The 56,195-nt window shown below is 70.1% G+C and carries 52 protein-coding genes, 1 tRNA gene and 1 pseudogene (2 of these 54 running past the window's edge); 18 read left to right on the plus strand and 36 right to left on the minus strand.

Annotated elements, in window-relative coordinates; genetic code table 11:
* The 4 genes in view from NAG42_RS07825 to NAG42_RS07840 are tightly spaced (at most 20 nt apart) and all read left to right on the plus strand, a layout consistent with a single transcriptional unit that may run on beyond the window.
* A protein-coding gene (locus NAG42_RS07825; RefSeq protein WP_250029125.1) for a HAMP domain-containing protein crosses the window boundary here: on the plus strand, positions 1 to 1,973 show its 3' portion. Its footprint begins 214 nt before the window's first position; the window shows 1,973 of its 2,187 coding nt (coding positions 215-2,187); the start codon falls outside the window, past its left edge; it ends in the stop codon at positions 1,971 to 1,973.
* A gap of 18 nt (positions 1,974 to 1,991) precedes the next feature.
* Positions 1,992 to 3,236, plus strand: coding sequence for a poly-gamma-glutamate synthase PgsB (gene pgsB, locus NAG42_RS07830; RefSeq protein ID WP_250029127.1), 1,245 nt, complete (start codon positions 1,992 to 1,994; stop codon positions 3,234 to 3,236).
* The gene (locus tag NAG42_RS07835; protein WP_250029129.1) at positions 3,233 to 3,718 is read left to right on the plus strand and encodes a poly-gamma-glutamate biosynthesis protein PgsC/CapC; all 486 of its coding nucleotides are present in this window, start codon (positions 3,233 to 3,235) and stop codon (positions 3,716 to 3,718) included. Before pgsB ends, NAG42_RS07835 begins: the two co-directional genes overlap by 4 nt.
* A 20-nt stretch (positions 3,719 to 3,738) precedes the next feature.
* Positions 3,739 to 4,779 (plus strand): NlpC/P60 family protein, encoded by a 1,041-nt coding sequence (locus tag NAG42_RS07840; RefSeq protein WP_250029130.1) that lies wholly within the window; start codon positions 3,739 to 3,741, stop codon positions 4,777 to 4,779.
* Here the strand turns inward: NAG42_RS07840 and NAG42_RS07845 are convergent.
* From NAG42_RS07845 to ligD (NAG42_RS07865), 5 genes are read right to left on the minus strand one after another with little or no spacing between them, the layout of a single operon-like run.
* Complete coding sequence (locus NAG42_RS07845) at positions 4,776 to 5,660, minus strand: hypothetical protein (RefSeq protein WP_250029132.1); 885 nt, start codon at positions 5,658 to 5,660, stop codon at positions 4,776 to 4,778. The two genes, NAG42_RS07840 and NAG42_RS07845, sit on opposite strands and share 4 nt — an antisense overlap.
* A 34-nt stretch (positions 5,661 to 5,694) precedes the next feature.
* Positions 5,695 to 6,099 carry an HAAS signaling domain-containing protein gene (locus tag NAG42_RS07850; protein ID WP_250029134.1) on the minus strand — a complete coding sequence of 135 codons (405 nt, stop codon included), beginning with the start codon at positions 6,097 to 6,099 and terminating at the stop codon, positions 5,695 to 5,697.
* Entirely contained in the window at positions 6,096 to 6,440 is a 345-nt protein-coding gene (locus NAG42_RS07855; protein ID WP_250029136.1) for a PadR family transcriptional regulator, read from the minus strand. The genes NAG42_RS07850 and NAG42_RS07855 overlap by 4 nt, the downstream gene beginning before the upstream one ends.
* A gap of 33 nt (positions 6,441 to 6,473) precedes the next feature.
* Entirely contained in the window at positions 6,474 to 7,382 is a 909-nt protein-coding gene (ligD, locus tag NAG42_RS07860; protein ID WP_250029137.1) for a non-homologous end-joining DNA ligase, read from the minus strand.
* The gene (gene ligD / locus NAG42_RS07865; RefSeq protein WP_250029139.1) at positions 7,372 to 8,322 is read right to left on the minus strand and encodes a non-homologous end-joining DNA ligase; all 951 of its coding nucleotides are present in this window, start codon (positions 8,320 to 8,322) and stop codon (positions 7,372 to 7,374) included. The genes ligD (NAG42_RS07860) and ligD (NAG42_RS07865) overlap by 11 nt, the downstream gene beginning before the upstream one ends.
* Positions 8,323 to 8,414: 92 nt before the next feature.
* Between ligD (NAG42_RS07865) and ku the strand changes: the two genes are divergently transcribed.
* Genes ku through NAG42_RS07880 form a run of 3 tightly spaced genes read left to right on the plus strand, consistent with a single transcriptional unit; the run spans position 8,415 to position 11,162 of the window.
* Entirely contained in the window at positions 8,415 to 9,344 is a 930-nt protein-coding gene (gene ku, locus NAG42_RS07870; RefSeq protein WP_250029141.1) for a non-homologous end joining protein Ku, read from the plus strand.
* Positions 9,345 to 9,357: 13 nt separating this feature from the next.
* Positions 9,358 to 9,846, plus strand: coding sequence for an NUDIX domain-containing protein (locus tag NAG42_RS07875; protein WP_250029142.1), 489 nt, complete (start codon positions 9,358 to 9,360; stop codon positions 9,844 to 9,846).
* A gap of 41 nt (positions 9,847 to 9,887) precedes the next feature.
* Positions 9,888 to 11,162 (plus strand): MFS transporter, encoded by a 1,275-nt coding sequence (locus NAG42_RS07880; protein ID WP_250029143.1) that lies wholly within the window; start codon positions 9,888 to 9,890, stop codon positions 11,160 to 11,162.
* Here the strand turns inward: NAG42_RS07880 and NAG42_RS07885 are convergent.
* From NAG42_RS07885 to NAG42_RS07900, 4 genes are all read right to left on the minus strand, one after another.
* Positions 11,149 to 11,382 (minus strand): hypothetical protein, encoded by a 234-nt coding sequence (locus tag NAG42_RS07885; protein WP_250029144.1) that lies wholly within the window; start codon positions 11,380 to 11,382, stop codon positions 11,149 to 11,151. The two genes, NAG42_RS07880 and NAG42_RS07885, sit on opposite strands and share 14 nt — an antisense overlap.
* A 111-nt stretch (positions 11,383 to 11,493) precedes the next feature.
* The gene (locus NAG42_RS07890) at positions 11,494 to 12,075 is read right to left on the minus strand and encodes a hypothetical protein (protein ID WP_250029145.1); all 582 of its coding nucleotides are present in this window, start codon (positions 12,073 to 12,075) and stop codon (positions 11,494 to 11,496) included.
* 17 nt (positions 12,076 to 12,092) lie between these two features.
* On the minus strand, positions 12,093 to 13,346 hold the full coding sequence (locus NAG42_RS07895; RefSeq protein ID WP_250029146.1) for an MFS transporter: 1,254 nt from the start codon (positions 13,344 to 13,346) through the stop codon (positions 12,093 to 12,095).
* On the minus strand, positions 13,343 to 13,927 hold the full coding sequence (locus NAG42_RS07900) for a TetR/AcrR family transcriptional regulator (protein WP_250029147.1): 585 nt from the start codon (positions 13,925 to 13,927) through the stop codon (positions 13,343 to 13,345). The genes NAG42_RS07895 and NAG42_RS07900 overlap by 4 nt, the downstream gene beginning before the upstream one ends.
* A gap of 43 nt (positions 13,928 to 13,970) precedes the next feature.
* Between NAG42_RS07900 and NAG42_RS07905 the strand changes: the two genes are divergently transcribed.
* On the plus strand, positions 13,971 to 15,083 hold the full coding sequence (locus NAG42_RS07905; protein WP_250029148.1) for a geranylgeranyl reductase family protein: 1,113 nt from the start codon (positions 13,971 to 13,973) through the stop codon (positions 15,081 to 15,083).
* A 129-nt stretch (positions 15,084 to 15,212) separates the two neighbouring features.
* Here the strand turns inward: NAG42_RS07905 and NAG42_RS07910 are convergent, their stop codons facing one another.
* The 5 genes from NAG42_RS07910 to NAG42_RS07930 all read right to left on the minus strand — a co-directional run bounded on the left by NAG42_RS07910 (position 15,213) and on the right by NAG42_RS07930 (position 17,989).
* A complete protein-coding gene (locus NAG42_RS07910; RefSeq protein WP_250029149.1) occupies positions 15,213 to 15,737 on the minus strand; it encodes a DUF6226 family protein in 525 nt (174 codons plus the stop codon).
* A 60-nt stretch (positions 15,738 to 15,797) separates the two neighbouring features.
* Positions 15,798 to 15,995 carry a DUF397 domain-containing protein gene (locus NAG42_RS07915; protein WP_250029150.1) on the minus strand — a complete coding sequence of 66 codons (198 nt, stop codon included), beginning with the start codon at positions 15,993 to 15,995 and terminating at the stop codon, positions 15,798 to 15,800.
* Positions 15,996 to 16,232: 237 nt separating this feature from the next.
* Positions 16,233 to 16,427 carry a DUF397 domain-containing protein gene (locus tag NAG42_RS07920; RefSeq protein ID WP_250029151.1) on the minus strand — a complete coding sequence of 65 codons (195 nt, stop codon included), beginning with the start codon at positions 16,425 to 16,427 and terminating at the stop codon, positions 16,233 to 16,235.
* A gap of 46 nt (positions 16,428 to 16,473) precedes the next feature.
* Entirely contained in the window at positions 16,474 to 17,391 is a 918-nt protein-coding gene (locus NAG42_RS07925; RefSeq protein WP_250029152.1) for a helix-turn-helix domain-containing protein, read from the minus strand.
* 148 nt (positions 17,392 to 17,539) lie between these two features.
* Complete coding sequence (locus NAG42_RS07930; protein ID WP_250029153.1) at positions 17,540 to 17,989, minus strand: DUF6232 family protein; 450 nt, start codon at positions 17,987 to 17,989, stop codon at positions 17,540 to 17,542.
* A 394-nt stretch (positions 17,990 to 18,383) separates the two neighbouring features.
* Here NAG42_RS07930 and NAG42_RS07935 point away from each other — a divergent pair, with 394 nt between their 5' ends.
* The gene (locus NAG42_RS07935; RefSeq protein WP_250029154.1) at positions 18,384 to 18,842 is read left to right on the plus strand and encodes a DUF2231 domain-containing protein; all 459 of its coding nucleotides are present in this window, start codon (positions 18,384 to 18,386) and stop codon (positions 18,840 to 18,842) included.
* Between the two features lie 24 nt (positions 18,843 to 18,866).
* On the opposite strand, the gene NAG42_RS07940 is transcribed toward NAG42_RS07935, so the two are convergent.
* The 7 genes from NAG42_RS07940 to NAG42_RS07970 all read right to left on the minus strand — a co-directional run bounded on the left by NAG42_RS07940 (position 18,867) and on the right by NAG42_RS07970 (position 25,603).
* Positions 18,867 to 19,697: a M55 family metallopeptidase gene (locus NAG42_RS07940; protein WP_250029155.1), complete on the minus strand. Its 831-nt coding sequence runs from the start codon at positions 19,695 to 19,697 to the stop codon at positions 18,867 to 18,869.
* A 72-nt stretch (positions 19,698 to 19,769) separates the two neighbouring features.
* Entirely contained in the window at positions 19,770 to 20,672 is a 903-nt protein-coding gene (locus NAG42_RS07945; RefSeq protein ID WP_250029342.1) for an isoaspartyl peptidase/L-asparaginase, read from the minus strand.
* Positions 20,673 to 20,705: 33 nt separating this feature from the next.
* Positions 20,706 to 21,698: an ABC transporter ATP-binding protein gene (locus NAG42_RS07950; RefSeq protein WP_250029156.1), complete on the minus strand. Its 993-nt coding sequence runs from the start codon at positions 21,696 to 21,698 to the stop codon at positions 20,706 to 20,708.
* Positions 21,695 to 22,741: an ABC transporter ATP-binding protein gene (locus NAG42_RS07955; protein WP_250029157.1), complete on the minus strand. Its 1,047-nt coding sequence runs from the start codon at positions 22,739 to 22,741 to the stop codon at positions 21,695 to 21,697. The genes NAG42_RS07950 and NAG42_RS07955 overlap by 4 nt, the downstream gene beginning before the upstream one ends.
* Positions 22,741 to 23,751 carry an ABC transporter permease gene (locus tag NAG42_RS07960; RefSeq protein WP_250029158.1) on the minus strand — a complete coding sequence of 337 codons (1,011 nt, stop codon included), beginning with the start codon at positions 23,749 to 23,751 and terminating at the stop codon, positions 22,741 to 22,743. The genes NAG42_RS07955 and NAG42_RS07960 overlap by 1 nt, the downstream gene beginning before the upstream one ends.
* A 9-nt stretch (positions 23,752 to 23,760) precedes the next feature.
* The gene (locus NAG42_RS07965; RefSeq protein WP_250029159.1) at positions 23,761 to 24,771 is read right to left on the minus strand and encodes an ABC transporter permease; all 1,011 of its coding nucleotides are present in this window, start codon (positions 24,769 to 24,771) and stop codon (positions 23,761 to 23,763) included.
* Between the two features lies 1 nt (position 24,772).
* Positions 24,773 to 25,603, minus strand: a complete 831-nt coding sequence (locus NAG42_RS07970) for a M55 family metallopeptidase (protein WP_250029160.1) — start codon at positions 25,601 to 25,603, stop codon at positions 24,773 to 24,775.
* Positions 25,604 to 25,825: 222 nt separating this feature from the next.
* On the opposite strand from NAG42_RS07970, the gene NAG42_RS07975 reads away from it, so the two are divergent.
* The 3 genes from NAG42_RS07975 to cuyB all read left to right on the plus strand — a co-directional run bounded on the left by NAG42_RS07975 (position 25,826) and on the right by cuyB (position 29,524).
* The gene (locus NAG42_RS07975; RefSeq protein WP_250029161.1) at positions 25,826 to 27,538 is read left to right on the plus strand and encodes an ABC transporter substrate-binding protein; all 1,713 of its coding nucleotides are present in this window, start codon (positions 25,826 to 25,828) and stop codon (positions 27,536 to 27,538) included.
* Positions 27,539 to 27,719: 181 nt separating this feature from the next.
* Positions 27,720 to 28,748 (plus strand): P1 family peptidase, encoded by a 1,029-nt coding sequence (locus NAG42_RS07980; protein ID WP_284045092.1) that lies wholly within the window; start codon positions 27,720 to 27,722, stop codon positions 28,746 to 28,748.
* The gene (gene cuyB / locus NAG42_RS07985; RefSeq protein ID WP_250029163.1) at positions 28,748 to 29,524 is read left to right on the plus strand and encodes a cysteate racemase; all 777 of its coding nucleotides are present in this window, start codon (positions 28,748 to 28,750) and stop codon (positions 29,522 to 29,524) included. Before NAG42_RS07980 ends, cuyB begins: the two co-directional genes overlap by 1 nt.
* On the opposite strand, the gene NAG42_RS07990 is transcribed toward cuyB, so the two are convergent.
* Together NAG42_RS07990 and NAG42_RS07995 are read right to left on the minus strand one after the other, a co-directional pair.
* Positions 29,492 to 31,039: a PucR family transcriptional regulator gene (locus tag NAG42_RS07990; protein ID WP_250029164.1), complete on the minus strand. Its 1,548-nt coding sequence runs from the start codon at positions 31,037 to 31,039 to the stop codon at positions 29,492 to 29,494. The genes cuyB and NAG42_RS07990 overlap by 33 nt on opposite strands.
* Positions 31,040 to 31,255: 216 nt before the next feature.
* Positions 31,256 to 31,329: transfer RNA gene (locus NAG42_RS07995), tRNA-Thr, on the minus strand.
* 110 nt (positions 31,330 to 31,439) lie between these two features.
* Between NAG42_RS07995 and NAG42_RS08000 the strand changes: the two genes are divergently transcribed.
* Positions 31,440 to 33,164, plus strand: a complete 1,725-nt coding sequence (locus tag NAG42_RS08000; RefSeq protein WP_438872374.1) for a metallophosphoesterase — start codon at positions 31,440 to 31,442, stop codon at positions 33,162 to 33,164.
* Positions 33,165 to 33,348: 184 nt separating this feature from the next.
* Here NAG42_RS08000 and NAG42_RS08005 read toward each other — a convergent pair whose 3' ends face one another.
* Positions 33,349 to 34,185, minus strand: coding sequence for a PSP1 domain-containing protein (locus NAG42_RS08005; protein ID WP_250029165.1), 837 nt, complete (start codon positions 34,183 to 34,185; stop codon positions 33,349 to 33,351).
* A gap of 159 nt (positions 34,186 to 34,344) precedes the next feature.
* Here NAG42_RS08005 and NAG42_RS08010 point away from each other — a divergent pair, with 159 nt between their 5' ends.
* Positions 34,345 to 36,081 (plus strand): LPXTG cell wall anchor domain-containing protein, encoded by a 1,737-nt coding sequence (locus NAG42_RS08010; protein ID WP_250029166.1) that lies wholly within the window; start codon positions 34,345 to 34,347, stop codon positions 36,079 to 36,081.
* 389 nt (positions 36,082 to 36,470) lie between these two features.
* Here NAG42_RS08010 and NAG42_RS08015 read toward each other — a convergent pair whose 3' ends face one another.
* From NAG42_RS08015 to NAG42_RS08025, 3 genes are read right to left on the minus strand one after another with little or no spacing between them, the layout of a single operon-like run.
* The gene (locus tag NAG42_RS08015; protein ID WP_250029167.1) at positions 36,471 to 37,082 is read right to left on the minus strand and encodes a hypothetical protein; all 612 of its coding nucleotides are present in this window, start codon (positions 37,080 to 37,082) and stop codon (positions 36,471 to 36,473) included.
* Positions 37,082 to 37,636, minus strand: a complete 555-nt coding sequence (locus NAG42_RS08020) for a hypothetical protein (protein ID WP_250029168.1) — start codon at positions 37,634 to 37,636, stop codon at positions 37,082 to 37,084. Before NAG42_RS08020 ends, NAG42_RS08015 begins: the two co-directional genes overlap by 1 nt.
* Position 37,637: 1 nt before the next feature.
* Entirely contained in the window at positions 37,638 to 37,964 is a 327-nt protein-coding gene (locus NAG42_RS08025) for a YbaB/EbfC family nucleoid-associated protein (RefSeq protein WP_250029169.1), read from the minus strand.
* Between the two features lie 163 nt (positions 37,965 to 38,127).
* Here NAG42_RS08025 and NAG42_RS08030 point away from each other — a divergent pair, with 163 nt between their 5' ends.
* Positions 38,128 to 39,321 (plus strand): DNA polymerase III subunit delta', encoded by a 1,194-nt coding sequence (locus NAG42_RS08030; RefSeq protein ID WP_250029170.1) that lies wholly within the window; start codon positions 38,128 to 38,130, stop codon positions 39,319 to 39,321.
* Between the two features lie 294 nt (positions 39,322 to 39,615).
* On the opposite strand, the pseudogene tmk reads toward NAG42_RS08030, so the two are convergent.
* Positions 39,616 to 41,802 (minus strand): annotated as a pseudogene (gene tmk / locus NAG42_RS08035) (dTMP kinase); the annotation flags it as partial.
* 200 nt (positions 41,803 to 42,002) lie between these two features.
* Between tmk and NAG42_RS08040 the strand changes: the two are divergent.
* On the plus strand, positions 42,003 to 43,208 hold the full coding sequence (locus NAG42_RS08040; RefSeq protein WP_250029172.1) for an amino acid deaminase/aldolase: 1,206 nt from the start codon (positions 42,003 to 42,005) through the stop codon (positions 43,206 to 43,208).
* A 4-nt stretch (positions 43,209 to 43,212) separates the two neighbouring features.
* On the opposite strand, the gene NAG42_RS08045 is transcribed toward NAG42_RS08040, so the two are convergent.
* Positions 43,213 to 43,842 carry a TetR/AcrR family transcriptional regulator gene (locus NAG42_RS08045; RefSeq protein WP_250029173.1) on the minus strand — a complete coding sequence of 210 codons (630 nt, stop codon included), beginning with the start codon at positions 43,840 to 43,842 and terminating at the stop codon, positions 43,213 to 43,215.
* 138 nt (positions 43,843 to 43,980) lie between these two features.
* Here NAG42_RS08045 and NAG42_RS08050 point away from each other — a divergent pair, with 138 nt between their 5' ends.
* Positions 43,981 to 45,282 (plus strand): D-arabinono-1,4-lactone oxidase, encoded by a 1,302-nt coding sequence (locus tag NAG42_RS08050; RefSeq protein ID WP_250029174.1) that lies wholly within the window; start codon positions 43,981 to 43,983, stop codon positions 45,280 to 45,282.
* Position 45,283: 1 nt separating this feature from the next.
* Here NAG42_RS08050 and topA read toward each other — a convergent pair whose 3' ends face one another.
* The 6 genes from topA to NAG42_RS08080 form a co-directional block, all read right to left on the minus strand.
* Positions 45,284 to 48,091, minus strand: coding sequence for a type I DNA topoisomerase (gene topA / locus NAG42_RS08055; protein WP_250029175.1), 2,808 nt, complete (start codon positions 48,089 to 48,091; stop codon positions 45,284 to 45,286).
* A 200-nt stretch (positions 48,092 to 48,291) separates the two neighbouring features.
* On the minus strand, positions 48,292 to 49,407 hold the full coding sequence (locus tag NAG42_RS45460) for an ICP22 family protein (protein WP_438872375.1): 1,116 nt from the start codon (positions 49,405 to 49,407) through the stop codon (positions 48,292 to 48,294).
* Between the two features lies 1 nt (position 49,408).
* The gene (locus tag NAG42_RS08065) at positions 49,409 to 49,939 is read right to left on the minus strand and encodes a hypothetical protein (protein ID WP_250029176.1); all 531 of its coding nucleotides are present in this window, start codon (positions 49,937 to 49,939) and stop codon (positions 49,409 to 49,411) included.
* 92 nt (positions 49,940 to 50,031) lie between these two features.
* The gene (locus NAG42_RS08070) at positions 50,032 to 52,365 is read right to left on the minus strand and encodes a sodium-translocating pyrophosphatase (protein ID WP_250029177.1); all 2,334 of its coding nucleotides are present in this window, start codon (positions 52,363 to 52,365) and stop codon (positions 50,032 to 50,034) included.
* Positions 52,366 to 52,629: 264 nt separating this feature from the next.
* Positions 52,630 to 53,070 carry an ATP-binding protein gene (locus tag NAG42_RS08075; protein WP_250029178.1) on the minus strand — a complete coding sequence of 147 codons (441 nt, stop codon included), beginning with the start codon at positions 53,068 to 53,070 and terminating at the stop codon, positions 52,630 to 52,632.
* Complete coding sequence (locus tag NAG42_RS08080) at positions 53,067 to 53,423, minus strand: STAS domain-containing protein (protein ID WP_250002241.1); 357 nt, start codon at positions 53,421 to 53,423, stop codon at positions 53,067 to 53,069. Before NAG42_RS08080 ends, NAG42_RS08075 begins: the two co-directional genes overlap by 4 nt.
* A 141-nt stretch (positions 53,424 to 53,564) precedes the next feature.
* Between NAG42_RS08080 and NAG42_RS08085 the strand changes: the two genes are divergently transcribed.
* On the plus strand, positions 53,565 to 55,907 hold the full coding sequence (locus NAG42_RS08085; RefSeq protein WP_250029179.1) for a DEAD/DEAH box helicase: 2,343 nt from the start codon (positions 53,565 to 53,567) through the stop codon (positions 55,905 to 55,907).
* 22 nt (positions 55,908 to 55,929) lie between these two features.
* Here NAG42_RS08085 and NAG42_RS08090 read toward each other — a convergent pair whose 3' ends face one another.
* Positions 55,930 to 56,195: the 3' portion of an Rv3654c family TadE-like protein gene (locus NAG42_RS08090; RefSeq protein WP_250029180.1), read on the minus strand. The gene runs 88 nt beyond the window's last position; 266 of the gene's 354 nt are visible here — the last part of the coding sequence; the start codon falls outside the window, past its right edge; it ends in the stop codon at positions 55,930 to 55,932.

The following is a 56,195-nucleotide window of genomic DNA, read 5'->3' on the forward strand; positions in this document are numbered from 1 at the left end:
TCGCCGTGTTCGACCGCGACGACGTGCCGGCCGCGGTCCGTGAGTCGCAGCAGGATCTGATGCGCAAGGTGGCCCACAGCCTCTCGCTGAGCCTGACCGCGGCCGACGACAGCTTCGACCAGACCGCGAACGCGCTGCGCGCGGGCGCCCCGCCCGCTGCGGCGTCCATCGCCGGGCTCACCGGCGAGCAGGCGTCCTGGGCCGGCGTCGCGATCCTGCAGCCCAGCAACCGCAAGACCATCGCGGCCAGCGCCGAGGCGGTGCCGCTGACCCTGATCCCGAACGGCGCACTGCCCGAGGGTGACACCCCGGTGATGACCGTCGAGGGCCCCGCCGTCATCCGCGTCACGACCCTCGGACCGGACCGGATGCTCGTCGGCGTCCAGCGGTTGCTGATGCGCAGCCTGCGTCTCAACGCCGACGCCCAGCAGGGCATCTACGTGCTCACCCCGGACGGCAAGGACTACCTGGCCCAGGGGGTCGACGCGATCCCGGCCGACCATCGGCCCGAGGTCCTGCGCGGCCTGCCAGGCCTGTCCTCGAGCCGCAGCGAGACGATCCGGGTCAAGGAGTGGACGGACCGCGCGCTGGTCGTGTCGGCCGCTCCGATCGCCGAGACGGGTTTTGTGGTCGCCTCGACGGTCGTGGCCGAGGTGGCCGACGGCACGTCGCTCTTCCACGGCCTGGTGCTCGGCATCGCGGTGGCGCTGACCGCCTTCCTGGCCTACGCCCTGATGCGCGCCTTCCTGGTCAACCCGCTGCAGCACCTGCTGCACCAGGCCAAGCTGGACGCCTGCGGCACGCTGACCCGCACCCGGCGGATCCTGCGGACCCACGAGGCATACCGGGTCGCCCAGGCCCTCGCGGTCGTGTCAGGCAACCGCATCCACGGGCGCCGCTGGCGTCCGACCGTCGTGCAGGGCCTCGCCGTGGCCGCCCTCATCGCGCTGGCCGGGCCCGCGCTCGCCGTCGTGATCGCCGTCATCCAGCCCGCCACCGCCCTGCCGGCGCAGCTCAACCGGGACGAGGAGAGCCGGGTCGAGGCGATCAGCAACACCCTCGGCAACGCGCTCGACAGCGGCCTGCGCACCGTCACCAGGCTGGCCCCGGGCACCGACACGGGCAAGGGCCCGCTCGAGGAGGCGCTGGCGGCCAACCACCGGCTCCGCGGCGTCTATCTGGTCGAGCCGGGCGGCGAGGTCACGGCCACCGCCGGGCGCGCGTCGCTGCGCTCGCGTCAGCCGCTGCCCGGCCGGGGCGGCGTGCTGCTCGACCCGGTCGTCCAGCGCCTGCCGGTCGTCTACGCCTATCAGGTACGCCCCGATGGGCGCGCGGTCGTCGCCGAGTACGACATCGACTACCTGCTCGGGCTGGTCCGCAGCGCCGACGGGCGGGCCGTGGTGGCCGACCCCGACCTGCGCACGATCCTCGACTCCGAGGGTTACCGGGCGTTCCAGCCGCTGCGCGACGTCACCATGCGCACCGTGGCCGCGACCGCGCTGCCGGGCGAGACCGCCTCCCGCTCGACCGGCCTGGACAACCGGCCCGCGCTGGTCGCCGGGGCCGCGGTCAACCACCCGACGGCCGCCCACCTCGAGTGGGTGGTGGTCACCGACCGCAACGCCGACACGCTCCCGCTGCCCAGCCTGATCGAGCGCCGCTGGGCCGTGCTGATGGCCGCCGCGGTCACCGCGGTGCTGGTCGTGACGCTGGTCTGGCAGTACTTCATCTTCGTCCGCCCGCTGCGCCGCCTGGCCTCGGCCGCCGACCGCATCGGTGCCGGTGACTTCGACGAGCCGATCATCCCGCAGCGGCACGACGACGTCGGCGCCATCGCCATGTGCCTGGAGATCTGCCGCCAGGTCCGGCACACCGGGTCGGCACGCTTCGGGGGCGCCGTGCGCCTCCGCGGGTCCGCCACCAATTTCACCGCTGTGCTGCCCCGGCCGCGCCGGGTGCCGCGCGAGCGCTGACGGGGAGGACCGCCGACCATGTTGTATCTGTACGCCGTCTTCTCGCTGTGCTTCCTCGGCCTGCTCGTGGCGGGCGTGATCGAGCAGCGCAACCACGAGAAGAACCTGGCCACGATCCCGCACCGGGTGCTGGTCAACGGCATCCGGGGCAAGAGCTCGATCACCCGGCTCTGCGCCGGGGCGCTGCGCGGCGGCCACCTGCAGGTGATCGCCAAGACGACCGGCACAGCGGCGCGCTTCATCTTCCCGGACGCGACCGAGGAGCCCGTGCACCGCAAGTTCGGCATCGCCAATGTGGTGGAGCAGATCGGCATCGTGCGCCGGGCCGCCGTCTATCACCCGGACGCCCTGGTCATCGAGTGCATGGCGGTCATGCCCGCCCTCCAGGAGATCAACCAGAGCAAGCTCATCAAGTCGGACATCGGGGTGCTCTGCAACGTCCGGGAAGACCACCTGGCCGAGATGGGACCGACCCTCGACGACGTGGCCCGCTCGCTGAGCAAGTCGATGCCGGTCGGTGGCGTGTGCGTCACGGCCGAACGCGACCGGCTGCACATCCTGCGCGAGGAGGCCGACAAGCGCCGCTGCCGCCTGATCGCGGTGGATCCGGAGTCGGTCACCGATCACGAGATGAGCCGGTTCGGCTGGATCACCTTCAAGGAGAACGTGGCCATCGCCCTCGCCGTCGCCGAACTGCTGGGGGTCGACCGGCAGAGCGCGCTGCAGGGCATGTGGGACGCGCCGCCCGACCCCGGGGTGCTCTCGGTCTCCCGGGTGCGCGAGGGGAGCAAGCGGATCGCGTTCGCCAACGTGTTCGCGGCCAACGACCCCGAATCCACGCTGATGAACATCCGCCAGCTGGAGTCGCAGAGCCTGATCGCGCGCCCGCTGGCCATGCTGATCAACTGCCGTCCCGACCGGGTCGAGCGCAACGGTCAGATGGGCACGCTCACCGGCCAGGTCGAGCCGGACCGGATCATCCTGATCGGCGAGCCGACCCGCAGCGCCGCGTCCCAGGTTCCCGATCAGCTCAAGTCCCGGGTGGTCGACCTCGGCGGCAAGATGCCGCCCGAGCGCCTGCTCGAGGAGGTCTTCGCGGCGGTGCCCGACCTGGGTTCCGTCGTGGCCGTCGGCAACATCCACGGTCAGGGTGAGGTGCTCCTGCACGAGCTCTCGGTGCTGCCCGGGTGGACGTCGGGCGAGACCCACGACGCCCATCCGGCCGGATTCCCCGGCCCTCGACAGACAGGTGCTCCACGATGACCCTGGACGGCGAGCTCAGCGCTCAGCTCTCCACCGCGTGCCTCGGCATCGGGTTGATCTTCGCGCTGCTGTGTTACCTGACCACGAACCTGTCACCGGGCGGCATGATCACGCCGGGCTGGATCGCGCTCGCCCTGATCGAGGACCCGCCGCAGGCCGGCGTCATGTTCGTGATGACCATCGTGACGTATGTGCTGACCCGGGTCATGCAACGGTTCGTCATCCTCTACGGCAAGCGGCTGTTCGCCTCGATCGTGCTGCTGAGCGTGTTCCTTCAGCTCACGCTCTTCGTCATCGTGCAACGCGACCTGCCGTTGCTCTTCGCCCACCAGACCCTCGGATTCGTGGCGCCCGGCCTGATCGCCTACCAGCTGGTGCGCCAGCCGCCCCGGGCCACGATCCTGGCCACCACCATGGTGACCGGTCTGACCTATGCCATCGCCGTCACCGGCATCGTCGCGGGCTTCGTCCCGGCGACCTGACGTTCACTCGGAGCCCGCTCGTGCCCAAGGTCAACCGCAACTCCACGTTCCTCGCCGCGGCCGGCGTGGCCCTGCTGATCGGGGCCGGCGTCGTCGTCTTCGGCGGCTCCCGGCTGGCCTCGGCCCAGCAGCGGGAGATCAGCATCGGCGGTACGGCTCAGGCCGCCGCCGCCCCGGCCCTGGCGCAGTACGTCGTCCGCCGCCGCCCCGCGCCCAACCGCACCGAGATCCTCACGAGGCAGGGCCGGCTGGTGGCGGTCATGACCGACGGCACGCGCACCGCCCACCTGCAGGGCCCGAAGCGTACGTTCGCCGAGCCCCGGTTCACGTCGGCCAAGATCGTCAACACCGAGTACGTCCGGCTGGCCCCGAAACAGTGGTACGCCGCCGCGGCCAACGAGACGTGGTTCGCCACCTGGCTGGGCAAGGCGCTCACCGACAAGTCGCCGGACATCCTGGCCATCGCGTTCGAATACACGTACGGCGCCACGCCCAAGAAGGACAAGACCGGCCGCCAGGTCTCCGGGGACGCCTCGTTCGGCCCGCTGTCGGACATCGACCCCGACGGCCGCGCCGAGAACTCGGACTTCTACGACTACCTCGGCACCAAGTGGGAGTTCGCCGACGGCGTCCGGGAGAAGCCCTCGGCCACCCACATGCTCAGCCTCGACTGCTCCGGCTTCCTGCGCATGGTCTACGGCTACCGCAGCGGATATCCGCTGCTCGGCGGCAACGACAAGGGCCCGGGCCTGCCCCGGCGGGCGATCGGTATCGCCGCCAACGGCCCCGGGGTGCAGCTCATGCCCAACACGGGCAAGCGGGCGACCGACGTCGACCGGCTGATGCCCGGCGACCTGCTGCTCTTCAACGCCGGTCCGGTGCAGAACACGCACATCGAGCACTCCGGCATGTATCTGGGCGTCGACGACCAGGGCCACCGCCGGTTCATCTCGAGCCGCAGCCAGGCCAACGGCCCGACGATGGGCGACCTGCACGGCGAGTCCATCCTGGACGGCTCGGGCTACTGGGCGACCCGCCTGCGCACGGCCCGGCGGATCTAGGCCCAGGCGGCCACGACGGCGTCGCGTACCCGATCGCGGTCGCTCAGGTCGCGGCGCAGCGACCAGCCGAGCTCCAGATGGATGAACTCGGCGTCGCCGGCCGCCGCGCCCTGCACGTTGGTGCGGCCCTCCAGCCCGGTGCAGCGCGACACCCAGGCTCGGCAGACCTGGCGGTCGTCCGCCTCGAGCTCGCGGGCGATCCGCACCGCGAGGTCGTTGTGCGCGGCCGAACCGGTCGACACCACCGCGTCGGCCCCGGGCAGGCTCCGGTCGGCGAACCCGTGCAGCTGCAGCTGGGGCAGGCCGTGCCCGGCCGCCGCGACCGCGAACACCTGGAACATCGACCGGTCGTTGTGCGCGACGTCGGCCTCGCCCCCGGCCGCCTGCCGCTGGGCGCCGGCCATCAGCATCAGGCTGCCCGGCAACGCGCGGTAGAGGCTCAGCCCGAGCTTCTCGGTGTTGAGGTCGTAGGCCGGGTGCGGCACCTCGACGACCGACCGAGCGGGGGCCGAGGGATCGACCAGCAAGCCACCCCAGCCGGTTTCGGGGTCGGCCCAATAGATCCGGACCGCCCGGCCGGTCCGGAGATCGGTGCCCTGGGTGATCCGGAAGCCGAGGTCGCCGAACAGCTTCTCGGCCACGGCGAGATCACCTCGCACCACGGCGTCGAACGCCTTGCGCCCACTTTCCCGTTCGGACCGGTCGGGGTCGCGGTAGGGGCCGGTGGCCGACATCGACGCCACCTGCTTCGCGATCCACTCGTGCAGGTCGATCGGCCCGCTCACAACCTCCGCCCTCCCCGGCGCACGGGTGCAGGCCAGGGTGAGCGCGGCGAGCACGGCGGTCATCAGCACGGCGCCGGTACGCAGCGACGTGGTCACGGCCGCAGCGTATCCGACCCGGCCGGCGACGCGGTTACGACGGCTGGACGCTCGGCGGCGGGGCGATGACCGGCCCCTCCACGCTGCTGCCACTGTCGCGGCTGAGGAACAGGGCGCTGGAGCAGAAAACGAGCACGAGCAGCACGCCGACGGCCAGCGCGACCCACGGCCAGACGCTCCGGCGCGACGCCGTGGGCGGCTCCGGGCGGGTGCCCGCCTCCTCGTGCGCGGCCGCGGCCACCACGTCAGGGCTGCCCAGGCGCTCCAGCACCTCGATGACCTCGCCCTCGCTGCTGAGGTTGCGCTCGGCCTGCTCGGCGGCGATGTGCGCAGCCAGATCGGCCAGCAGCTCGCGGCGCTGCAACACCGGGATGCCGGCCAGCCGCTGGTCGACCTCGTGCAGGTATGCGGTGACGACGTCGTTCTGTCGAGTTTTCATCCAGCCTCACCGGTTCCCACAAGTCGGTCGACGGTCTGTCGAAACGAAACCCATTCCGTACGGAAGTGGTCGAGCGCGGCCCGGCCGGACCCGGTCAGGCCGTAGTAGCGCCGCGGCGGGCCGCTGGGCGACTCGACCCACTTGCTCTCCAGCCACCCCGACCGCCGCATGCGGGAGAGCAGCGGATAGATCGTGCCCTCGCCGGCGGCCAGGCCGGGCTCCTCGCCCAGCCGTCGGACGATCTCGTTGCCATACCCGTCCTCGGTCTCCACCATGGCCAGGACACAGAACTCGAGCGTGCCGCGCCGCAGACTCGTCGCCAACTGCGAGCTATCTGCCATGCGGCACACAGTACCTTGCGCCGCAAGGTAGGTCTAGACCGGCAGCACCGGCCCCGGGTCGAGCAGCCCCTTCATCAGGTCGCCGTGCTGGTCGACCCGCTCGAGCACCTCGGCCGCGCGGTAGTGCCGCGGTTCCTGGGCGCCGGTCGCCACCGCCTCCACCTCGTCCCAGGTCAGCGGGGTCGAGGCGGTCGGCGCCTCCTGGGCCCGCAACGAGTAGGGCGTCACCGTCGTCTTCGCGGCGTTGTTCTGGCTCCAGTCGATGAAGATCTTGCCGGGCCGGATGGCCTTGGCCATCTTGGCCGTGATCGAGCCGGGGACCATCGCCGCCAGCTCCTCGGCGACCTTCTTGGCGTACGCCGAAACGAGATCCGCTTCCTGCGTGCCGGAGATCGGGCAGCACAGCTGCATGCCCTTCTTGCCCGACGTCTTCGGGTACGCCGCGACCCCGTCCGCCTCCAGCCGGTCCCGCATCAGCATCGCCACCGCGCTGCACTCCTGGAGTCCGGCCGGCGCCCCCGGGTCGAGGTCGACGACGAGCAGGTCGGGATCCGCACCGATGCGCCACTGCGGCGTGTGCAGCTCGAGCGCGGCCAGGTTGGCCAGCCAGACCAGGGTCGCCAGCTCGTCCACGACCACGAAGTCGATCGTCTCGCGGCTCTTGGTCGACCCGGGCACCGGCAGCGTCTCCAGGCGCACCCATCCCGGCGTACCCCCGGGCTTGTTCTTCTCGAAGAAGTGGGCCCCGTCGACGCCGTTCGGGTAGCGGATGCGGGTGACCGCGCGGTCGGCCAGGTGCGGGAGCATGACCGGGGCGATCCGCGTGTAGTAGTCGATGACCTCGCCCTTGGTGAACCCGGCGGCCGGATACATCAGCTTGTCCAGGTTCGAGAGCTCGAGGTCGTGGCCGTCGATCGAGATCGGGAAGCGGTCACCGGCCATCGTCGTCCTCCTCCGCGCACTCCTCGGCCGTCTTGTCGTCGCGCAGCCGCAGATATCGGGGAAAGCGCAGCCGGCCGTCCGGCGTCCGGTTGCCGTATCGCACCTCGACGACCATTTCGGGACGTACCCAATGGGCTCCGCGGGAATCCTCCCGGGGCACCGCCCCGGCCGCGAAGGGCGACTCGCGCTGAGCCAGCGGCTCGAGCGCGGCCAGCAGCTCCTTCTCGGCGACCGCGCCGATACCCCCGCCGACCCGGCCCCGGAAGGCCAGCCCGTCCGCCGTCGGCACCCCGACCAGCAGGCCGCCGAGCTTGCGGACGCCGGCCCGCCAGCCACCGATCACGTAGTCACCGGTCCGGTCGAACTTGACCTTGACCCAGTCCGGCGAGCGGCTCCCAGGCAGATAGACCGAGGTGTCGCGCTTGGCGACCACGCCCTCGAGGTGGTTCTCACGAGCCGCGTCGGCGGTGGCCGGCCCGTCGCCGAACGACGGCGGCACCATCCAGCTCGGCCCGGCCAGCCCCAGCTCCTCGAGCCTCTCGCGCCGGGCCCGATAGGGCAGGCCGGTGCAGTCCTCGCCGTCGAGGAAGAGCAGATCAAAGATCATGTACGTCACCGGGAGGGTCACCGCCAGGCGGGCCGCCCGATGTCGCTCCCGCACGTGCATGCGCTCGGCCAGCGCGGTGAACGACGGCCGGCCGGCCGCGTCGAGCACGACCATCTCGCCGTCGACGAGCGTGCCCTCGGGCAGTCGCAGGTCGGCGATCTCCGGGTACGCCGCGGTGACGACCGCTCCGGAGCGCGCGAACAGGTCGGGTGGAGCACCGGTGAAGAGCGCGAGAACCCGCACCCCGTCCCACTTGAACTCGTAGCTCCACCCCGGCCCGGCCGGTAGCGCACCAGCGGTCGCCAGCATGGGAGACAACGGCGCACCAGGCACCCGATCACCATAGGCAGTATCGAACACCTTACGCAGGGGTCTCAGTGATGCGATCCTGATCAGGACGTCACACCCTGGGTACAGGAGTCTTCATGCGAGCGATCTGGAAGGGCGCGGTCTCCTTCGGCCTGGTGTCCATCGCCGTCAAGCTCTATTCGGCGACCGAGGAGAAGGACATCCGGTTCCACCAGGTGCACCGCACCGACGGCGGCCGCATCAAATACCAGCGCACCTGCTCGGTCGACGGCGAGGTGGTCAGCTACGACGACATCGCCAAGGGCTACGACATCGGTGGCGGGGAGATGGTCATCCTCACCGACGAGGATTTCGCCGACCTGCCGCTGACCACGTCACGCGCGATCGACGTGCTCGAGTTCGTGCCGGCCGAGCAGATCGACCCCATCCTGTTCGCCAAGGCCTATTACCTCGAGCCCGAGGGTCAGGCGGCCAAGCCGTACGTGTTGCTGCGGGACGCCCTGCAGGACGCCGACCGGGTCGCCATCGTCAAGATCGCGATCCGCCAGCGCGAGCAGCTGGCCACCCTGCGCGTCCACGAGGACGTGCTGGTGCTCAACACCATGCTATGGCCGGACGAGGTGCGGACCCCCGATTTCGGCTTCCTCGACGAGGACATCGAGACCCGGCCGGCCGAGCTGGCCATGGCCAGCTCGCTGATCGACTCGATGGCCGGCAGTTTCAAGGCCGACGAGTTCACCGACAACTACCGGGCCGCGCTCCAGGAGGTCATCGACGCCAAGGTCGAGGGCCGCGAGATCGTGCAGCCGGAGGAGGCCGAGGAGGCCCCGGCGGCCGCGGTCGACCTGATGGCGGCGCTCAAGGCGTCGGTCGAGCGGGCCAAGGCCGCCCGCGGCGAGTCGGCGCCGGCCCCGGCGGCCAAGAAGACCGCGTCCGCTCCGGCCGCGCCGCCGAAGAAGGCCGCGGCCAAAAAGGCGCCGGCCAAGAAGGCCGCCACCAAGGCCACGCCCGCCCCGGCGAAGAAAGCGGCCAAGAAGTCGGCGTGACTAGAGTTGGCCCGTGGCATTGACGTGGGCTGAGTCTTATCTGGGCAAGGTACGGGTGAGCGTCGGGGACACCGACACCATCCTCTTCGTCGGGGCGCGAGGTGTGATCCTCGACGAGCAGAACAGACTGCTGCTGATCCAGCGCTCCGACAACCATCGCTGGGCCATCCCGGCCGGGGCGATGGAGCTCGGCGAGAGCATGGAGGACTGTGCGATCCGCGAGACGTGGGAGGAGACCGGGCTGAAGGCCACGTCGCTCACGCCGTTCGCGTTCTACAGCGCCTACACCTACACGAACGACTACGGCCACACCTACCAGCAGATCCTGATGTCGTTCCGGATCCACACCTGGGAGGGTGAGCTGCTGCGCCAGACCGAGGAATCGGTGGACGCCGGGTTCTTCCCGCTCGACGCTCTTCCCGGGCCCAAGTCGTTCGTGATCGACGAGACCCTGGCCGACCTGGCCCAGTTCGAGTCCACCGGCCGCCTGGTGATGAAATAACCGGTCGCCCGCCCGGTGCGGCCTGAGGCACGATCCCCGGCGTGGACCTGACCCCGCTACGCACCTCCCGCGACTACCGGCTCGTCTTCATCGGCGGCTCGATCAGCGGCTTCGGGTCCTTCATCACCTACGTCACCATCCCGTTCCAGGTGGCCGCGATCACCGACGACCCGCTGATGGTCGGGCTGCTCGGGGTCTGCGAGCTCGTACCCCTGTTGGTCATGGCCTTCGTCGGGGGTGCGCTGGCCGACTATCTCGACCGCCGCCGGCTGGTCCGGGGTGGCGAGTTCGCCCTGGCCGCGCTCACCGGCGTACTTCTCGTCAACGCTCTTTCCGACAAGCCGCATCTGTGGTTGTTGTACGTGGTGGCCGCGCTGACCGCGTCGGTCGACGGTCTGCAGCGGCCCGCGCTCGAGGCGATGGTGCCCCGGCTGGTCCGCCCCGAGGAACTGCCCGCCACGATGTCGCTGCAGGCCTTCAGCGCGCAGATCGCGCAGGTCGGCGGGCCGGCGATCGCCGGTCTGCTGATCTCGGCGGTCGATCTGGCCTGGGTGTACGCGTTCGACCTGCTCACCTTCACCGCGTCGCTGCTCTGCCTGACGCTGGTGCGGGCCGTCCCGCCCCCGCCGGACGCCGACCGGCCGTCGATCCGGGCGGTGGTCACCGGTCTGCGCTACGCGAGGTCCCGCCCCGAGTTGCTCGGCACCTATCTGGTCGACATCAACGCCATGTTCTTCGGCATGCCCCAGGCGCTCTATCCGTTCCTGGCCACCCAGCTGGGCGGTCCGCGGGTGCTGGGCCTGCTCTATGCGGCCCCGGCCGTCGGCTCGATGCTGGCCACGCTGAGCAGCCGCTGGACCGCGCGCGTGCACCGGCACGGCCTGATGGTGGTGATCGCGGCCGCGTTGTGGGGCGTCGGGATCGTCGGCGTCGGACTCTCGCACTGGCTCTGGCTGACGCTGCTGTGCCTGGCCTTCGCCGGTGCGGCCGACATGATCTCCGGCATCTTCCGCTCCATCATCTGGAGCCAGACGATTCCCGACCACCTGCGCGGTCGCCTGGCCGGCATCGAGATGCTCTCCTACACCACCGGCCCGCTGCTGGGGCAGCTCCGTTCCGGTCTGATGGCGCGGACCCGCCTCGGGGTCGGCGGCTCGATCTGGGTCGGCGGCGTTCTCTGTGTCGTCGGCACCGCGGCACTGGCCGTGGCCCTTCCCCGCTTCCTGCGCTACGACGGCCAGAACGGCATGGCTGTGAAGAAGGCCGCCGACGAGGCCTGGGTCGCGGCGGCTCGCCCGGCTCCTAGCGCGTCCTGACCTTGCGGGTGAAGTCGTGACCGCACGGCAGCACCACGAAGACGACGGACTCGACCAGCAGCGAGCCGTCGTCGAGTTCCTGGTAGTCGAGCGGCTCGGCGTTGACGTCGGTGACCACCTTGGCGCAGGTCGGGCAGCGGCCGCCCGGGGTCACCACGCCGAACATCTGGGCCGGCACGGCGTCGGGCGCCTCCGAAGGCTCGGGTTGAGCGTTTGTCATGGGCGGACGCAGCTGTGGCTTGGCCATGGTCATCTCCGGTGCGGTCGTCGCCGGGACGTGCTCCCTCACCGTACGGGCTGAGTGGCGCGGCCCCGGACACCGGTGCCCGCGTCACCCGAGCAGATCGGACTCCCCGATCTCGGCGAAGGTCATCGTCAGCGGGCGGGGATCGACGTTCAGCGCGTGCAGGATGGCGTGGTGCTGCTCGACGGCTCCGTCTTCCGTCCGGGTGAGCGCCGCGCCCAAGGCGGTCTGGTCGACCGGCGCCACGCCGAGCCCCAGGAAAGCCGCCGGATCGGCCCCGAACGGCCCCGAGGGCGGCGTCGCACCCGGCAGGTAGGGCCGGGCGAGCAGGTCGAACAGGATCTCGTTGTCGTCGTCGTCCCAGCCCTCGACCAGGTAGGCCTGATCCGACAGGTACTCGTGGACCGCGCCGCCGTCGCGGAACAGCATGGCCACCAGCACGTCGGAACCGAAGACGCTGAACGACGCGGCCACCCCACCCGGGACCAGGCTCAACTGCTGGGCCAGGCCTTCGGTCTCGGCGTAGACACCGTCCTCCTGCACCGGGACCACCGCCCAGCGGCTCTCGGCGACCGGCACGATCGCCGCGTCCTGGTGCCAGGCCGCCACGGCCGCCTCGATGTCGGCGCGGCCGCCCGCGGCCAGGATCGTCTGATAGCTGCTGCCCACAGGCCGAGATCGTACGGTCAGGCCGCGGGCTCGGGGACGTCCGCCTCGGGCAGCGGCTTGACCGCACCCGCGATGGTGATCGAGACGACCAGCAGGACCGCCACCGCCACCAGCGCGTTCTTGACCGTGACGTGGTCGCCGAGGAAGCCGATCAACGGCGGCCCGCCCAGGAAGGCGCAGTAGCCGATGGAGGCGACGACGCTGACCCGGGACGCGGCGTGGGCCGGGTCGTCGGCGGCGGCGCTCATGCCGACCGGGAAGCCGAGCGAGGCACCCAACCCCCAGAAGAGCGCTCCGGCGAAGGCCAGTGGGGTGGCCGGGCCGAGGATGTAGAGCGCCAGGCCGGCCAGGCTGACCGCGGCCAGCACCCGGACCACGGCGACCCGGCCGTAGCGGTCGAGCAGCGCCGGCCCGAACCAGCGACCCACGGTCATGGCGGCCAGGAAGAGAGCGAAAGCCAGGGTGCCGACCGCGGCCGACGTGCCGTAGCTGTCGATCATCGAGACGCTGATCCAGTCGATGCCGGCACCCTCGGTGAAGGCGAAGGCCAGCACAAAGACGCCGACCACCAGCGTGCGCGGCTCACGCCAGGTAGCTAAGGCATCGCGCAGGCCGTTGCGCTTGGTGACCGGAGCCGTCGAGCCGACCATCGTGGGGTCGGACGGAGTCACCACCGGCGCCGGGCCGGCGTCGTCGGGGACGAAGGCCCGCACCGAGACGATCACGATGGCGGCGATCAGCACCGCGGTGACGGCCAGATGCACCGTCACCGAGATGCCGAGGGCGACCGCTCCCGCGCCGGCCAGGGCCCCCGCCACCGTGCCGACGCTGAAGCCGGCGTGGAAGCGCGGCATGATGGCCTTGCCCAGGCGGCGCTCGACGATCGCGCCCTGCACGTTCATGGCCACGTCCCAGGAGCCGTTCGCGAGGCCGAAGACGAACAGCCCGAGCACAACCGGCACCACCCCGAACTGGTAGCCGATCGCGATGCCGGTCAGGGCGACGCCGAGCAGCCCGCCCATCGTGGCAACCGTGCGGCTCGAGCCGAACCGGGCGACGATCTGACCCGCCAGCAGCAGCGACACGATCGAACCGGCGGCCAGCGCCAGCAGCACCAGCCCGATCCCGGACGGGGTGAGGCCGAGCTGGTCCCGCACCTGCGGGATGCGGGAGGCCCAGCTGGCCGCGGCGACACCGGCCATGATGAAGGCCGCGTAGACGGCGCGGGTCGCCGCTCGCACCTCCGGAGCGGTCTGCGCGACGGACGTCATTGCGGCACCCCGAGGAAACGGCCGACGATCGTCCGGGTCTCGGCCCGGTCGAACGTGGCGGTGGACAGGATCAGGTGCATGACCAGCCCCTCGATGACCGCGTCGATCCCGCGGGCGGTGACCGGGTCGATGAACCGCTCGAGCACGGTCCGGGACCGGCGCATCCAGGCGTCGGTCACGCCGCGCAGAGCGGGGTTGCGCAGGGCCGCGAGATAGAGCTCGTACGAGACGGCCCAGTCCCGCGAGTCACCGCCGGCGTCCCCGTTGATCAGGTCGGTGACCGCGTCGGCGAAGCCGGTCAGGTCGGTGACCTGGTCGAAATGCGCCTCGTAACGCGGCGACATCAGCTCGGCGTGCCGCCGGAAGGCCTGCTCGAGCAGGTCCTCGAGGTTGTCGAAGTGATAGGTGATCGAGCCCAGCGGCACGTCGGCCGCGGCCGCGATGCGCCGGCTGGTGGTGCCGGCGACGCCGTGGTCGGCGATCACCTCGATGGCCGCGTCGACGATGCGGCTCTTGCGGCCGGGATCGTAGCGGCGTGGTGAGCGGGCCACGGGCGCGGTTGTCACGGGTCCCCCTGTCATGCGTACGAGCGTACATAAGGTTCCATGATTAGACTTCCGCCCCGTGATCGCGGAGCCGGCGTGGGATGTGGCAGTTGTGGGTGGCGGACCCGCCGGGTTGTCCGCGGCGCGCGCGGCCGCGGCGGCCGGAGCGCGCACCATCGTGCTGGAACGGGCCGAGCACCCGCGCTACAAGACCTGCGGCGGCGGCCTCATCGGGACCTCCCTGGCGCACGCCGCCGAGCACATCGACGTGCCCGCCCGCGACCGGATCACCGCCCTGACCTTCACCCGTGACGGACGACACACCTTTACCCGACGGGCCGCCGAGCCGTCACCGTTCCTGACCCTCGTCCGCCGCGACGACTTCGACCACGCTTGGTATTCGGCGGCCGTCACAGCTGGTGCCGTGGTGCGTCAGAATTGTCAGGTGCGCTCGGTGGATCAGGGCGTGGTCACCCTCACCGACGGTGAGCAGATCACGGCTCGGGTCATCATCGGGGCCGACGGCTCGGCCGGGATCACCTCGCGCTACGTCGGGGTCACCTTCGCCCAGCAGGACCTCGGACTCGAGGTGGAGCTGGCCGCGACCCCGGCCGACCGCACGACCTGGAACGGCCGGGTCCTGCTCGACTGGGGCTCGTTCCCGGGCTCGTACGGCTGGGTCTTCCCCAAGGAGGACGAGCTCACCGTCGGTGTGATCATGGCCAAGGGGAACGGCGCCGCGACGAAGCAGTACCTGGCCGACTTCGTGAAACACCTCGGCCTCGCCGATCGCGAAGTGGTGCGCGACTCCGGGCACCTGACACGCTGCCGCCGGGCCGACTCCCCCCTCCGGCGCGGCCAGGTCGTGGTCGTGGGCGACGCCGCGGGCCTGCTCGAGCCGTGGACCCGCGAGGGCATCAGCTACGCCCTGCGTTCCGGCGACTGGGCCGGCGCCAACTGGAAAACCCTTCCCGCGTACGAGCATCGCGTGACCGCCGAGCTCGCCCCGGAGATGTCCGCGGGCAGCCGCATGCTCGCGGCCTTCTCCCGCTATCCGCGCATCGTCCACGCGGCGATGGCCACTCCCCTGGGCTGGCGCGCCTTCGAGTCCTTCTGCCGCGGCAACCTGTCGATGGCCAGCGTCATCGAGCGCCCCAGCATCCGCGCCCTGCTGACCCTCTTCCGCGCCTAGCTCTCCCAGCCCTCCGCCGCCCCTTGCGCGCCTGGCTCTCCCGCCTTCCGCCGCCCTCTTCCGCGCTCCATGTCGAGGCCGGGTCGCCGCCTTTCGCGGTCGGGTCCGGGCCGTTGCGGCGTTCCGCGCTCAGGGCTCCGGGTGCGGCCGCAGCGGCCAGGGCGCCCACTGCACGGCCGCGGCGAACCCGTTGCGCCGCGCCTCCCGGGCATCCACCCTGGTCAGCGGCCCTTCCCGGCGCGCGTTGAACCCCACGCCGATGAGCCGGCTCTCGTACCACGAGCCGCCCACCCCACGCCGGACGCGCTCCCACAAGCCACCCTCCACCAGGGCGAACGCCTGCAGGCGGAGCAGCTCGGCCAGCTGAGCCGGATCCTCGTCGCAGACCTCACACGGACAGCCCGGCAAGGTCTCGACCCACCATCGCCCGAGACGCAGGGCCACCCCTGGCGTCTCGGTGAACGCGATGGCGAGCGGTGCGGCCGCCGGTGTGCGTGGCATCAGTCTTTCCATCCGCACCAGCGCGTCGGCCGGCCCGAGGAGCTCCTTGCTCTCCCGCCGGTCGACCACGTAGCGCTCCGCCAGCTCGTCCAGCAACGCCTCGGCCACGTCCTGCAGGACGGCGAAGCGGGCGGTGTGCGGGTCAGCCCTCACCAGCGCAGTATGCCGCCCCGGTCCGGCGACCCACCAGCGCTTCGGCCGGACTTCCCCTCATCAGGAAGAGAAGTCCCCTTCCTTGACGCCGCGGAGGAAGGTCTCCCACTCCTCCGTGGTGAAGGACAGCACCGCGTCCGGGTTGGTCGAGTTACGGACCAGAACGACATCTTCTTCGGCCCGCATCACCTCGACGCAGTTGCCACCCGTACACCGCCGGGCCCTCTGCCATCGCCGTTCTTCGTTCGGATTGATCATCTTGCACCTCCGTGCCGGTTCCCGAACCCCACGTTAAGTGACGGCTGCGAGACTCAGCAGGAGTGAATGATTCAGGCATGCGAAAAAAAGCAGCATATCCATCGATATGTGCCAAAGAATTGCCCGCCCTGCAGAGGATAAGTCTGTTTTGCGGCGGCTCAACCGAGTGGGATAGGGGCCCGCCCACCCTTGTTGCGCGTTGCGCCAGGGCGGGCGGTCCCGTTCCGACCGCTATTGCTAGAAAACGAATTCGTCCGCTTTGACGCCCGCGACGAACGCCGCCCATTCGTCCCCCGTGAACGAATGCGGCGGCAGGTCGGGGTTCTTGCTGTCCCGGATCAGGTAGTGCCCATCGACCACAGCCACCTCGATGCACGTGCTACCGCTGCAGCGGCTGCTCTTGCGCCATTGCACCGTCTCGATCTTATTCATGACTCTCCTGTAATTTTCAACAAAGGGCGTGCAGCGGATCATCGGGTCAACCTTGGCGGCCTGGAAGTTCTGCCTCGAGAGCCGTTATTCGAGCCTTGATGAACTCGATCGTGTCATTTTCATCGTCAGCGCGCTGCCATAGTTGATCAAAACGTTTGCGGTGCCGAGCAGTCTCCACGCGGACCTCGACCATCTCGTCCTTCATGCCGTTCTCCCGATACAGCAGTTCACTGTCGGATCGGTCGGAGCCGAGCATGATGAGGTCGAAGCTGCCGTTGTTGGCGATGGGCATGCTCAGGTTGTACGGCAACATGCGGACAAAGGTCAGTCCGCGCGCGGAGAGGTCGAGGAGCTGGCGGAGCTGCGCGATCAGGACGGCTCGCCCGCCGATCTCGCGCCAGAACACCGACTCGTCGAGAAGGCAGAAGACTTTCACCGAGCCGACCCTCTGGAGCATCGCGTCGAGCCGGTGCTGACGCGCTTCGACCAGAACATCGATCTTGGAGTCACTCATCTCCCCGTCTTCGGAGAACATCCCGGTCAACGCATTCGAGTACTCCCGCGTCTGCAACGGACCAGGGACATAGAAGATCGAGAAGTACCGGATTTCCGAAGCCTCGACCTCGTACTCGATGTAACGACGCAGATCCTCGGTAAGATGCTCCCGAAAATTCGGCTCACGCCACCACGCCGCCTTTACGCGCGACCTGGTGCGAGCGATTCGGGCATCCGCGAGCAACGCATTGACGCGGTCCTTGTCGCGTATGCCGAGGAGACCGAGCACTCCGCGAAGGTCGGCGATGGAGATGGACACATCACCGCTCTCGATGCGGATGACCTTGCTGAGGGACCACTCCATCTCCTCGGCGACCTGTGCCTGGGTGAGCGGAATCGCCTCACGAGCCTCGCGTATCGCGATGCGTACGCGCCGGCGCGCGATCGTAGGCGAGTCACCCTCGGCCATGAGTCCTTCACCGTTGAAGATAGGTCGGGTGCAACAGCTTGATCTGCCACCTCGCTGACTGCCGAGTGGCACTCAGCGAGATTGCTGGCAGATGCTATTACCGTCCTACCAGACCGGGGACACCGGGGTCGTGTTTCGCTCAACAAGATCATGCCGCGGCGAGATCAAGGCCCCTCCCGTGCGGCCGGGCGTTCTCGATGGACCGGCGCAGAGCCCGCTTGACCTGCCCGAACTGACGCTCGTCAGCGCACGCGTAGAGCACCACGACCGAGCCCCGATAGGTGGCGTGAAGCTCCCAGCCACGGACCCGGTGGACCATCGAGGGCACCGTGAAGGCCAGGGGAACCAGCACGGCGATGAGCCCGATCGCGTACGCGGTGGGTGGCGACACCAGCGTCCACACGGCGCCGATGGCGGCCACCGTGCCGGCCGCGACAGCCAGGACCACCCTCGGGGAAGCCGGCTGCGCGGCAACCCGGGCCTCACCGACGTGGTGCAGGTCGTGGACGGCAAAGCTTTTCACCGGCACCCCGAGCCAAATGAACAGCTCATCGGTAACCACAGCGTCGGGACCGCGGTAATAGGTACGTTTGCTCATGGCGCACTCCTCACCCCAACTCCTTGCGAGGAACGGGGCGGCCGAGCCACGATGGCGCTGGAGAGACGCAGCTCCCCGCCCGCTCGTTCGAAGTCAACAGAGAACGTCTGCAGAGGCGAAAACGGCACCCGGTTGCCGCCGGGTGCCGTTGTTTTGAACCGTCTCCCCTCGAACTCCGCCCTCGTTGCTCTATAAGTAGTAGAGCATGACGTACGGCTGTCCGCTACAACTCAATCTGCCATGTTGCAGATTGCGTACAAGCCGAGTACGCGGTGAGGGGACCGTCACTCTGACCGGCTTGTGGCGTTTCCTTGAAGAACCGACCGGGTAGGCCAACCGTCGGATGCCACTGTCGAACCTGTGCTCGCGCAGGTGGAAGGGCGATGACCCAACCATGGAGAGCCGACTGAAGATCGCGGGCCAGGCAGTGCAACCCATCCTGGTGCTGTTCCCCCTGGGCCTGTTCGCGATGGCCATCATTTTCGACCTCGCCAACCTGCTCGGCGCGCCGGCCATCGTCGGATCGCTGGCCTACTGGAACCTCGTCGCCGGGCTGGTGTGTGGCGTGGCCGCGGCCGTCGCCGGAGCGATCGACCTGGCCTTTGTGCACCGGGCCGAGGCCAAGCGCATCGGCGTGCTGCGGGTCCTGCTCAACATGGGTGTGCTGTTCCTGTTCGCGGTGATCGTGATGGTGCGCGTCGGTGACCCGGACCGCGCGGCCGGCGTCGGGCTCTTCCTGCTCGAACTGCTCGCGCTGTCCATCTCCGGTTTCGGCGCCTGGTTCGCCGGCGAGCTGGCCAACGGGCGTACGCCGGCTTTTGCCCGGGCGGCTGTGGGGAACCGCGGCTACTGAGCCGCGAGACGCACGAGCCCGCCGTCAGACGTCGGCCGAGATCCCGCGGGTCAGCAGAACGCTCGTGATGAACGTCCGGAACAACTCCAGGCGATCGGACTCCGTGGTCCGGGTGACCCGGGCCGACACCCGCTCCGTACCGCGAATCCAGGTCGACATCTCCGCCATGTCCGCGGTCCGCCAGCTCACCTCGAGCGTCGACGGGCTCGGCAGGTCGGGGGCCTTGATGCCGGCAAGGCTCTTCAGCGCCTCGGTCGCGGTGGCCCGGATGAGCTCGCGGGCGGCGTGCGGGTGCATGCTGCTCGCGGCGAAGCGGGAGACCGACTCCTTGACCACGGCGGTGTGCACGTCGGGCAACACCGACCTGGTCTCCGCGCAAGCGGTCTGGTCGCCGGTGACCAGCGCGACGGGGACCTCGAAGTGGGCCGCCACGAGCGCGTTGATGCCCGACTCGCCGACCACTTCGCCATTGAGGCGCACCTCGGTGACGGCCCGCGGGTTGTAGGTGTGGGAAAGGACCGCCGGGTCACCGCCCATGGAGCCGTGATACGAGACGAAGAAGATCGCATCGAAGGACGCGTCGAGCCCCTGCATCATGTACAGCGGCTTGTGCCGGCCCGCGATGTAGGTGGCGTTGCCGTGCAGCCGGTCGGGCGGCAGGTTGCGCATCACGGAGTGCGAGTCGTTGACGACGATCTCGGTCGCCCCGGCTGCGAGCGCGCCGTCGATCGCCGCGTTGACCTCGGCCAGGAGGAGCTCGCGCCCCGCCATCGCCTCGGGGCCGTCGCCGACGCACTGCGCCCAGTCGACGATGCCCGCAGTTCCCTCCATGTCCGTGGACAGGTAGACCTTCACGGCTGACTCCTTGTGTCGATACCGGTGTGGTTGGTGGTGACGGCCCGGGGCAGGAACTCCGGCTCGGTGTGGTCACCGGTCATCAGGCCGTAGGTCGATCCGGTCACCGTGGCCGCGCCGGCGTGCCGGCCGTCGGCGGTGAGGCAGAGCGTGCGCACCTGAGCGCGGTAAGGGTCGGCGAGGGCCATCGTCCGCTCCAGCGCGCTCACGCAGGCCTGATCCGGGGACAGGCCGTCGCGCAGGCCGTCGACGACGGTCCGGGCGGTGCCCGCGCATGGCCAGCTCACCGCGGCCGGTGCAGGCGGCCCCACCGTAACGACCGTCGCAGTAGTTGCCGGCCCCGATCACCGCGGAGTCGCCCACCCGTCCCGGGTACTTCCACGGGTAGCCGCTCGTGCTGACGCCGGTGCAGAGCCGTCCCTCGCGGTCCAGCGCGACCACATTGATCGTGCCCCAGGGGTGCCGATGCGGCGGCTCCATCGACTGGAGGCGGGCGAGCGCGGAGCGCCGGAACGCCACCTCTCCCGGCCCCTGGGTGCGTTCGGCCTCCGCCAGGCTGTCGGGCGTGAGCCCCTCCTTCCACAGCCGGATCGCCTCGTCGGTCAGCGTCGTCCCGCGGGGGATCCCGCATTCGTCGGCGAACCGCTCCGCACCCCGGCCGACCAGCATGACGTGCTGCGGAAGCTGCTCCATGACCGCACGGGCAACGGTGATCGGGTGCGGGAAGCCGGTCACGGCACCCACGGCGCCCGCCGCCATCGTGGCCCCGTCCATGATGGACGCGTCGAGCTCCACCTCCCCCAGCAGGTTCGGCAGGCCGCCGACCCCCACGTAGTGGTCGGCCTCGTTGGCTTCCGCGGCGCGCAGGGCGATCTCGACCGCGTCCATGGCGCTGCCGCCGGCTCGCAGGACCCGCATGGCCTCGACGAGACCGACCTCCCCCCGCTCGCTGGCGATGATGACCGGAGACCCCATTCGCACGTGCTTTCCTTTCCGTGGTTGGTGCTGTCAGGCGGCGAGTTGCTCGTCTTCCGGGAAGTGGCACGCGACCCAGTGGCCGGGCGAGTGCTCGGCGTAAGCCGGTGTGACCTCGGCACAGACCTGCTGCGCCATCGGGCAGCGGGTACGGAACACGCATCCCGACGGCGGGTCGGACGGGCTGGGCAGGTCGCCCTGGAGCACGATTTTCTCGCGGGCGCGCTGCTGGACCGGGTCCGGCAGCGGGGCCGCCGACAGCAGAGCATTCGTGTACGGGTGCAGCGGACGCTCGTACAGCTCGTCGCTTGTCGCGCTCTCCATGACCTTGCCGAGGTACATGACGGCGACCCGGTCCGAGATGTGCCGGACCACCGACAGGTCGTGCGCGACGAAGACGTACGCGATGCCGGTCTCGGCCTGGATGTCCTGGAGCAGATTGATGATCTCGGCCTGGATGGACACGTCGAGGGCCGACACGGGCTCGTCGCAGACGATCAGCCTGGGCTGCACGGCCAGCGCCCGGGCGATACCGATGCGCTGACGCTGGCCGCCGGAGAACTCGTGCGGGTACCGGTTGTAGTGCTCCGGGCTGAGCCCGACGCGGCTGAGCAGATCGCGCACCGCGGCCTTGACCCCGTTCGGCGCCTTGATCCCCTGGATCTCGAACGGCGCGGCGAGGATCGTGCCGACCGTGTGCCGGGGATTCAGCGACGAGAACGGGTCCTGGAAGATCATCTGCATCTCGCGGCGCAGCTTCCGCAGCTCCTCGCGCCCGACGCCGGTGATGTCCCGGCCGTCGAACTCGATGCGGCCGCTCGTCGGCTCCAGCGCCCGGAGCATCGTGCGCCCCGTCGTGGACTTGCCGCAGCCGGACTCGCCCACCAGGCCGACGGTCTCCCCGCCGGCCACCTCGAGGCTCACCCCGTCGACCGCCTTCACCACCGACCGGTTCCGGCTCAGCAGCCCGCCTTTCGTGGGGAAGTGCTTGCGCAATCCGGTGACGCGCAGGAGCGGCTCGGTCATCGCTCCCCCACTGAATCGATGGTGGACAGCTGCAGCCGTACGCGTTCCCGGGCGCCCGGTTCGAGGTGGCAGCGCGCCCGGTGGTCCGCCCCGCCGGCGACGAGCCGGGGCGGGGTGGTGACGCACGCGTCACCCTCGACGAGCCCCCGGTACGCGCAGCGCGGGTGGAACCGGCAGCCGGACGGGGGCCTGATGAGCGACGGCGGTGAACCCGCGATGGTCGCCAGGCGCTGTCCGCGCGGGCTGCCGATACGGGGCATCGAGGAGAGCAGGCCCCACGTGTAGGGCATGTCCGGCTGGTAGAAGACCTCGTTGACCGCGCCCTGCTCGACGGCGTGACCCGCGTACATCACGAGTACGTCGTCGGCGATGTCGGCCACGACGCCCAAGTCGTGCGTGATGATGATGATCGCGGAACCGAACTCTCGCTGGAGCTTCTTCATCAGCTCGAGGATCTGGGCCTGCACCGTCACGTCCAGAGCCGTGGTCGGCTCGTCGGCGATGAGCAGACGGGGGTCGTTGACCAGCGCCATCGCGATCATCGCGCGCTGGCGCATGCCACCGGAGAACTGATGCGGATACTCGTGCACCCGGCGCCCGGCGTTCGGAATGCCGACCAGCTCCAGCATCTCCTCCGCCCGGGCCAGCGCCTGGCGCCTGCTCACCGAGTGATGCACCCGGTATGCCTCGGCGATCTGCTTCCCGACGGAGTAGTACGGGTGCAGGGCCGAGAGCGGGTCCTGAAAGATCATTGAGATGTCGTTGCCCCGGAGCCGGCGCAGATCCTTGATCGGCAGGTCGAGCAGCTCGACCCCGTCGAAGCGGATCCGGCCGGAGACCTTCGCCGGGGTGCCCCGGTGCAGGCCGAGAATCGCCTGGCTGGTCACGGACTTGCCGGAGCCGGATTCGCCGACGATACCCAGGGTGCGCCCGGGCTCCAGGGAGAACGTGAGCCCGTCGACGGCCCGGACGAGTCCGTCCGCGGTCGGGAAGTGCACCTCGAGGTCGTCGACCTCCAGCAGGTGGCGTGCTTGCTCGCTCATCACAGGGTCACCCTCGGGTCGAGGAACGCGTACAACAGGTCGACCAGGAAGTTGAAGAGGACGATGACGAAGGCGGACAGGAGGACCACCGCCACGATCACCGGCAGGTCGAGCTGCTGGATCGCGTACACGCCGGTCTTGCCGATGCCGTTGAGGTTGAACACCGTCTCAGTGATCGCCGCGCCGGCCAGCACGCCGCCGAGATCCAACCCGGCGATCGTGACGATGGGCGTCAGGGCGGCGCGCATGGCGTGCCGGACGATGACCGCCCACTCCGGTACGCCCTTGGCCCGGGCCGTACGGATGTAGTCCTCCGACAGCGTCTCGAGCATGTTCGCGCGGGTCAGCCGGACGTAGAGGGCGGCGAAAACCATCGCCAGCGTGATCCACGGCAGAATCATCCCCTTGGCCCACGCCACCGGGTCGTCGACGAACGGCGTGTACCCCGCGGGGGGCGCGAGCCCGTACTTGATCGACACGATGTCCAGCAACAGGAGCCCGATGAAGAACGTGGGCAGGGAGTACGCGACCAGCGACGCGCCGACGAGTCCTCGTTCGAGGATGCTTCCTCGCTTGAGCGCCGACAGGACGCCGATCCCGATGCCGCCGACGAGCCACAGGACGAACGCGCCGACCGCGATGGACGCCGTGATCGGGAACGCCTGCTTGATCATTGTGGACACCAACTGGCCCTGGGTCGCCGAGTAGCCGAGGCAGGGCGCGGGGCAGTGCGTGATGGACTGCGGGCTGTTCTTCGCGATCACCGGGTCGTCGGGAAAGTCGCGCTCGCTCACCAGTCCCTTCATGAAATCGAAGTACTGGACGACGATCGGCTTGTCGTACCCCAGCGCGTGCCGGTTCGCCTCGATGATCGCCGGCGTGCAGTTCTTCCCGCACGTGAGGCGGGCCGGGTCGGCCGGCACCGCGAAGAACAGCGCGAAGACGGAGACGCTGATGAGGATGAGCATCCCAATGATGGAGAGCACCCGTTTGACGACGTACTGGAACATGGTCGGCGCTCACTTCCCTCCGGCTCGGTCGGAACGCGGATCCAGCGCGTCCCGGAGTCCGTCGCCGAACAGGTTGAAGGCGAGGACGACGATGAACAGGGTCAGCCCGGGAGCGAGGAAGTACGTCGGGTCGGCCGTGGCGTAGTTGACCGAGTCCTGCAGCAGGTTGCCGAGGGTCGGCGTGGGCGGCACGATCCCGACCCCGAGGAAGGACATCGCCGCCTCGGCCGAGACGTACGTGGGCAGCACGATGCTGGAGTACACGAGGATCGGCGCCCACAGGTTGGGCAGCAGTTCCTTGAAGTTGATCCGGCTGCGCCGGGCGCCGAGCATCTCGGCTGCCTCGACGAACTCCCGCTCCCGCAGCGAGAGCACCTGGGCCCGGATGATCCGGGCGAAGTAGGGCCAGCCGAAGAAGCCGAGGACCGCGATGATGTACGTGATCTTCGAGGGATTGCCCTGGGGCACCCCGGTGTCGGTGATGCGCTGCACCAGCACGGGCGAGAGCGCGATGAGCATCAGCAACTGCGGGAAGGCGAGGATCAGGTCGATCAGGCGCCCGATCGACCAGTCGGCGGCGCCCCGGTAGAACCCGGCGACCAGGCCGAGGACGACACCGAGACCGACGCTGATGATCGTCGCCGCGACCGCGATGGCCGTGTCCAGCGTGATCCCGAGCAGGATCCGGGAGAACAGGTCCCGGCCGGTCTGTGGCTCGACCCCCAGGGGGTGGTGGATGCTGATGCCGCCGAACGATCCGGTCGGCATCGCGCCCGGCCCCTGCACCAGCTCGGGGTGCAGCGTCGTGGTGTCGATGACGCCCAACGCCTGCAGGATCGGTGCGGCGATCGCGATGACCACGAAGAAGATGATCATGAACAGCGCGATCATCGCGACCCGGTTTGCTCGCAGGCGGGCCCGGGCGATCTGCCAGGGGGACCGGCCCGCGACCGGACCCTGGGCTTCGTCAACCATGGTGGGGACGGGCTCGGCCGCGAACTCCCCGGCGGACAGCGTCACGTCAGACTTCCTCCGCGACGACCCGGGTCAGGGTGATGGCGGCGATGAACCGGCGGTAGACGGACAGCAGGTCGCTGCCGCTGATCGCGGTCGTGCGCGACCCCGTCCGGTCGACGTCCCGCACCCATGTCGCCATCTCCGCCATGTCGGGGGTGCGCCAATGAACCTCCAACGTGGACGGCGTCGGGAAGGGCTTCGGCTCGATCCGTTCGAGGGTCTTCAGCGACCGCTCGGCGGCCTCCCGGATGACCGCGCAGGCGCGGCGGGGGTGCAGGCTCGACGCGGCCACCCGGGTGATGGAGTCCTTCACCACCGCGGTCGTGATGTTCGGCAGCACCTCCACCGTCTCGGCGCAGCCGGTCTGGTCTCCGGTCACCAGGACGACCGGCACCCCGTAGTGCGCGGCGACGAGGGAATTGATGACCGATTCGCCCACGACCACGCCGTTGAGCCGCGTTTCCGAGACCGCGCGGGGGTTGAAGGAGTGCGACATGTTGCCGAGCTCGGCACCCATCGAGCCGTGGTACGAGACGAGGAAGGCCGCGTCGAAGCTCGAGTCGATGCCCTCCATCATGTCGATCGGCCGGTGCCAACCGGTGATCAGCGTGGCCTCGCCGTGCAGATCCTCGGGAGCGAGGTTGCGCATCATCGCGTGACCGTCGTTGACCAGGAACTCGGTCGCGCCCGCGGCGGCGGCGCCGTCGATGGCGGCGTTGACCTCGCCCAGCAGCAGGCGACGGCCGGCCAGGGCGTCCGGGCCGTCGCCGATGCACTGGGCCCAGTCCACCACGCCGGCGGTGCCTTCCATATCTACCGAGATGAAGACTCGCATCGGGCCCTCTCCCCCTTTCCGTACGACATGAGATCGGCAGATTATCCGCGCGGGTTCACCCGTTGTTTGTGAAAGTCACAAAACCGGGTGGGCCCGGATTGGAGGAGCTCACAAGCCCGAGGCGGTTCTGCGCGCCTAGCATTTCCGGCCATCCGTGGACACCCCGGCCCTCTCTTGCGGCGGCGTTTTCCCGGAAACCCGGTTACGAACAGGAGCGTGTCCGTGCGAATTGCGAATCATCGTCGGTCGGTCGCGGCGGGTGTGTTCACCGTCGCGGCGCTGACCGCACTGACGGCCTGTGGTGGGGGCTCACAAAAGACCACCGACAACGCGGGTGGGAGCGGGGGCGGGAAGGGTGGCACCCTCCACCTGGTCAACCAGGCCACGTTCTCGCACCTGGACCCGCAGCGGATCTACCCGAACCGCACCATGGCCTTCTCGGCTCGGACCTTCATCCGGACGTTGACGACATTCCAGGCCGGCACCGCCGATCTCGTGGCTGACGTGGCCACCGACACCGGCAAGGCCGGCGACGGTGCCAAGACCTGGACCTTCACGCTGAAGGACGGCGTGAAGTGGCAGGACGGCAAGGCCGTGACCTGCGAGGACTTCAAGTACGGCATCTCGCGGACCTTCGCCACGGACACGATCACGGCCGGCCCGCTGTTCGCGATCGCGTACCTCGACATCCCCAGCAAGCCGGACGGGTCGTCGCAGTACGAGGGCCCGTACAAGAAGACCGGCCAGGAGCTGTACGACAAGGCCGTGCAGTGCACCGACGCCAAGACCATCGTCTTCCGCACCAAGCACCCGGTCGCTGACCTCAACAACGTGCTGGCCCTTCCCGGCTACGGAGCCGTCCGCCAGGACCAGGACACCGGGGCGAAGTTCGACTTCACCCTGTTCTCGGACGGGCCCTACATGCTCGAGGGCACGTGGAACCCCCAGACCGGGGGCACGATGGTCCGCAACCCCCATTGGGACCCGTCCACGGACTCGGTCCGCAAGGCGCTGCCCGACAAGATCGTCGTCGAGCAGGGGGTGAACGCCCAGACCGTGTCGCAGCGGATGGTCTCCGACGGCGGCAACGACAAGTACGCGTACACCAACACCCGGCTCGACCCTTCGGTCATTCCCCAGGTGCTGAGCAACCCGGCGCTCAAGAAGCGCTCGGTCAACGACGTCGGTGGCTTCGTCGACTACCTCTCGGTCAACGTCAAGCACATTCCCGACCTCAAGGTCCGGCAGGCGCTGGCCCTGGCCACCGACAAGACCACGTACCGGGTGGCGATGGGCGGCGACATCTACGGCGAGTACGCCACCACCATCATGAGCAAGACCATCGCGGGCTGGAAGAACTTCAACATTCTCAACGCCCCGCCGGAGGGTGACATCGCCCGGGCGAAGGCCCTGCTCCAGGAGGCCGGGGCGCGCCAGCCCTACCCGATCACGTACGGGTACCAGCAGACGCCGGTGCAGGACAAGGTCGCCGCGGCGCTCCAGGCGTCGTGGGAGAAGGCCGGATTCAAGGTCACGCTCAAGCCGATGGGTGACAACTACTACGACGTCCTCGCCAACCCGACCCAGAACCCGGACGTCGCGTGGGTCAGCTGGGTCGCGGACTGGCCGTCGGGCTCCACCGACATCCCGGCGCTGTTCGACTCCCGGGTCAACATCTCGGCGAACAACCTGGGCAACGACTTCAGCGAGCTGGCTGACCCCGAGGTGAACGCCAACATCGACAAGGCGTGGGCCATCGCCGACAAGGCACAGCAGGACAAGGCGTGGGGTGACCTGGACGAGCAGGTGGGCAAGACCGGAGCCGCGATCCCGCTGGTCTACCAGAAGTACTTCTACATGCAGGGGTCCGGCGTCAAGGGGATGAAGTACTTCTTCGGTGGCTTCCCCGACATCGCCGAGGTCTCGGTCCGGTAGTCACGGGTCAGGCCGGATGGTCCCGGCCGGCGGTCGCCACGGGACCATCCGGCGGATCAGATCCGACAAAGGTCCGTTCGTACCGATGCCGGCGCCCGACGCCGGCAAGGAGGGTCCACTTCGCATGATTCTCGTCGAGTCCGGCGGTCGCCAGCACCCGGCAGCCGATTGGCGCCGGCTGATGGGGCCGGCTTGGAAATTCACGCCCGGAGCGGCAAACGGGATCACGGACGTGGCGGGAGTGACCGTGGGCCACTCCACGCTCTCCTTCCCCGAGCTGGGCACCTGCACGGGTGTCACGGTCGTCGACCCGTGTCGCGACGTGGTCCGCCACCCGGTACCCGCGGCGGTCCATGTCATCAACGGCTACGGCAAGTCGGTCGGTCTGATGCAGATCGAGGAGCTGGGCGAGCTCGAGTCGCCCATCGCGCTCACGGGCGTCTTCGGCGTACCCGACGTGCTCCGGTCGCTCGTGGGCCACCTGCTGGCCGAGGAGCCCGACCTCGGCAGCGAGGAGTCCGGGCGATCGGTCAACGCCGTGGTGATGGAGTGCAACGACAGCCGGATGAACGACCCGCGGGTAGCGGGGCCGGGCCCGGCGGAGGTCACCGAGGCCATCCGGGGAGCCGCCGGCGGGCCGGTGCCACAGGGCCCGGTGGGCGCCGGCGTCGGGATGAGCACTTTCGGCTTCGCCGGCGGGATCGGTACCGCGTCCCGGGTCCTGCCGCTCGACGGCGGAAGCCACCACATCGGGGCCCTGGTCCTCACGAACTTCGGCCGTCGCGAAGACCTGGTCATCGCCGGTCGGCCGGTCGGTCAGCTGCTGCCGGAGAACGTCACCGGGCCCAGCCTCGGCGGCTCCGTCATCGTCATCCTCGCCACCGATCTGCCCACCAACTGCGCGCAGTTGAAACGGCTGGCGCGCCGGGCCCAGAACGGGCTCGCCCGCACCGGCTGCAGCACCTCCGGTTCCAGCGGCGAGGTGGTGCTCGCGTTCTCGACGGAGCGCGGGCCGGACCTGCCGAAGGAGACCCTCGACCTGGCATTCACCGCGGTCGCCGAGTGTGTCGAGGAGGCCGTGCTCAACTCGCTGTTCCACAGTGTCCAGGTCCGTGGCCGCGCCGGTCGCTGCCGCGAGCCGTTCCCCGCCGGCCGGCTACCTGAGCTGCTCGGCGGGACCGGGCCGGCCATGGTCGACGGCGAGCGCTGATGTCCGCCGGGGTGATCCGCTCCGGCGGCCGGCGCCACCCGGTGCTGGGAGTCCTGGGCGGGATGGGGCCGGCCGCGACGGCCGAGTTCCTGCGCCGCCTGATCGAGGCCACTCCGGCCGGCCGCGACCAGGACCATCTGCATGTCCTCGTCGACAACGACCCGTCCGTACCCGACCGCACCGCAGCACTCCTCGGCCAGGGGCCCGACCCGACGCCGTATCTGGTCACCATGGCCCGGCGGCTGTCCGCCGCCGGCGCCGAGCTCCTGGTGATGCCCTGCAACACCGCCTCGGCCTTCGCGCCCGGCCTGGCCGCCGGCATCGCAGTACCGCTGCTGCGCTGGGACGCCGCCGTCGCGGCGGGTGTCACCGAGCACCGCCCCGGGATCCGACGGTTGGGCCTGCTGGCCACGTCGGGAACGATCGCGTCGGGCTTCTACCGTCAGGTCTTCGCCCGCATCGAGGTCGAGGTGGTGGAACCGGAGGCGGTCCCGCAGGAGCGGGTGATGGAGCTGATCCGGGCGCGCAAGGGCGGCGTTCCCGGTCGCCGGCTGCTTACCGATCTCCACGACGCCGCGACCGACCTGCGCTCGGCGGGGGCGGAAGAGGTCCTCCTCGCCTGCACCGAACTCTCCGACATCGCGCAGGGCCCGGGCCCGCTCTGGCTGGACGCCATGGACCTCGTCGTCGAACGGGTCCTTCAGGTCGCCGACGCGTGGGCAACCGGCGGGCGGCCACCGTTCTCAGCCGCGCCCGGCATCCTCACCGGCGAGTAACCGCAGCTGGAGCCAGACCACCAGGCGGTCGTCGGGGTCGGCCAGGTCCAACCCGAGCAGCTCCTGGATCTTCTGCAGCCGGTACCGGACGGTGTTGGCGTGCACACCGCAGACGCTTGCGGCCTTCGCCGTGTCGCCGAGGGCGTCCAGGTACGCCCGCAGGGTGCTCACGTATGCCTGGCCGGAGGGTCGTTCCGACTCGAGCAGGCGGTGCAGCCGGGCGTCGTCGAGCAGCCGGAGCGCCTCTTTGCTCTCGGCCAGCCGGTGCAGCAGCACCTGACTGGCCAGGTCCGCGTAGGTCGCGATCCGCGGCAGGTCCGGCCGGCGTTGCAGGAGACTCAGCAGCTCATCGGCGGACCGCCGGGACCGCGGGATCTCCTCGACGCCCGGCACGACGGTACCGACCGCCACGACCACGTCGGCCCGCAGACTCTGCCGCAGGTGCTCGACCACGCCCTGCAGAACCCGGTCCAGGTCGGTGGTGCGCTCACGGCCGAGGCCGAGGATGAGGTACAGCCGGCCGTCCTCCACCGTGATCGCATATTGCTGGCGGAAGGCGCTGAGGTAGACGCTCAAGGACGACCGCGCCCGGCCGGCCCAGTGGACGGAGTCCGCGCCCGGCTCCTGGGCTGGCACCAGCACCACTGCGACGCTCGAGCCCGCCCGCCGCGCCCAGTCGGCGTTCGAGGCGACCTCACCCGCCCCGCGCAGGAGCTGGCTCGCGTCCGACGCCGACGCCGATGCCGACAACGTCCGCCGCGTCCGTTCCTTCAAGATGTACAGCGAGGCCAGCTCGACGGAGTCGGCCAGCAGTTGCAGCGCGTCGGATGGGGCCTGACCGTCGACGTCGACGACCCACATGGAGCCCAGCAGCTCACCGCCGGCCCGGATGGCGACCGCGAGCCTGCCGTGCCGGTCGTTGAGCGGCGGGAAACGAACCGGACCGGGGCTGAGCGCCACCTCCCGGTAGGCCCGGTCGGTCTGGTCGGTGTGCGGAACCCGCCGCTGGAGGATGCCCCGCTGGCGTACCCAGTCGATCTCCTGGCCCTCGACCGTGGAGTACGCCAGGATGTTCTTGGCCTCGTCCTCCACCAGCACCGCGCCCCGCGCCGCGATCGCGACGACGTTCGCCAGATCGAACAGGTCCGACCCGGTGTCGACACCGGGCACCCGCACCCCGGAGGCCTGGATCGCGGCCCGCACCAGCGCGTGCACGTGCCCCCAGTCGACGTCGTGCGCGGACTCCAGCACCGAGACCTCGGCGAGGGGAAGGCCGTCGCTGACTCCGGCACGGAACACCACCGCCGCGGCGTGCCGCTGCTCGGCCTCCGACAGCACCGCCCGAGCCGAGTCGCGGTCTCCCACCCCGATGGCCAGCACGAGGCAGCCGGGTCCGATCGCCGAGACGTCCGCCCAGTCGAAGAACCGGACGCCGGTCACGTCGACGTCCTCTCGGCCGACATGGTGGAGCCGCACGTTCTGACCGAGTTGTGCGACGAGGTCCGGTAACAACACGACGCGACCCCTTACCCGTGACCTGGGGACACCTGCGATGAGAGTAACCGCGCCCCGCCGACCATGATCCGCAATGTGTCACGTCTTCGCGGGAAATCCCCGGCGGGACGCAGCGACGTCCGACACAGTGCCCGCATCCGTCCGGGAAGCATTTCGGGGGCGATCGAACCAGAAGAGGCCCTGACCAGCATGCCTGCTGATCAGGGCCTTCTTTTGAGCCGCCTGACGGAATCGAACCGTCGACCTACGCATTACGAGTGCGTCGCTCTAGCCGACTGAGCTAAGGCGGCAACGAGAAATCAGTGTACGGCACGCACCCCGGTTGCCTCAGCGGGGTTCCCCCCGGCCGGGTCGGAATCGGACAACGGTTCTGTCGGAGGGCGGGGCTAAGGTGCCTGGCGTGACCGTCGATCACCCGCAACCACCCCCCACGGGCCAGGTCGTGCCGCGCCGGCCCGCGAGCATGGATCCGCACGAGCTGGGCTTCACACCGCAGCGCCCGGTCGGCTGGCTCGCGCCGCTGCTGCTGCTCAGCACCGGTGTGCGCACGCTGCTGGCGATCCTCTTCGGGGCCTACCTCGACAAACGCGAGCTGCAGAACGCTCTGGACGGCGACTGGTTCGACCACTCGCAGACCGAGGACGGCGAGCTCTGGCTCGACTACGTGGCCGACCTGGGCGACGGCTTCGACGCCACCTACTCGGTGGCCTACCTGCTGGCTCAACCCAGCCTCCAGCTGGGCGGCGCCACCCTTCCCCGCGGCCGGCTGCTGCTGATGGGTGGCGATCAGGTCTATCCGCTGGCCAGCGGTGACGGCTACGAGAGCCGGATGAAGGGTCCCTACCGGGCCGCACTGCCCGAGCCGCCGGCCGGCTCGCCACCGCCGACGCTGTTCGCGCTGCCGGGCAACCACGACTGGTATGACGGGCTCACCGCGTTCCTCCGCCTCTTCGCGCGCCGCAAGGACGGCCACATCGGCGGTTGGAACACCGAGCAGCGCCGCTCCTACTACGCGGTCAAGCTGCCGGCCAACTGGTGGCTGTTCGCGATCGACGAGCAGTTCGGGGCCTACATCGACGACCCGCAGCTGGGCTATTTCGAGGAGGCCGCCCGGCATGTCGGTCCGGACGACCGCGTCATCCTGCTGACTCCCTCGCCGAAATGGGTCAAGTCGGTCGACAAGCCGGAAGAATACGACGCGATCGACTACTTCATCCGTAAGACGCTCGACCCCACCGGCGCGTCCACGCGGGTGCTCCTCTCCGGCGACCTGCACCACTACGCCCGCTACAGCGACCCCGAGCGCGAGCTGATCACCTGTGGTGGCGGCGGCGCTTACCTGCTGGGCACCCAACAGCTGCCGGACGAGCTGGTCGTCCCCCAGCCCGACACGCTCACCCGCAGTCGCAGCGCCAGCAAGCCGTACGCCTTCAAGGCCTCTTATCCCGACGCGGCCACCTCGAAGCGCATGGCCTGGGGTGTGTTCCACCGGGTCCCGACGCGCAACCCGGGCTTCGTCACGATGCTCGCCATCATCCACGTGCTGACCATGCTGGCCATGGCCGGCGCGGCCTCCGGCAACGCGAATATCGTCCAGCGGCTGTTCAGCATCCCGCTGACCGTCATGCTCGTGCTCATCCTGGCCGGGTCGGTGGCGTTCGCCCAGCCGCCCAAGGCCGACCGGCCCAAACACGCCCGCCACTGGATAGCCGGGCTGCTGCACGCCTTCGCCCACATCGGGCTGGCCGTCGGCGGCACCTGGCTGTGGTTGCAACTGCCGTTCCGCGACTGGGAGTGGCCGGGCCCGCTGATCGTGGCCGCGGTCGTCTACGGCCCGGTCATCGGCTTCGTGGCGACCCAGCTGACGGCGCTCTACCTTTTGATCGCGTCGACCGTCGACGTGAACGTCAACGAGCTCTACGCGGGCCAGGGCATCGAGGACGCGAAGAGCTTCCTGCGCATGCACATCGCGGCCGACGGCACCCTCACCATCCACCCGATCGGCATAGACAAGATCTGCCGCCACTGGACACCCGACCCCAGCGGCGCCGCCGACGCTTCCTGGCTGCTCCCCCGCGACCCCTTGACCCCGCACCGCATCGAGGACCCGATCACCATCCGCTGACCGCCCCGGCTGCTGCCGGCGCCCGCTGCTGCCGGCGTGCCGCTACCGGCGCCCGCTGCTGCCGGCGTGCTGCCGGCGTCGGCTTCGACTGCTGCGGGCGTCACCTGCTGGCGACGTCGGCTTCGACTGCTGCGGGCGTCGGGTGCTGCCGGCGTCGGCGTCGGCGTCGGCGTCGGCGTCGGCGTCAGTTGTACTGCTCGTCGTGGGCCTGGCGGGGGCCGCAGACGGAGGCTCGGCTGCACGAGCAACGGGAGCCGTCGGCGTCCAGGCGGACCACCACGGCGTCCTTGGGCACGCTGTGGGCCACCACCCGGCCGTCGCCCTCAGGGGTGGTCACACGGCTGCCGACAGCGGGGGCCGACGCCTGGAACTTCTGGTACAGAGGGTGCTCGTATTTGAGGCAGCACATCAGGCGGCCGCACGCCCCGGAGATGCGCAGGGGGTTGAGCGGGAGGTCCTGGTCTTTGGCCATGCGGATCGTGACCGGCTCGAAGTCGGTCAGGAATGTCGCGCAGCACAGGTCGCGGCCGCAGGAGCCGATGCCGCCCTGGACCCGGGCCGAGTCGCGCGCCGAGAGCTGACGCAGCTCGACCCGGCAGTGCAGGGTGGCGCCAAGATCGCGTACGAGAGATCGGAAATCGACCCGGTGCGGGGCGGTGAAGTAGATCGTGGTGCGGGCACTGCCGGTGCCCGTCTGGTCGAGCACGTGGTCCACCGCGACGACCTTCATGGGCAGCTCATGTGCCTTGATCAGCTTTTTCGCGGCGACCTTGGCCTCGGCTTTGCGCTTGCGCAGCAGCTCGTCCCGCCGCAGATCGTCGTCCCCGGCGAGGCCGGCGACCTTGGGGAAGCCCGAGGTTTCCTCGCTCACCCACTGCGCCGCCCACACGCACTCCGCCACCTCGGGCCCGTCGTCCGTGGGCACCAGCACACGGTCGCCGACCTGGGGCGAGAACTCGCCCGGATCGAGGTAGTAGAGGCGGCCGTACCGATTGAAGCTGACCGCGCACAGCATGCCCATGGCCTCCACCCTACGACGCCGGATAGCCCGCACCAAATGCCTGTTTTGGGCTACCCGCCGGGGTTGTCGCATAGATGTTTCGCAACCACGCAGATTGACCTTCGTTGGGCAGACCCGTAGACGCCGCTGCCCGCGGCACCCCATCGGGAGGGAACTGCCATGACGCCCGCCAGGTCGCTGGCCGCCAGTGTCGTCGCGCTCGGTTTCGCCGGCGCACTCACCGCACCGCAACCAGCCCTCGCAGCGCCGGCACCCTGCGAACAGGCCGAGAGCTTCGCCGGGCAGTCCGGCGCCGAGCTTCTGCGGATCCACCAGCTCGAAGTACGCACATCAACGATGAACCGGCCCCGGGTCAAGCAGGAGAACGGCGTGGCAGACGCCGCGCACCGGGTGCTGAGCAGCGGCGACGACTCGATCGTGCCCGATCCGGCGGACAGCGACACGCCGAGCGAGGCCATCGGTCTGATCGGGACGGGGGTGCTCGGGTATCTCGGGGTACTGCCCAAATCCGCTGCGCCGAAGTCCGCACCGAAGACGAGCGGTAACGCCGACGTGGCGCCGGGCGGCGGGGACGGCTCGGCGGGCGGCGGGGGCGGTGAGCCGGTGGATGAGGAGCAGTCCGCGGAGGGCGGGGAGGGGCGGTCGACGGATACGGGGCGAGCCGGCGCGAACGGTGACGACTCCGGGAACGAGGGTGAAGCTGCCGCGACCACGACACCGGATCGGCGGGCGCCGGGCCGTGACGTGCGGACGGACACGGCTTCGCTGGCTGACGTCGGGCTGGGCGAGGCCCGTACGGCAATGATCGCGAATGCCCGGATCGCGTCGGCCGCCTATGCCCGGATGCTTGACGGTTACCCCAAGGTCAAGGCGTCGGCGACGCACGCCGCGATGGTGAAGCCGCTGATGCAGCAGGCGCCACCGACCAACGCCGACGCTTCGCGGCGCTCGACTCCGGCCGGGAAGGCGGGGCCGCTGCAGCTGGGTGACGGCAGGATGGGTACGCACGCCCGGTGGGACACGGGCATGGCGTGCGGCCGGGTCGCGGGTGAGACCGGCCGCGCCGAAGCCTCGTTGAACGGCGTGAGCCTGCTGGGCACCGGACGCGAGGCGCTGGTCCGCGTTCCCGAAACCATGACGGGCCGGAGTTCGACGGCCCTGGACCACCGCGGCGACGAGCCCCGGACCGTCGCCCGGTCGACCGTCACGGCCGGGCGCATCGAGTTGGCCGGCGGCCAGGTTCACTTGCGGGTGCTCCAGGCTCCTGTCCTGGAGGCGGCGATGTCGGCCGACTCGGGTGGCCAGGTCAGCTACCGGCCGGCGGTCGTCGAGATCTCGGGCGACGGCATCGAGACAAAACGCCTGACCACAGCCGGGGAGCATGTCGACGTCTCGCTGAGCCCGCGGTACCGCGAGATGGAGTCGATGTCGCTGCGGAGCCTCACCGGGCTGGGCGACCTGCGCAAGGCCCAGCCGATGCCGATGCCGGAGGTTCCGGGCCTGCCTTCGGTGACCACGCCGGAGACGGAGTCGGTCCCGGCCGGCGGCGACGGGATCAACCTGCGGGTCGCGCTGGGCGACGTCCGCCACGCCATCCAGGGTCAGGCGATCGCGGCCCGGGCGTCAGCCGTCAAGATCTCGCTGTCGCAGGCGACGGCGTCGAAGGGCGATGGCTACGGTGCCGGGAGTGAGGTCTCGCTGACCATGTCGCTCGGTGTGCTCGAAGCTGCGGCGGTCTCGCCGGAAGCGGGTGAGATCAGTTCGTCCGGCGAGGGTGGCGGACTTCCGGTCACGGGTTCGAACGTGACGCGGGTTGCTCTGATCGGCGGCGTTCTTCTGCTGGTGGGTGCGGCGGCCGTCGTGCTGACGCGGCGCCGTCGCCGCTTCCGCTCCTGACGGTTCCCCTTCATGGTCGACCGGGCGGTTCCTCTCCGAGGAGCCGCTCGGCGCGCGTTTCGCGTTCTGGCGCCGGCCGTGCCGATACCGGAACCGAGTCAGCCGGATGGAGACACATCGATCTCCTGATGGACGAACGACAGTGAACGGACGTCCCCTCCCGGTCCCCCGAGCGGACCAAAGCCGTCTCAACCCCGAGACAACCATCGATTCGTGGCGTTGAGTGGTCCCTACACCTGCGGGGGGTGCAGGAGGTCGCGGCGTCGCATTCGGAGTTCTTCCGGTTGTCCGAATGCGGCGCCGCGCCCATGTGCCTCGGGTATCCGCCCTGCCCCGATCCCGCCCCCATGCAGAGCCATCGCGCCTGTCCGGCGGTGTAGCGCGGCCCTCTAGAGCGCGACCGGGACGGTCAGGTCTTGCGAGGCGTGGAGGAGATCCTCGGCTTCGGCGTAGTCGGTGGCGACGGCGTGCAGGACATGGGCGGCCAGGTCGGCGGCGGCCCTCGCCTCGGCGATCGACGGTGGATGGCTGGCGGGAACGGTGAGCGTCACGGCTTCGGCGGAGGTCAGGACCTCGGCCAGGACCGACGCCAGGTTGTCCCTGGTGCGGATCATCCACTCGTGCAGCGCGGTGGCCAGGTCGGCGGTGGCTTCGAGGCGTTCGTCGAGGCTGTCGCCGGGGCCGGCCAGGTCGGCGGCGGTACGGCGGCGCTGGTCGTCGTAGGCGTCGGCGGCGTCGCCCTCCCAGTCGCCGGGCGGAGGCAGGGATCCGGCCACATCGGTGCAGACGCGCGCGCCGGCTCGCAGCTCGGTGGAGGCATCGGCCAAGGCGGAGGGGCGCAGGCCGGCCACCGCATGTGCGGCGTCGACGGGCATCAGGCGTACCCGTCGGAGGTGGCCCCACAGCGGGTGACCGATCGGCGCCCCGGCCGCGTCGAGGACCTCCTCCGCCCGGAGCAGCAGCGGGGTCGCGGTGCCGAGCACCTGGTCGAGCTGATCCATCACAACTCCTGGTCGAAGCGGCGTCCGACCGCTTCGTCGGTCTCGGCGTAGTGCTGCCGGGTGGACCGGACCGCGCGCGCCAGCTGGCCGAGGCGGGCTGCGGCCGAGGATGCTTCCCGCGATCGCGCATCGAGCACCGCGGCCCAATGATCGTGCAGGGCGCGTCCCATCGAACCCGGCAGGCCAGAACCGTCGGCTGCGCCGGCCCCGATCGAGCTGGAGTGGGTGGGCACGGCGCTGCGGTCGATGCCCGAACCCGTGGACATGGCGACGCCCGCCGCAGCTCGGGCGCTGTCTGCGGCACTCGATGTGGGTCGAGCGCTGTGTGCCGCGCTCAATGCGGGTGGCGCGCTGTGTGCGGCGCTTGATGGCGGCGTGGCATCCGATCCAGGATGGGCGCCGCCTGCGGCGCCTGATGCGGACGCGGCGCGAGTGGCGGACAGTGCCGGCAGCGCTGCGAAGGCGCCGGGAGCCACGGTCAGCGTCGGGATGTCGCGGGACAGGGCGGCCAGGGCGTCGGAGGCCTGGTCGAGGTGGTCGGCCATGGTGTCCATGTCAGGCCTCGCCCAGGGAGCGGAGCTCGCCGAAGATCTCGTCGTGCAGTTTCTCTCGGGCCCAGCGTGCGGCGTCGGTCGCGTTGGTGACGGTGGCCTGCAGCTCGCGGGCGAACTCGACCGGTTGGCGATGGTGCAGACCGCCGTGGATCTGGATGTCGGTGATGCGGCCGGAGGCGGTCACGGTGACCTCGATCGAATCGTCGGGTGAATGGACCGAGACCTGGTGGGACTCGACGGCTCGGTCGTAATCGCCGCGCAGCTGCTCAACACGCCGATGCCGCTCGATGGCCTCGCTGATCCACGCCTCGTCGATCTCACGTGCCATGCCGAGGCTCCTCACCGTGGGTCAGCGCGCCGTCGCGTACCGGGACCAGACCGTACCCGTAAGAGTGACGCCTTCGCTACGGCAGGTTTTCCACTGTGGATAAGTGGCGGCCGCTGTCCACAGGGCGAACTTTCTGTCGGAGGCGCGCAATACCATCAGTGCCGTGAGTGACGTCTTCGCCGATCTGGTGGGTCAGGACGACCCGGTGGCCACGCTGCGCCTGGCTGCGGCGGCGGCCGCCCGAGTTGTGGCCGGTGAGCAGGTGCCGGCCGGCGCGATGACCCATGCCTGGATCTTCACGGGTCCGCCGGGCAGCGGCCGCTCGGTGGCCGCGCGCGCGTTCGCGGCGGCGCTCGAGTGCGAGCGCGGCGGGGTCGGTTGCGGCGAGTGTCACGGCTGCCACACCACGCTGGGCAAAACCCATGCCGACGTCCGTTTTGTCGTGCCCGAGGGTTTGTCGATCGGCGTCAACGACATGCGCACGCTGGTGTTGCGGGCGGCGAGCGCGCCGTCCGGCGGCCGGTGGCAGGTCGTCGTGATCGAGGATGCCGACCGCCTCACCGAGCAGGCGGGCAACGCTCTGCTCAAGGCGATCGAGGAGCCGCCACCACGCACGGTGTTCCTTCTTTGCACGCCGTCGACCCACCCCGACGACATCTCGGTGACGATCCGGTCGCGCTGCCGAGTGGTGGCGCTCCGGCAGCCGCCGGCCGAGGCGGTGGCCGAGGTTCTGACGCGTCGCGACGGCATCGCGCCGGATGTGGCCGCCTGGGCTGCGGCCGCGGCCCAGGGGCATGTCGGGCGGGCGAAGCGGCTGGCCAATGATCCCGAGGCCCGCGGGCGGCGAGAGGCTGTGCTGTCGGTGCCGCGGCGGCTGACCGGGGTGGGCGCCTGCTTCGAGGCCGCGAGCGCGCTGATCAAGGCGGCCGAGGCTGAGGCAGCGGGGCTGCTCGTCGAGACCGATGCTTCCGAGCGGGCTTCGCTGGAGCAGGCGCTCGGCGCCGGTGGCACCGGTCGTGGCGCGGCCGGTGCGATGCGAGGCGCGGCCGGTCAACTCAAAGAGCTAGAGCGCCGCCAGAAATCCCGTGCCACCCGCTCGAAGCGGGACGCGCTCGACCGTGCGCTGGTCGATCTGGCCGGCTTCTACCGCGATGTGCTGATCACCAACCTGCACGCTCCGGTCGGCGTCGTGCACACCGATGTGGCCACGCAGTCGGAGGCGGCAGCCGACAAGTGGTCGCCCGAGAGTGCCCTGCGCCGTCTGGAGGCAGTTCTGGCCTGCCGCCAGGCCATCGACGAGAACGTCAAGCCCGAGATCGCCGTGGAGGCCATGATGCTCAACCTGTGGCGCGGCTGACCCGGGTCAGTGCCGGGTGACGCGGCTCGGGCCGTCGGGGGTCTCGTCGTCGTTGATGCCGAGCAGCTCCGCCATCTCCTCGAGCGGCGGCTCCTCGCCTTGACCATTGCGCCCCGGCGACACCGACGCCCGGTCGCGGTCGAGCCCGGCCGCAGACCGCCCACCGGCGTCCGGGCGAGCCGGCCCAACCACATCGGCACCCGAGCGGCCTGACCCAACCGCGTCGGCTTCCGGGATGGCCGGCACAACAGCGTCGGCATCCGAGCGGGCTGGCACACCCGCATCAGCATCCGAACGGCCCGACACAACCATGTCGGGATCCGGGCGGGAGGAGGCGGCTGCGTCGGTATGCGGGCGGGAGGAGGGGGCTGCGTCGGAGTGGGGATGGGTCGGGGCTTCGAAATGTCTGGAGTCGGGGTGGAGGTCGGGGGCGTCCAGGTCGGGGCCGGGGGGAACGGCTGTGGAGGCCGGGGCCGGGGCCGGGTGGGCGATGTCGGCGGCTCCGAGGAGGGGCGTCAGGCGGGTGCTGACGGCGGCGGTGATCTCGTCGGCCGGGCGGGCCGCGTCGAGGACCAGGTAGCGCTTCGGGTCGGCGGCGGCCAGGTCGAGGAACGCGTAGCGGACGCGCTCGTGGAACGAACGGGACTCGCTCTCCAGGCGGTCGGTGCCCTCGCCGCGGGCGTCGACCCGGTTGAGGCCGACGCCGGGGTCGACGTCGAGCAGCACGACCAGGTCGGGTTTGAGGCCGCCGGTCGCCCAGGAGGACAGCCAGGAGATCTCGGTTACCGGGAGGGTGCGGCCCGCTCCCTGGTAGGCCAGGGACGAGTCGACGTAGCGGTCGCTGATGACCACCGCGCCGCGGGCCAGGGCCGGGCGGACGACGGTGGCGACGTGGTGGGCGCGGTCGGCCGCATACAGCAGGGCCTCGGCCCGGGCCGACGGGGTCTCGCTTTTGTCGAGCACCAGCTGGCGGATGCGGGCGCCCACGTCGGTGGCGCCGGGCTCGCGGGTGACCACGACGTCGCGGCCCTCGGCGGTCAGCGCGTCGGCCAGGCGGGTGACCTGGGTCGACTTGCCGGCACCCTCACCGCCCTCGAAGACCACGAAGACGCCGCTGCGCACGAACTGCTCGGCCGGTGACAGCGGGCGTCCGCGGATCGAGCCCCACAGGTCGGCCAGGACGGGCACGCCGCGTTTGTCGTCCATCTGGCGGAACGAGCTGATGCCGACGAACACGCCCAGCGCACCGGCGACCAGCAGCAGGACGCGGGTGAAGGAGATGTCGAAGCTGAGTGCGCCCAGGTCGAGGCGACGGGAGCTGCCCAGGCCGACCAGGAAACCGGAGAGCGTGATGGCGAGGAGCAGCACCATCCGGACGCCGATCTGGACGACGGCGAAGACCCGGCCCCGGACGGCGTCGTCGACCTCGCCGTAGAGCAGTGTCGTGCCGGCCAGGAACGCCATGCCTGCTCCGGCGCCCACCAGCAGCGCACCGACCAGGGCCATGGAGAGGTGGAAGGCGACGCCCAGGAACATCACCGAGCCGCTGGCCAGCACGATGCTCATGCCGAACCAGCGGCGCCGGGACAGCTCGCGGATGATCATCGGGCCCAGGCCGATGCCGAGCGCCAGGCCCATGAAGATGGTGCCGAAGAGGAGGTAGAACGCGGCCTCGCCGGCGCCCAGCGAGGTGGCGAAGGTCTTGGCCGCGCCGATCACCACGCCGCCCGCCGCGAACGCGCCGAAGATGCCGAGCACCAGGCCGCGCACGAGCGGGGTGGTGCCGATGTATTTCCACCCGTCCAGGAACTGGCGGGTCATGCTCTGCTGCTGGGCCTCCTGCTGCCGCTGTGAGCTCTTGCCGCCGATCTCCTTGATGCCGAAGAAGACGGTGATCGCCGTGACGAGCCGGGAGATCGCGTTGAGATAGAGGGCGATCTGCACGGGCTGGGCCCAGTCGGGCAGCGTCGCGCCGGACTGCTGGATGCCCGCGGTGAGAGCGGAGAGCGCCAGCGCGGCCAGGATCGGCGTGATGCCGTAGGTCGTGACGAGCGTGAGCTGGTTGGAGACCTCGATCCGCGATTTCGGGATGAGGTTGGGCACCGCGGCTTCCTTGGCCGGGATCCAGATCAGCGTGATCGTCTCGCCGATGAACGTGGCGATGGTCGCCCAGGCCACGGTGACGCCGGGTGAGCCACCGAACAGCGGGACCAGCGGGATGGAGCCGTAGAAGACGAATCGGATGAGGTCGGTGATGACCATGGTGTAGCGGCGGTCGAACCGGTCGGCGAAGACACCGGCGATCGGGCCGAGCAGCAGGGCGGGCAGCAGGCGGACGGCGATCGTGCCACCGAACGCGGCGCCCTGGCCGGCGCTGCTCTGGAACTGGGCCGCGGCGAAGATGCCGGTGGCCAGCAGACCGATCCAGTCACCGAAGGAGGCCAGGCCGAGGACGAGCCAGAGACGGCGGAAGGGCCGGATGCGCAGCACCGAGCGCAGCGCTGCCGCACCGGACAGGTCAACCGGTCCGGAGTCCCGCTTTTCGCTGTCGATGGCCGTACCTCCCGTGGATTGTGCAGGTGCACTCTATCGGGCGCCCACACGTGGCCAGGGGACCCTCGTTCGGGTATCGAAGAAGTGAAGAGGTTTCGCATTGCCGGTAACGGCGATACGGTGCTGGCGTGATCGCAGATCGGACGACCCTCCAGGAGCGGCTCGACCGGGCCACGGCCGGTCTCGAGACGCCGGTCGCGGTGGTCGACCTGGCGGCCTTCGACGACAACGCCGATCAATTGGCCGCGCGGTCGCAGGGCAAGCCGCTGCGGGTCGCCAGCAAGTCCGTACGCTGCCGCACGCTGCTGGAACGCGTGCTGGCCCGCCCGGGGTGGCGCGGCGTGATGGCGTACACGGTGCCGGAGGCGATCTGGCTGGTGCGCTCCGGCCTCACCGATGACGTCCTGGTGGCGTACCCGTCGGCCGATCGCACCGCCCTGCGCGAGCTGACCACCGACCCCAAGCTGGCCGCGGCCATCACGATCATGGTGGACCACCCGTCGCATCTCGATCTGGTCGATCAGGTGACGCCTCCGGGTGACCGCCCGGCGGTGCGTCTCTGTCTGGATCTCGACTCGTCGTGGCGTCCCGCCGGGCCGCTGCACCTGGGCGTACGCCGTTCCCCGGTGCACTCGGCCGGTCAGGCCGCCTCGCTGGCCCGCCGGCTGGTCGCGCGGCCGGGATTCGCCCTGGTCGCGATGATGTCCTACGAGGCGCAGATCGCCGGGCTGGGTGACCTGCCGCCCGGTCAGGCCCTGCGCGGCCGGGCGATCCGCCTGATGCAGTCGCGCTCGTTCCCCGAGATCCTCCGGCGCCGGGCCGACGCCGTGGCGGCCGTCCGCGAGCACGCCGACCTCGAGTTCGTCAACGCGGGCGGCACCGGCAGCGTGGCCGCCAGCGGCGCCGATCCCGTGGTCACCGAGGTCACCGCCGGCTCCGGTCTGTACGGCCCGACGCTGTTCGACGCGTACACCGCATGGCGCCCGACGCCGGCCGCGTTCTTCGCGCTGAGCGTCGTGCGCCGCCCGGCGCCGCGCATCGCCACCGTGCTCGGTGGCGGCTGGATCGCCTCCGGACCGGCCGAGACCTCCCGGCAGCCGACCCCCTACCTGCCCGCCGGCCTCAAGTTCAAGCCGGACGAGGGCCCCGGCGAGGTGCAGACGCCGCTGGTCGGCGCGGTGGCCGACACGCTGCGCCCGGGCGACCGGGTCTGGTTCCGTCACGCCAAGGCCGGCGAGCTGTGCGAGCACGTCAACGAGTTGCAACTGATCGACGGCGAGTCAGCGACGCCGGCCCCGACGTACCGGGGGGAAGGTCATGCTTTCCTGGGGTGACCGGTCAGGCGGTCACGTGGCGGTGCAGGTATTCCCTGATCAAGGCCTTGGCCTCGGTCAGGACGGACTCGTCGCCGTTCGTGTCGCGCCGGAACGCCAGCTTGATCAGCGCGTCCGCCGCCTCGACCGAGATCTCCAGGGAGAACCGCAGTCGCGCCCTGTCCATCAACTGGAACTGGTCGACCAGCAGCTCGGCCAGGCGCTCGGCGATGACCGCGTTGTTGTCGCGTTCGACGTCGAGCAGGTGCACGTCGACCACGTCGCCGAAGTGCAGCGTGCGGAAGCCGGCCACCGACCGGTGCATCTGGATGAAGATGTCGATCGCCGCGTCCACGCCGTCCCACCAGTGGGCGAACGTCTCGCGGCCGAAGCGGTCGGACAGACCCTGCAGATACGCGTCCATGTTGCGCATCGCCAGTGCCTGGACGATCGCCCTCTTGTCCGGGAAGAACTGGTAGACCGAGCCGATGGCGACCTCGGCTCGCTCGGCGAGAAGCGTCGTGGTCAGCCCCTCATAGCCGACCTCGTCGACAAGCTCGGCGCAGGCGTCGAGCATGCGCTGGACCCGGGCAACGCTTCTGCCCTGCACCGGGACACGCCGCAGCGGCCCGGTGGTGACGGTTGGTGTCGACACGCGTCGCCACTCCCTCTCAGCAGTGATAATCGGAACGTTACTCGGATCAACGAGCGAGACGCATCGACGGGACGCGCGGGGTGCGCGGCATTACCGGTTTTGTGCGACTGTCCGCTCGTACGGAGGACAAGGGCTTAAATGACGATCCCCCGCAACGCCCGACGCTGGATCAATTGGGGCGGCAACCAGCAGTCACTCGCCGTAGATGTTCTGACCCCTGGCACTGTCGACGAGGTGGTGGCCCACGTCAAGGAGGCGTCGGGAACCGGACGCCGGGTGAAGGTCGTCGGCAGCGGCCACTCCTTCACCGCGATCGCCGTGGCCGATGATCAGCGGCTGTTGCTGGACCGGCTGACCGACCTCGTCGCCGTCGACGGACCGCTGGTCACGGTGCAGGCCGGGATGCCGTTGCGGAAGCTCAACGAGACGCTGGCCCGGCACGGTCTGGCCATGCCCAACCTGGGTGACATCGACGCGCAGACGGTGGCCGGGGCCATCTCCACCGGCACGCACGGCACCGGGATCACCCACACGACCCTGGCCGCGTGCGTCGAGGCCGTCAAGATCGTCACTGGCAGTGGTGATCTGCTCAGCGCCGTCAAAGGTGACGAGATCTTCCCGGCCGTTCAGCTCGGCATCGGCGCGCTCGGCATCCTGACCGAGGTGACGCTGCGCTGCGTGCCGGCGTTCACCCTGCTGGCTGACGAGCGGCCGATGGCGCTGACCGATGTGCTGGCCGGGCTCGACGAGTGGATCCCGAGCAACGAGCACGTCGAGTTCTACTGGTATCCGTACACCGATCGCGCGCAGCTCAAGCGCAACAACAAAGTCACCGAGAACGACCGGCCGTTGTCGTCGTTCCGCGGCTGGCTGGACGACGACTTCCTGTCCAACACCGTCTGGGAGGGTGTCTGCCGTCTCGGCCGGCGGGTCCCGGCGGTCGTGCCGTCCATCCAGTCGATCGCCGCCCGGGCGCTCACCGCGCGGACGTACACCGAGCGCTCCGACCGGGTCTTCTGCACGCCACGACGGGTCCACTTCACCGAGATGGAGTACGAGATCCCGCGCGAAGCCCTGCCCGAGGCCCTCGGCGCCCTACCGAAGATCATCGACGGGCTGCCGTTCAAGGTGCAGTTCCCGGTCGAGGTGCGGTTCACCGGGCCGGACGACGTCTGGCTCAGTCACGGGTACGGGCGTGAGTCGGCGTATGTGGCGGTGCACCAGTTCACCGGCGCGCCCTACGAGCCCTACTTCCAGGCCTTCGAGGCGGTCTGCCGGCCTCTGGGCGGGCGGCCGCACTGGGGCAAACTGCATTACCGTACGGCTGAGGATCTGCGCCCGGTCTATCCGAAGTTCGACGACTTCGTGGCCGTGCGCGACCGCCTCGACCCGGCCCGGGTCTTTACCAACGAATACCTGGACCGGGTGCTCGGCGTCTGAATTACTCCGCGCCGGCCGTGGCCTTGGCCGGAGCCGCCTTCTTGGCCGCGGCCTTGGCGGGCGTCGCCTTCTTCGCCGCGGCCTTCTTGGCCGGTGTGGCCTTCTTGGCCGCCGCCTTCTTGGCCGGCGCGTCGGCTGCCTTCTTGGCCGGAGCCTTCTTGGCCGCGCGCTTCTTGGGCGCCGGTCCCTTGGCCCGCTTCTCGGCCAGCATCTCCGACGCCTGCTCGATCGTCAGGTTCTCGGGGGTCTGGTCGCCGCGCAGCGAGGCGTTGAACTCGCCGTCGGTCACATAGGGGCCGAACCGGCCGTCCTTGATGACCATCGGCTTCTCGGTCACCGGGTCGGCGCCCATCTCGCGCAGCGGCGGCTTGGCTGCGCCACGCCCGCGGGTCTTCGGCGCGGCCAGCAGCGCCAGCGCCTCGTCGAGGGTGACCGTGAAGAGCTGCTCCTCGGTGGCCAGCGACCGCGAGTCGGTGCCGCGCTGCACGTACGGGCCGTAGCGCCCGTTCTTGGCGGTGATCTCGTTGCCCTCGGGGTCCTTACCGACGACCCGGGGCAGCGAGAGCAGCTGGATCGCCTGCTCGAGGGTGAGCGTGTTGGGCGTCTGCGAGCGGAACAACGAGCCGCGCCGCTCGCCGCTCTCGACATAGGGCCCAAACCGGCCGGACTTGAGCACGACGGCCTGACCGGTCTGCGGGTCGTCACCGAGGCTGCGCTCGCCGCTGCCACCGAGGAAGAGCTCCTCGACCTTCTCCGGGGTCAGCTCGTCGGGAGCGACGCCCTCGGGGATCGAGACCCGGTTGCTGGGGTCGTTCGTCTGCTCCTCGGTCGCGCCCGGCACCTGGCGTTGCAGGTAGGGACCGTACCGTCCGACCCGGACGACGATGTGCCGTCCCTCGTCGTCGTCGAAGAGCGGGATCGAGTTGATCAGGCGGGCGTCGATGGTGCTGAGGTTCTCGGTGACCATCTTGCGCAGGCCGCCGGCCCGGGCGATCTCGTCGTCCTCACCGGCTTTCTGGCTGCCGAAGTAGAACGCGGTGAGGAAGTCGAGCGAGGCGTGGTCGCCCCCGGCGATGCCGTCGAGATCGTTCTCCATGGCGGCGGTGAAGCCGTAGTCGACCAGGCGCGGGTAGTGCGTCTCCATCAGGTTGACCACCGCGAACGCGATGAACGTGGGGATCAGCGCCTGACCGCGCTTCTCGACGTAACCCCGGTCCTGGATCGTCTGCATGATCGACGAGTAGGTCGAGGGGCGGCCGATGCCGAGCTCTTCCATGGCCTTGACCAGCGAGGCCTCGGTGTAGCGGGCCGGCGGGCTGGTGTGGTGACCCGCGGGGGTCAGCTCGTCGGCGCTCAGCGGCTGGTCCTTGACCAGGTTGGGCAGGCGCCGCTCGGCGTCCTCGGCCTCGGCGTTCTCGTCGTCGGAGGACTCGACGTAGGCCCGGAGGAAACCGGGGTCGGTGATCGTCTTACCGGTCGCGCCGAAGTCCACCTCCTCCTGCGCGGAGGAGACGGCCCGGATGCGCACGGAGATCGAGTTGCCGACCGCGTCGGTCATCTGCGAGGCGACCGTACGCCGCCAGATGAGCTCATAGAGGCGGAATTCATCGCCGGACAGGTCGTTGGCCACCTCGGCCGGCGTGCGGAACGAGTCACCGGCGGGCCGGATCGCCTCGTGCGCCTCCTGCGCGTTCTTGACCTTGCCGGTGTAGCGGCGCGGCTCCGGCGGCACGCTGCGCTCGCCGTACAGCTCGGCGATCTGCCGGCGGGCGGCCGCGATGGCCGTCTCCGACAGGTTGACCGAGTCGGTCCTCATGTATGTGATGTAGCCGTTCTCATACAGGCGCTGAGCGGTGCGCATCGCCTGGGCCGACGACATGCGCAGCTTGCGGGCGGCCTCCTGCTGCAGCGTCGAGGTGATGAACGGCGCGTACGGGCGGCGACGGTACGGCTTCTCCTCGACCCGGGTGACGGCGAAGGCCTGATCCTCGAGCCGGGCGGCCAATCCACGGGCGCCGGCCTCGTCGAGCTGGACGACGGCGGCGCCCGGCTTGAGACGGCCGGTGGTCGCCTCGAAATCCTTGCCGGTGGCGATGCGGTCGCCGTTGAGGGCGATCAGCGTCGCGTTGAACTGGCGCGGGCCCTCGACCTGCCCCTGGACGGCCAGCAGGGCGTTGATGTCCCAATACTCCGCGGTGCGGAACGCCATGCGCTGGCGCTCGCGCTCGACCACGATGCGGGTCGCCACGGACTGGACGCGGCCGGCCGAGAGTTTCGGCATGACCTTTTTCCAGAGGACCGGGCTGACCTCGTAGCCGTAGAGGCGGTCGAGGATGCGGCGGGCCTCCTGCGCGTCGACGAGGTTCTGGTCGATCTGACGCGGGTTGGCCACGGCGGCCTGGATCGCGGGCCTGGTGATCTCGTGGAACACCATGCGGAAGACCGGGACCTTGGGCTTGATCGTCTCGAGCAGGTGCCAGGCGATGGCCTCGCCCTCGCGGTCCTCATCGGTGGCGAGGAAGATCTCGTCGACTTCCTTGGCCATCTTCTTGAGCTTGGCGATCTGCTGCTTGCGGTCAGCCGAGATCACGTAGAGCGGGTGGAAGCCGTTGTCGACATCGACGCCCAGCCGGGCCCACGACTCGCCCTTGTATTGCTCGGGCACCTCGTCGGCATTTTTGGGCAGGTCACGGACATGGCCGATGGAGGCCTCGACCAAATAGTCGGGGCCCAGATAACCGGCGATCGTCTTGGCCTTCGACGGGGACTCGACGATGACCAAGCGGGTCGTCCTGGCGTCACTCGGCACGGCACTCCCAAACTTCGCTCACAACTCGGCGTTCCGCCATCCGGACCGGCGGAGCACAGACTTTCAACGTAACGCGCCGGACGGGCACACATTCCCCGGCTGCCCCGGACTCGGATGGTAACGGTCCGGCCACCGTATGCCTCCGACGGCGACACCGTACACCGGGAACATGCTGTCGTGTCGCACACAATCCAGGAAGATCATGCAGCCGCGCCCCCTGGCCACAGCCCGGCGGGGGCTGCTTCCGGCCGCTCGCCGACCAGCTCAGCCAGCCGGGCGACCCGCTTCTTGCCGATCAACAAATATTGTCGTCCGTCATCCGATATCTGCCCGGCGAGACCGGCTCGCACCAGCGCCGCGTCGATCTCCGTCACGTCCTTGGCCGGGTCGAGGCCGAGCGCGTAACCACCGGGGATCGGCTCACCGGCGGCGGCCACCCACAGGCGCAGGCGGGGGCCGCTGAGGAACAGCTGCGCGGCGGCCTGCGGCCAGGCTTGCGCAAGACCGTTCAACCTCCGGGAGTACGCCGTCAGGACCTCGAACCGGGGAACCGACTTTTCCGGCTTCTCCTCCTCGGAGTCGATCAACTCCGACGATTCCGCAGCCGGCGACGGCCCGGGCGATTCCGATTCCGGCCCCCGCTCTTGCGACGGCGATGGCTCCTGCGACGGCTCGGGCTCCTGCGACGGCCCCGGCCCCGATGATTCCGGGTCCTGCGACTCCGGCTCCGGGGATTCCAAATCCTGCGACTCCAGGTCCAGGGATTCCAGGTCCTGCGACTCCAGGTCCTGCGACTCCAGGTCCTGCGACTCCGGGTACTGCGACTCCGGGTCCTGTGATTCCGGTGACTCGAAGTCGTCGGTCGGGTCCGACGGGGTGGATGGTGCGCTCCGGTGAGAAGCTGCCGCGGAGGTGTGGCCGCCAGAGGCCGGGTTCGCGAAGGCCCGCGGGGACCCGACGTCGCGTACATCTTCGTCCCGGGCTTGATCTTGCCTTTGCTCTTGATCGTCGGCCGGACGCCAGTGGACCACCAGACCGCGGACGACCAGCTCGGCGACCAGGACGTGGACCCGCCACGCGCCCTCGACCGCGACCGAGACGCGGGCCGTGCCGCCCATGCGGCCGAGATGACCGGGACCGGCGAGCAGGCCGGCCAGATCGGCGGGGGACGGCTCGGTGGTCTCGGCGCCGAAGAACGGGAGCTGACGACCGGCGTCGGCCGATGGCGCCGGACGCGGAGGAGCGGGTCGTTTGGCAGCCGGGACCGGCGCGGGCAGCACCTCGCGCGGGATCAGCGGCCACCCCGTCTCGGTCATCTCACCGGCACTCGGGCACTTCGTCGAACGCCGACTTGAGCTCGACCGAATTGAGGTTGCTGGTGTCGAGGCTGCTCGCCTGGTAATCGCTCTGCAACTGCTCGACGACCTTGCTGACGTGCTGATAGAAGGTCTCGGCGGGCGCGGTCGCGAGGCCCTCGACGCCGGTCTTGGCCTTGGCGTAGGCGTCGCGGGTGGCGGCCAGCGAACCGGTGAAGCCGTCGGCGATCTGGGCGCCGTTGTCCACGTCGGGCACCCCGGCCTTGACGACCCCGGCGCGGGCCCGCTCACTCGCGTCCTCGGCCCCGCCGAACAGGCGCATCAGGTTTTCCTTGGCCTGACCGGGCGTGGTCGCGGTCTCCATCTGCTGCTGGGTGCGCGTGGTCAGGGAGCCGATCTCGGTGCGCCAGGGCTCGAGGGTGGTGCACACCGAGGCGGCCCACGCTCGGGCGTTGGGGGCGCCGGAACAGCCCGCTATCGATGCCACGAGCACGAGAAGAGCCAGCAATGCGAGGGGTCGGGCCGGGCGCATGGGAAGCAGCGTACGGGCAAGGTCTGACAACCTCATCTATGGTGCGGGGCACCCGGCGATCGCCGGATGCCCCGCGGGGTTCACTGCGGTTGTCAGGCGGTGATCTTCGTGGTCGGCGTCGAGGTGCTCGACGGGGTGTCGTCGCCCATGGAGATCGGCTTGCGCTTGCTCCACACCACGGCGCCGGCGACGATCAGCGCGGCCGCGACCGCGATGGTGATGCGCAGCGCGTTGTTCTGCTCGTCGCCGATGCTCCAGGCCACGACGGCCGGGGCGATCAGCAGCGAGACCAGGTTCATCACCTTGAGCAGCGGGTTGATGGCCGGGCCGGCGGTGTCCTTGAAGGGGTCACCGACGGTGTCACCGATGATGGTCGCCTCGTGCGCCTCGGAGCCCTTGCCACCGAAGTTGCCGTCCTCGACCAGCTTCTTGGCGTTGTCCCAGGCCCCACCGGAGTTGGACAGGAAGACCGCCATCACCGTGCCGGTGCCGATCGCACCGGCCAGGTAGGACGCGAGCGCGCCGGCGCCCAGGCCGAAGCCGACCGCGATCGGCGCCAGGATCGCCAGCAGACCCGGGGTGAGCAGCTCACGCTGCGCGTCGCGGGTGCAGATGTCGACCACCCGGCCGTACTCGGGCCGCTGGGTGCGGTCCATGATGCCCGGGAACTCGCGGAACTGGCGGCGGACCTCCATGACGACCGCGCCCGCCGAGCGGGACACGGCGTTGATGGCGAGGCCGGAGAAGAGGAACACCACGGCCGCGCCGATCAGCAGGCCGACGAGGTTGCGCGGGTTCGCGATGTTGAGCAGACCGAGGATCTCGTTGCCGACCTGGTCGGCGTCGATGCCGGCGTCGGCCAGCGAGGTGGCCAGGCTGTTGGTGTACGAGCCGAACAGCGCGGTCGCGGCGAGTACGGCGGTCGCGATCGCGATGCCCTTGGTGATCGCCTTGGTGGTGTTGCCGACCGCGTCGAGCTCGGTGAGGATCTGCGCGCCCTTCTCGTCGACGTCGCCGGACATCTCGGCGATGCCCTGCGCGTTGTCCGAGATCGGGCCGAAGGTGTCCATCGCGACGATGACGCCGACCGTGGTCAGCAGGCCGGTGCCGGCCAGGGCGACCGCGAACAGCGACAGGGTCAGCGACGAGCCACCCAGCAGGAACGCGCCGTAGACGCCGGCGCCGAGCAGCAGTGCCGAATAGACGGCGGACTCGAGGCCGACGCTGATGCCGGCCAGCACGACGGTGGCCGCACCGGTCTGCGACGACTTGCCGATGTCCTGCACCGGGCGACGGTTGGTCTCGGTGAAGTAGCCGGTCAGCGCCTGGATGGCGGCGGCCAGCACGATACCGATGACGACCGCGCCGACCGCGATCCAGCGGGGGTCACGGCCGCTGTTGAGGATGTCGGGGGCGATGCTCTCGTCCTGGAAACCGGCGAACGTCGACGGGAGGTAGAGGAAGCTGACCACCGCGACGGCGATGGCCGCGAGAGCCGCGGAGATGTAGAACGCCCGGTTGATGGCGGTCAGACCGTTGCGGTCGCTCGGGCGGAGCCGGGTGATGAAGACGCCGACGATGGCGATCACGACACCGACCGTCGAGACGATCAGGGGGAAGATCAGGCCGTCCTGGCCGAACGCGACCTGGCCCAGGATCAGGGCCGCGACCAGGGTCACCGCGTACGACTCGAAGAGGTCGGCCGCCATGCCGGCGCAGTCACCGACGTTGTCGCCCACGTTGTCGGCGATCGTCGCGGCGTTCCGCGGGTCGTCCTCGGGGATGCCCTGCTCGACCTTGCCCACCAGGTCAGCGCCGACGTCGGCGGCCTTGGTGAAGATGCCGCCGCCGACCCGCATGAACATGGCCAGCAGCGCGGCGCCGAAGCCGAAGCCCTCGAGCACGGTCGGGGCGTCGCTCCGGAAGATCAGCACGACGAGCGCGCCGCCGAAGAGGCCCAGGCCCACCGTGAGGAAGCCGACCACACCACCGGTGCGGAAGGCGATGCCCATCGCGGTCTCGCGACCGCCCTGCTCGCCCGCCGCCGCGGCCACCCGGAGGTTGGCCCGCGTGGCGAGCGCCATGCCCGCACCGCCGATGAACGAGCTGAACACCGCGCCGACGATGAAGAAGAGCGAACGCCCGATCTTGACCCAGACCTCGTTGTCGGTGTTGTGCACCGGCAGGAGGAAGAGCAGGACGACCGCGATCACCACGAAGATGGCGAGGGTCTTGAACTGGCGGAACAGGTAGGCCGACGCGCCTTCTTGGACGGCTCCGGCGATCTCCTGCATGTTCTTGGTGCCCCGGCCGGCTTTGAGAACCGACTGGACGAACATCGCCGCGAAGCCCAGCGCGATAAGCGCGAACACCATGGCGACGATGACAAACGTGACGTTAGAACCACTTAATGAGGTCCCGGACATCAATGTCCTCCTGTACACCGACCGCGCCCGGAGCAAACGGACGAGAACGTCCGGGCGCATCCCCGTCCAAGGGGAGACGACAACTGGGCCCCGCGGCCGCGGGACCAGGAGCAGTAGCTGATAACTCGCGTACTGTAGCGGCCAACCGTGGTGCTGGTCACACCTGAATCCGGCCGTGTCGTCGTGATGTTTACCGCTGTGTTAGCAGGCGCCTGAACGGGTATGGATGTGGGTTGATATCGTCTGCGGTTTGTCCTTTTCGCCCTAGCGGCGCTGGACCGGCCACACCATACGGACCTCGGTGCCCGGGCCGTCATCAACCGGGCGGACCTGCAGGTCATCGACAAAACCGGCGAGCAGGGCGAAACCCACGCCGGTGGTGAGCGCCTCGTCGGTCAGCGACTCGTCGGCGAGCTCATCAGGCGGCAGTTTGGTGAGGCCGACACTCGCCTCGATCGGCGCGTGGTCGATGACCCGGACCGAATACGCGTCCGAATCAGACATCTCCACCGTTACCAGGTCGGCCAGGCCGTACTGGTTGTGCAGGGCGACCGCTCGCGTGCATGCCTCACCGATCGCCAGCCGGACCTCATCCAGCAATTCCTCGGCGACACCGGCCCGCCGGGCCACCGCGACGCCGACCAGCCGTGCCGTACGCACGTGCACGGGAGCCGGGGAGAAGGACAGCCGAACCGTCGCCATCACGAAGTCGCGCTGCCGTCGCTGTCTCGGGTCGCCGCCTCGATCGTGGGAAAGATCGGGAACACCTGATCGAGCGCCGTGATCCGGAAGATCTTGAGAAGGGCTTCCTTGGAGCAGACGAGGCTGAACCGCCCGTTGGCCACGCGCAGCCGCTTCATCGCGCCGACCAGCACCCCCAGCCCCGTGGAGTCGAGGAACTCGACGCCACCGAGGTCGACGACGACGTTGCGCACCCCGGAGTCGACGAGCTCGACGAGGCGCTCGCGCAACCTCGGAGCCGTGTAGACGTCGACCTCGCCGCCGACCTCGAGCACCGTGTGCTCGTCGACGGTGCGGGTCGCAAGGGACAGCTCCATCGCTCCTCCTCCCTGCGGGGGCCTGTGACCCGACGGCCGATCTCCCCAGCGAATCTAACCACCGCCCGGCAAAGGGCTGCCGTCCGGCTCCACCGTCGTACCCGTTTGAGGTTCGCGCCATTCCGGTGTCAGAGTGCTGGCGTGACGTCGACCGCCTACAGCCCCGCCGAGTTGCTCCACCGGCTGAGGGCGCGTACGTCGGACTCCCCGATCACCCACGTCGAGCAGATCCCGGCCCGCGAGGGCCGCACCGCGCCCTGGCCCGACTGGGCCGCCCGCGACGTCATCGCGGCCCTGAACGAACACGGAATCGCCCAGCCGTGGGAACACCAGGCCACCGCGGCCTCGCTCGCCGCCGGCGGTACGCACGTGGTGGTGGCCACCGGGACGGCGTCCGGCAAATCGCTCGCCTACCAGCTCCCGATGCTGTCGCGCCTGACCGACGACCCGCGCGCGACGGCGCTCTACCTCTCGCCGACCAAGGCGCTGGCGGCCGACCAGCTGCGCGCGGTGGCCCGGCTCGGGCTCGACGGGGTGCGGCCGGCCACATACGACGGTGACACCTCCCGCGAGGAGCGCGAGTGGATCCGGCAGCACTCGCGGCTGGTGCTCACCAACCCCGACATGCTGCACCACGGCCTGCTGCCGGGCCACTCGCGCTGGGGGACATTCCTGCGCCGGCTTTCGTACGTGGTGGTCGACGAGTGCCACGCCTACCGCGGAGTGTTCGGCTCCCACGTCTCGCACGTGCTGCGCCGATTGCGGCGGTTGGCCGCCCGGTACGGCGGTTCGCCGACCTTCGTCCTGGCCTCGGCGACGTCGGGCGATCCGGCCGACGCCGCCGCCCGTCTGATCGGACTGCCGGTGACTGCCGTGACCACGGACACCTCGCCGCGCGGAGCGACGACGTTCGCCCTGTGGGAGCCGCCGCTTCTCCCCCCGTCACCGGACCATCCGGACCTGCCGCCGGAGCGCCGGTCGGCGTTGAGCGAGACGGCCGACCTGCTGGCCGACGCGGTGGTCGCCGGCACCCGGACGCTCGCGTTCATCCGCTCACGGCGGGGCGCCGAGGTGGTCGCCACGATGACCCGGCGGTCGCTGGACGAGGCGGTGCCCGGCCTCGGCGATCGGGTGGCGGCGTACCGGGCCGGCTATCTCAAGGAGGACCGCCGCCGGATCGAACGCGCGCTGATGTCGGGCGAGCTGCTCGCGCTGGCCTCGACCAACGCGCTCGAGCTGGGCGTCGACCTGGTCGGGCTGGACGCGGTGCTGATCTGCGGCTACCCCGGCACGCGGGCGTCTCTCTGGCAGCAGGCCGGGCGGGCGGGCCGGGCCGGCGGCGAGGCGCTGGCGGTGCTGGTGGCGCGGGACGACCCGCTGGACACCTATCTGGTGCACCACCCGGCGGCGCTGTTCGGGCGGCCGGTGGAGGCGACGGTGCTCGACCCGGCCAACCCGTATGTGCTGGGCCCGCAACTGTGCTGCGCGGCCTCGGAGGCCCCGCTCAAGGCCGAGGATCTCGAGCTCTTCGGCGGCGACGTGGCCCGGGCGGCGGTCGACGGGCTGACGGCGTCGGGGGCACTGCGGAAGAGGCCGTCGGGCTGGTACTGGACACATCCCGGCCGGCCCGATGTGGACCTGCGCGGGGCGGGCGGGGCCCCGGTCTCGGTGGTGGAGTCGGCGACCGGGCGGTTGCTGGGCACGGTCGACCAGACGTCGTCGCACGTCATGCTGCACACCGGGGCGGTCTACCTGCATCAGGGAGTGACGTTCGTGGTCGACCGCCTCGACCTGGAGGACGCGGTGGCGCTGGTGCACCACCAGGAGCCGGACTGGTCGACCCACGCCCGCGAGGTGACCGACGTGTCGGTGCTGGGCATCCGCTCACACATCGACGCCGGCCCGGTCCGGCTCTGTCTGGGCGACGTCGAGGTGACCAGCCAGGTCGTCTCGTACCAGCGCCGTCGCCTCGGCTCGGGCGAGGTGATCGACACCAGGCCGCTCGACCTGCCGGTCCGCGAGCTGCGCACGGTCGCCGTCTGGTTCACCATCACGCCGCGGGCACTGGACCTGGCCGGCGTGGAGCCGCCGGACGTCCCGGGCGCCCTGCACGCCGCCGAACACGCCGCGATCGGCCTGCTCCCGCTGATGGCGACGTGCGACCGCTGGGACATCGGCGGCCTCTCCACGGCCAACCACATCGACACCGAGGCGCCCACCGTCTTCGTCTACGACGGCCACCCGGGCGGCGCGGGCTTCGCCGAACGCGCCTACGCCACCGCCACCGCCTGGCTGGCCGCCACCCGCGAGGCGATCGCCGCCTGCACCTGCGAAGCAGGCTGCCCCTCGTGCGTCCAGTCCCCCAAGTGCGGCAACGGCAACAACCCCCTCCACAAACCCGGCGCCGTCCAGGTCCTCGACACCGTCCTGAACGCTCTCGCCACCGCGAATCCGGCTCCCGCACCTCGGCAGCCTGGGAACTGACGCGCTCGCCATCGCGATTCGCTCATTCCGGTAGGGCGTGGATCGGGCCGGCGCGGGATGTTGCGATGGCGTGGCGGTCGAGGCCGGGGACGGCGCGGACGACTACCTCGGCGCGGACCGTGATGTCCAGGCCTTCGACCACGCAGGACGTCATGCGGGCTTGGTTCGCGATGACGAACTGCTGGGCCCGGGCGCAGGCGTGCTCCTGGCCGAAGATGGTCTGGGCGGCGCCCGCCAGAGCGCCCAGATCGGCCGCGGTGCGCGCCTGGTGCCGGCCCACGCGAGCCG

The sequence above is a fragment of the Paractinoplanes maris genome (genome assembly GCF_023544465.1).
Taxonomy (GTDB): Bacteria; Actinomycetota; Actinomycetes; order Mycobacteriales; family Micromonosporaceae; genus Actinoplanes; species Actinoplanes maris.

Bases quoted from the DNA above. Each gene is read 5' to 3' on its own strand.
- NAG42_RS07920 (WP_250029151.1), bottom strand. From the start codon at position 16,427: ATGAATAAGATCGAGACGGTGCAATGGCGCAAGAGCAGCCGCTGCAGC.
- NAG42_RS08070 (WP_250029177.1), bottom strand. From the start codon at position 52,365: ATGTCCGGGACCTCATTAAGTGGTTCTAACGTCACGTTTGTCATCGTC.
- NAG42_RS07900 (WP_250029147.1), bottom strand. From the start codon at position 13,927: ATGACAGGGGGACCCGTGACAACCGCGCCCGTGGCCCGCTCACCACGC.
- NAG42_RS07945 (WP_250029342.1), bottom strand. From the start codon at position 20,672: ATGGGGTCTCCGGTCATCATCGCCAGCGAGCGGGGGGAGGTCGGTCTC.
- NAG42_RS08010 (WP_250029166.1), top strand. From the start codon at position 34,345: ATGACGCCCGCCAGGTCGCTGGCCGCCAGTGTCGTCGCGCTCGGTTTC.
- cuyB (WP_250029163.1), top strand. From the start codon at position 28,748: ATGTCCGCCGGGGTGATCCGCTCCGGCGGCCGGCGCCACCCGGTGCTG.
- NAG42_RS07925 (WP_250029152.1), bottom strand. From the start codon at position 17,391: ATGGCCGAGGGTGACTCGCCTACGATCGCGCGCCGGCGCGTACGCATC.
- NAG42_RS08025 (WP_250029169.1), bottom strand. From the start codon at position 37,964: ATGGCACGTGAGATCGACGAGGCGTGGATCAGCGAGGCCATCGAGCGG.
- NAG42_RS08080 (WP_250002241.1), bottom strand. From the start codon at position 53,423: ATGGAGCTGTCCCTTGCGACCCGCACCGTCGACGAGCACACGGTGCTC.
- pgsB (WP_250029127.1), top strand. From the start codon at position 1,992: ATGTTGTATCTGTACGCCGTCTTCTCGCTGTGCTTCCTCGGCCTGCTC.
- NAG42_RS07895 (WP_250029146.1), bottom strand. From the start codon at position 13,346: ATGACGTCCGTCGCGCAGACCGCTCCGGAGGTGCGAGCGGCGACCCGC.
- NAG42_RS08020 (WP_250029168.1), bottom strand. From the start codon at position 37,636: ATGGACACCATGGCCGACCACCTCGACCAGGCCTCCGACGCCCTGGCC.
- NAG42_RS08050 (WP_250029174.1), top strand. From the start codon at position 43,981: ATGACGATCCCCCGCAACGCCCGACGCTGGATCAATTGGGGCGGCAAC.
- NAG42_RS45460 (WP_438872375.1), bottom strand. From the start codon at position 49,407: ATGACCGAGACGGGGTGGCCGCTGATCCCGCGCGAGGTGCTGCCCGCG.
- NAG42_RS07855 (WP_250029136.1), bottom strand. From the start codon at position 6,440: ATGGCAGATAGCTCGCAGTTGGCGACGAGTCTGCGGCGCGGCACGCTC.
- NAG42_RS07850 (WP_250029134.1), bottom strand. From the start codon at position 6,099: ATGAAAACTCGACAGAACGACGTCGTCACCGCATACCTGCACGAGGTC.
- NAG42_RS07950 (WP_250029156.1), bottom strand. From the start codon at position 21,698: ATGACCGAGCCGCTCCTGCGCGTCACCGGATTGCGCAAGCACTTCCCC.
- ligD (WP_250029137.1), bottom strand. From the start codon at position 7,382: ATGGCCGGTGACCGCTTCCCGATCTCGATCGACGGCCACGACCTCGAG.
- NAG42_RS07915 (WP_250029150.1), bottom strand. From the start codon at position 15,995: ATGATCAATCCGAACGAAGAACGGCGATGGCAGAGGGCCCGGCGGTGT.
- NAG42_RS08015 (WP_250029167.1), bottom strand. From the start codon at position 37,082: ATGGATCAGCTCGACCAGGTGCTCGGCACCGCGACCCCGCTGCTGCTC.
- NAG42_RS07930 (WP_250029153.1), bottom strand. From the start codon at position 17,989: ATGAGCAAACGTACCTATTACCGCGGTCCCGACGCTGTGGTTACCGAT.
- NAG42_RS07955 (WP_250029157.1), bottom strand. From the start codon at position 22,741: ATGAGCGAGCAAGCACGCCACCTGCTGGAGGTCGACGACCTCGAGGTG.
- NAG42_RS07960 (WP_250029158.1), bottom strand. From the start codon at position 23,751: ATGTTCCAGTACGTCGTCAAACGGGTGCTCTCCATCATTGGGATGCTC.
- ku (WP_250029141.1), top strand. From the start codon at position 8,415: ATGCGAGCGATCTGGAAGGGCGCGGTCTCCTTCGGCCTGGTGTCCATC.
- NAG42_RS08005 (WP_250029165.1), bottom strand. From the start codon at position 34,185: ATGGGCATGCTGTGCGCGGTCAGCTTCAATCGGTACGGCCGCCTCTAC.
- NAG42_RS07885 (WP_250029144.1), bottom strand. From the start codon at position 11,382: ATGACAAACGCTCAACCCGAGCCTTCGGAGGCGCCCGACGCCGTGCCG.
- NAG42_RS07980 (WP_284045092.1), top strand. From the start codon at position 27,720: ATGGGGCCGGCTTGGAAATTCACGCCCGGAGCGGCAAACGGGATCACG.
- NAG42_RS07970 (WP_250029160.1), bottom strand. From the start codon at position 25,603: ATGCGAGTCTTCATCTCGGTAGATATGGAAGGCACCGCCGGCGTGGTG.
- NAG42_RS07935 (WP_250029154.1), top strand. From the start codon at position 18,384: ATGGAGAGCCGACTGAAGATCGCGGGCCAGGCAGTGCAACCCATCCTG.
- NAG42_RS08065 (WP_250029176.1), bottom strand. From the start codon at position 49,939: ATGCGCCCGGCCCGACCCCTCGCATTGCTGGCTCTTCTCGTGCTCGTG.
- NAG42_RS07835 (WP_250029129.1), top strand. From the start codon at position 3,233: ATGACCCTGGACGGCGAGCTCAGCGCTCAGCTCTCCACCGCGTGCCTC.